The 42,379-nt window shown below is 60.4% G+C and carries 34 protein-coding genes; 5 read left to right on the forward strand and 29 right to left on the reverse strand.

Features of this window, described 5'->3' with window-relative positions; all coding sequences use genetic code 11:
* Nucleotides 1–261: 261 nt before the first annotated feature.
* The 3 genes from LKG04_RS05760 to LKG04_RS05770 all read right to left on the reverse strand — a co-directional run bounded on the left by LKG04_RS05760 (nt 262) and on the right by LKG04_RS05770 (nt 4,273).
* Nucleotides 262–1,464, reverse strand: a complete 1,203-nt coding sequence (locus tag LKG04_RS05760; RefSeq protein ID WP_291763391.1) for a cystathionine gamma-synthase — start codon at nt 1,462–1,464, stop codon at nt 262–264.
* Between the two features lie 170 nt (nt 1,465–1,634).
* The gene (locus tag LKG04_RS05765; protein ID WP_291763400.1) at nt 1,635–2,771 is read right to left on the reverse strand and encodes a pyridoxal-phosphate dependent enzyme; all 1,137 of its coding nucleotides are present in this window, start codon (nt 2,769–2,771) and stop codon (nt 1,635–1,637) included.
* 1,217 nt (nt 2,772–3,988) lie between these two features.
* Nucleotides 3,989–4,273, reverse strand: coding sequence for a hypothetical protein (locus tag LKG04_RS05770; RefSeq protein ID WP_291763394.1), 285 nt, complete (start codon nt 4,271–4,273; stop codon nt 3,989–3,991).
* Nucleotides 4,274–4,404: 131 nt separating this feature from the next.
* Here LKG04_RS05770 and LKG04_RS05775 point away from each other — a divergent pair, with 131 nt between their 5' ends.
* On the forward strand, nt 4,405–5,397 hold the full coding sequence (locus LKG04_RS05775) for a D-2-hydroxyacid dehydrogenase family protein (protein ID WP_291763395.1): 993 nt from the start codon (nt 4,405–4,407) through the stop codon (nt 5,395–5,397).
* A 470-nt stretch (nt 5,398–5,867) separates the two neighbouring features.
* On the opposite strand, the gene LKG04_RS05780 is transcribed toward LKG04_RS05775, so the two are convergent.
* From LKG04_RS05780 to LKG04_RS05800, 5 genes are all read right to left on the reverse strand, one after another.
* The gene (locus LKG04_RS05780; protein WP_434734855.1) at nt 5,868–6,650 is read right to left on the reverse strand and encodes an ABC transporter ATP-binding protein; all 783 of its coding nucleotides are present in this window, start codon (nt 6,648–6,650) and stop codon (nt 5,868–5,870) included.
* Nucleotides 6,650–7,462, reverse strand: coding sequence for an ABC transporter ATP-binding protein (locus LKG04_RS05785; protein WP_291761561.1), 813 nt, complete (start codon nt 7,460–7,462; stop codon nt 6,650–6,652). Before LKG04_RS05785 ends, LKG04_RS05780 begins: the two co-directional genes overlap by 1 nt.
* A complete protein-coding gene (locus LKG04_RS05790) occupies nt 7,459–8,352 on the reverse strand; it encodes an ABC transporter permease (protein ID WP_291761559.1) in 894 nt (297 codons plus the stop codon). Before LKG04_RS05790 ends, LKG04_RS05785 begins: the two co-directional genes overlap by 4 nt.
* Complete coding sequence (locus LKG04_RS05795; RefSeq protein WP_291761557.1) at nt 8,349–9,317, reverse strand: ABC transporter permease; 969 nt, start codon at nt 9,315–9,317, stop codon at nt 8,349–8,351. Before LKG04_RS05795 ends, LKG04_RS05790 begins: the two co-directional genes overlap by 4 nt.
* A gap of 134 nt (nt 9,318–9,451) precedes the next feature.
* Nucleotides 9,452–11,143, reverse strand: a complete 1,692-nt coding sequence (locus LKG04_RS05800) for an ABC transporter substrate-binding protein (RefSeq protein ID WP_291761555.1) — start codon at nt 11,141–11,143, stop codon at nt 9,452–9,454.
* 235 nt (nt 11,144–11,378) lie between these two features.
* Between LKG04_RS05800 and LKG04_RS05805 the strand changes: the two genes are divergently transcribed.
* The gene (locus LKG04_RS05805; RefSeq protein ID WP_291761553.1) at nt 11,379–12,146 is read left to right on the forward strand and encodes a type III pantothenate kinase; all 768 of its coding nucleotides are present in this window, start codon (nt 11,379–11,381) and stop codon (nt 12,144–12,146) included.
* Between the two features lie 44 nt (nt 12,147–12,190).
* Here LKG04_RS05805 and LKG04_RS05810 read toward each other — a convergent pair whose 3' ends face one another.
* From LKG04_RS05810 to LKG04_RS05870, 13 genes are all read right to left on the reverse strand, one after another.
* Entirely contained in the window at nt 12,191–13,597 is a 1,407-nt protein-coding gene (locus tag LKG04_RS05810; RefSeq protein WP_291761552.1) for an ABC transporter substrate-binding protein, read from the reverse strand.
* Between the two features lie 419 nt (nt 13,598–14,016).
* The gene (locus LKG04_RS05815) at nt 14,017–14,880 is read right to left on the reverse strand and encodes a pseudouridine synthase (protein ID WP_291761550.1); all 864 of its coding nucleotides are present in this window, start codon (nt 14,878–14,880) and stop codon (nt 14,017–14,019) included.
* A gap of 146 nt (nt 14,881–15,026) precedes the next feature.
* Nucleotides 15,027–16,835 (reverse strand): ATP-binding cassette domain-containing protein, encoded by a 1,809-nt coding sequence (locus LKG04_RS05820; RefSeq protein WP_291761548.1) that lies wholly within the window; start codon nt 16,833–16,835, stop codon nt 15,027–15,029.
* 336 nt (nt 16,836–17,171) lie between these two features.
* Nucleotides 17,172–19,064, reverse strand: coding sequence for a glutamine--fructose-6-phosphate transaminase (isomerizing) (gene glmS / locus LKG04_RS05825; RefSeq protein ID WP_291761546.1), 1,893 nt, complete (start codon nt 19,062–19,064; stop codon nt 17,172–17,174).
* A 219-nt stretch (nt 19,065–19,283) separates the two neighbouring features.
* A complete protein-coding gene (locus LKG04_RS05830; protein ID WP_291761545.1) occupies nt 19,284–20,075 on the reverse strand; it encodes an amino acid ABC transporter ATP-binding protein in 792 nt (263 codons plus the stop codon).
* Nucleotides 20,076–20,116: 41 nt separating this feature from the next.
* Nucleotides 20,117–21,109: an amino acid ABC transporter permease gene (locus LKG04_RS05835; RefSeq protein ID WP_291761543.1), complete on the reverse strand. Its 993-nt coding sequence runs from the start codon at nt 21,107–21,109 to the stop codon at nt 20,117–20,119.
* A 135-nt stretch (nt 21,110–21,244) separates the two neighbouring features.
* Entirely contained in the window at nt 21,245–22,135 is an 891-nt protein-coding gene (locus tag LKG04_RS05840; RefSeq protein ID WP_291761565.1) for an ABC transporter substrate-binding protein, read from the reverse strand.
* Between the two features lie 301 nt (nt 22,136–22,436).
* Nucleotides 22,437–22,916, reverse strand: coding sequence for an SsrA-binding protein SmpB (gene smpB, locus LKG04_RS05845; RefSeq protein WP_291761541.1), 480 nt, complete (start codon nt 22,914–22,916; stop codon nt 22,437–22,439).
* Nucleotides 22,917–22,956: 40 nt separating this feature from the next.
* On the reverse strand, nt 22,957–24,429 hold the full coding sequence (locus LKG04_RS05850; protein WP_291761539.1) for a CHAP domain-containing protein: 1,473 nt from the start codon (nt 24,427–24,429) through the stop codon (nt 22,957–22,959).
* 164 nt (nt 24,430–24,593) lie between these two features.
* Nucleotides 24,594–25,517 (reverse strand): permease-like cell division protein FtsX, encoded by a 924-nt coding sequence (gene ftsX, locus LKG04_RS05855; RefSeq protein ID WP_291761537.1) that lies wholly within the window; start codon nt 25,515–25,517, stop codon nt 24,594–24,596.
* Entirely contained in the window at nt 25,514–26,959 is a 1,446-nt protein-coding gene (ftsE, locus tag LKG04_RS05860) for a cell division ATP-binding protein FtsE (protein ID WP_291761535.1), read from the reverse strand. The genes ftsX and ftsE overlap by 4 nt, the downstream gene beginning before the upstream one ends.
* 45 nt (nt 26,960–27,004) lie before the next feature.
* Nucleotides 27,005–28,138, reverse strand: a complete 1,134-nt coding sequence (prfB, locus tag LKG04_RS05865) for a peptide chain release factor 2 (protein WP_291761533.1) — start codon at nt 28,136–28,138, stop codon at nt 27,005–27,007.
* Nucleotides 28,139–28,333: 195 nt separating this feature from the next.
* Nucleotides 28,334–28,465, reverse strand: a complete 132-nt coding sequence (locus LKG04_RS05870; protein WP_291761532.1) for a hypothetical protein — start codon at nt 28,463–28,465, stop codon at nt 28,334–28,336.
* Nucleotides 28,466–28,666: 201 nt separating this feature from the next.
* Between LKG04_RS05870 and dapD the strand changes: the two genes are divergently transcribed.
* Entirely contained in the window at nt 28,667–29,656 is a 990-nt protein-coding gene (dapD, locus tag LKG04_RS05875) for a 2,3,4,5-tetrahydropyridine-2,6-dicarboxylate N-succinyltransferase (RefSeq protein ID WP_291761530.1), read from the forward strand.
* Nucleotides 29,657–29,811: 155 nt separating this feature from the next.
* On the opposite strand, the gene LKG04_RS05880 is transcribed toward dapD, so the two are convergent.
* The 3 genes from LKG04_RS05880 to LKG04_RS05890 form a co-directional block, all read right to left on the reverse strand.
* Nucleotides 29,812–31,104 (reverse strand): citrate synthase, encoded by a 1,293-nt coding sequence (locus LKG04_RS05880; RefSeq protein ID WP_291761528.1) that lies wholly within the window; start codon nt 31,102–31,104, stop codon nt 29,812–29,814.
* A gap of 169 nt (nt 31,105–31,273) precedes the next feature.
* Complete coding sequence (map, locus tag LKG04_RS05885) at nt 31,274–32,050, reverse strand: type I methionyl aminopeptidase (protein WP_291761526.1); 777 nt, start codon at nt 32,048–32,050, stop codon at nt 31,274–31,276.
* Between the two features lie 72 nt (nt 32,051–32,122).
* The gene (locus tag LKG04_RS05890) at nt 32,123–32,773 is read right to left on the reverse strand and encodes an HdeD family acid-resistance protein (protein WP_291761524.1); all 651 of its coding nucleotides are present in this window, start codon (nt 32,771–32,773) and stop codon (nt 32,123–32,125) included.
* 203 nt (nt 32,774–32,976) lie between these two features.
* On the opposite strand from LKG04_RS05890, the gene LKG04_RS05895 reads away from it, so the two are divergent.
* The gene (locus LKG04_RS05895; protein ID WP_291761522.1) at nt 32,977–35,055 is read left to right on the forward strand and encodes a M13 family metallopeptidase; all 2,079 of its coding nucleotides are present in this window, start codon (nt 32,977–32,979) and stop codon (nt 35,053–35,055) included.
* A 47-nt stretch (nt 35,056–35,102) separates the two neighbouring features.
* On the opposite strand, the gene LKG04_RS05900 is transcribed toward LKG04_RS05895, so the two are convergent.
* From LKG04_RS05900 to LKG04_RS05910, 3 genes are all read right to left on the reverse strand, one after another.
* Entirely contained in the window at nt 35,103–35,879 is a 777-nt protein-coding gene (locus LKG04_RS05900; RefSeq protein WP_291761520.1) for a single-stranded DNA-binding protein, read from the reverse strand.
* Nucleotides 35,880–36,176: 297 nt separating this feature from the next.
* Nucleotides 36,177–37,025: a 3-hydroxyacyl-CoA dehydrogenase gene (locus tag LKG04_RS05905; protein WP_291761518.1), complete on the reverse strand. Its 849-nt coding sequence runs from the start codon at nt 37,023–37,025 to the stop codon at nt 36,177–36,179.
* A 140-nt stretch (nt 37,026–37,165) separates the two neighbouring features.
* Nucleotides 37,166–38,980: a proline--tRNA ligase gene (locus LKG04_RS05910; RefSeq protein WP_434734854.1), complete on the reverse strand. Its 1,815-nt coding sequence runs from the start codon at nt 38,978–38,980 to the stop codon at nt 37,166–37,168.
* Between the two features lie 188 nt (nt 38,981–39,168).
* On the opposite strand from LKG04_RS05910, the gene LKG04_RS05915 reads away from it, so the two are divergent.
* On the forward strand, nt 39,169–40,086 hold the full coding sequence (locus LKG04_RS05915; protein WP_291761514.1) for an MYG1 family protein: 918 nt from the start codon (nt 39,169–39,171) through the stop codon (nt 40,084–40,086).
* 176 nt (nt 40,087–40,262) lie between these two features.
* On the opposite strand, the gene LKG04_RS05920 is transcribed toward LKG04_RS05915, so the two are convergent.
* Nucleotides 40,263–41,675, reverse strand: a complete 1,413-nt coding sequence (locus LKG04_RS05920) for a PIF1 family DEAD/DEAH box helicase (protein WP_291761511.1) — start codon at nt 41,673–41,675, stop codon at nt 40,263–40,265.
* Between the two features lie 47 nt (nt 41,676–41,722).
* The coding region (locus LKG04_RS05925; protein WP_291763398.1) for an HAD hydrolase family protein at nt 41,723–42,379 on the reverse strand (657 nt) is incomplete at its 5' end.

Genomic DNA, 42,379 nt, shown 5'->3' on the forward strand with positions numbered 1-42,379 from the left:
AAACCCGAGCCCGCGGCTTGCGCAACATGGACCACTTCTCCACGATGATCCACCTGACCTGCGGCAAGCTCGACCTAGCCACCGTCACCATATAACCAGCCCCACCCACACCAAACAGCGAAAGGCCAATAAATATCTAATATTCCGGCACTCAGCACAAAGGAGAATGCGTAGGGTTTCGCGCCATTCTGTAAACGGCGCGAAACCCTACGCATTTCTGACGCACTCAATACGAGCAGTCAGCATCGACTCTGCCCAGCACTACTGCGCAATCGCCGCGAAAGCCTGATCGAGGTCGTCGATGAGGTCTTCCACGCCCTCGATGCCGACTGACAGCCGCACCAGATTGTCAGGCACTTCCAAGGTCGTGCCAGAAACCGAGGCGTGCGTCATCGCTGCAGGGTGCTCGATAAGCGATTCGACGCCGCCCAAGGACTCAGCGAGCGTGAAGATCTTCGTCGCGCCGGCGAAAGTTCGCGCCGCCTCTCCCCCGGCGGCGAGCTGAATGGAGATCATGCCGCCGAAGCCGCCGTGCATCTGGCGCGCCGCAATGTCGTGACCCGGGTGGCTTTCCAGACCCGGATACCATACATGCTCCACTTCGCCATGCTGCTCGAGCCATTGCGCGATGGCGAGCGCATTCCTGCTGTGCTGTTTGACGCGCAGCTCAAGTGTCTTGAGACCGCGAATCTCAAGCCATGAATCGAATGGCGAAGGCACCGCGCCGGCCGCGTTCTGCAAGAAAGCGACCTTTTCGGCCGTCTCATCGTCATTCACGAGCACCGCGCCGCCGACCACGTCGGAATGCCCGCCGATATACTTCGTAGTCGAATACACCACCGCGTCGGCGCCGTCCTGCAGCGGGTGCTGCAGCACTGGCGAGGCGAAAGTATTATCGACCACGATTTTGGTGCCGTGCGCGTGCGCAAGCGCCGCCGTGGCAGCGATATCGGTGATGCTCAGCAACGGGTTGCTGGGCGTCTCGACCCACGCGTAGGCGTACTGACGCCGCGCCAGCGCCGCGCTGACCGCTGCGGAGTCGGTGATGTCGACGACGTCAAGCGTGACGCCCCACGGCACGAACACCTTGGACAGCAGCCGGTAGGTGCCGCCGTAGACGTCGTTGCCGAGCAGGATCGCGTCGCCGGGTTGGATGGTCGCGCGCAGCAGCACGTCGATGGCCGCTAGACCAGAAGCGAAGGAAATCGCATGCTTTGCGCCTTCCACTGCCGCCAACTGCTTGTCGAAGGACGTCCTCGTGGGATTGACGGACCGGCTGTAGTCGTAGCCGCCGCGCAGGCCTCCGACACCGTCTTGCTTGAAGGTCGAGGTCATGTAGATCGGCGTGGAGACCGCGCCCGTTGTGGAGTCGGGCTCCTGACCCGCGTGGATGGCGCGAGTGGACAGGGCGGCTGCTGGAGCGTCGACGGAGAATGGTGCGGTGGCAGTGGTTTCGGTAGTCATGGTGTTGATCCTTAATCGTTATGTTTCTGTACTGCTGTATATCTGCATAATCGCGCGTTTAATACGTCTGATTGGTGTATGTGTGCATGTGTGTCTAGCTGATTGATCAGTTGAATGATTTGTTATTGGATCGTCGGCTTACTGGCTTGCCTGCCTTTTACGCGCTCCTCCTATGCCGCTGCATGCGTCAACTCTCGCATTCCGGCAGTCGCAGCAGCCGTCGGCATGTCCGCCGTTGCGCGCGCTTCGCCATTCGCGTCGACCAGCGGCTCGGGCGTGGTCGCCTCGACGACGTCCGCATAGTCGTGCGCCCGCATCCACTCGTCATCGAAGATCTTGTCGAGGTAGCCGCGGCCCGAGTCGGGCAGCAGCACGACCATGAGATCGTCGGCGGAAAGATGACGCTCACGGGCATATTGCACGGCAGCCGCGACCGCCATACCGGAGCTTCCGCCGACTAGCAGACCCTCCTCACGGGCTAAGCGCCTGGTCATCCAGAAGGCTTCTTTGTCGCTGATCTGCACGATGCCGTCTGGGATCGAGCGGTCGTAGGCCTTGGGATAGAAGTCCTCGCCCACGCCTTCGATGTCGTAGCCGTGCACATTCGCGGGATCGGAATAGATTGAGCCTTCCGGGTCGGCTCCGACGACTGTCACCGCACCATGCGAGGCTTCTTTGAGATATCGCCCTGTGCCGGAGATCGTGCCGCCGGTGCCGATGCCGGCGACGAAATGGGTGACATGATGCCTGCTGTCACGCCAGATCTCGGGCCCAGTGGTTTCGTAATGGCTCAGCGGGCCGTTTTCGTTGGAGTACTGGTTCGGCTTGAACGCGCCGGGGATCATGCGTGCGAGCCGGTCGGAGACCTGATAGTACGATCGCGGGTCCTGCGGCGCCACGTTCGTCGGCGTCACCACGACTTCGGCGCCATACGCGCGCAGTACGGCACGCTTGGATTGCGAGACCTTGTCGGGCAAGACGAATATGGTCCGGTATCCGCGCTGCTGAGCCACCAAGGCCAGGCCCACGCCGGTGTTCCCGCTGGTCGGCTCGACTATGACGCCGCCGGGCTTAAGCTGCCCGGAACGCTCCGCGGCCTCGATGATGCGCTGCGCGATGCGATCCTTGCTCGATCCGCCGGGATTGAGATATTCGATTTTCACCGCGATTGTCGCATCGATATCGCTTGCGATGCGGTTCAGCCGGACCAGTGGAGTGTCGCCGATCAATTCGGTCACTGAGGAACGGATAGCGGTCGGATGCTCAGCCACGGCGCGGGCGAACGCAGTAGCTGAGGAATGCAGCATGGTCGAAGCCGCGTCTTCGACGCGAGCCTCCGCAGCTGGCGCAGCTGCGGACGAGGCGGTCGCGGCCGGCGCGGCTGCGGGGCGAACAGCGGCATGCCCGGCGTTGGAGTCTGCGCCGCCTGCAACCATGTCGCCGAAATAAGTGTCAATGGAATGAGTGGTCATCATGTCTCGTTTTCCGCGATGAGCCTGTCGCTCATCGCCTGCGTTTGAAGTTCGATGTTTGAGAAGTGCCTTGCAATATCGGCTGCGAAAAACTTGCAGCGGATATGGGATTGCGTGATATCAGAATCGAAGCCGGAAAACGAGCAAACGACACGCCAATTTGAAACGATGATGCTGCACGTGAAGCAAGTGGCATACATCATGCAGATGCCGTGACCCCGCACCCTCAAATCGCCGAGGTACACACATGCACAAGCTATCCACGAGTCGGCGTAATGGTAATGGCTTCATCCGCAATAGCCGAGCAGCGCCGGTTCAACAGCGCTTATTCAACCAGCGCCAGTTCAGCAGAGTGCACATTGTCAACGCGCTGGCATTGCCGTATGCCCGTTCCCTGTCTTGCCTTGGTCCAGTTTCGATGTGATTCGAAGTGCGATAATTACGAATGCATCAGTATCGTGAATACTCATCACTCCACGGATCGACAAACCCACAGTGCTCACACCTGCGAACCAAGAAGTTGTTCGCGCGCTGCACTAGCACTACATATACACACGCTGCCGCATAATTGCCGTCACAGCTGCACAGTCGCCGATACCATTCTCGTTGGTCTGCACGAATCATCAATTGCACATCGCGAACCGACCATACGCCTGATTCTTTATCGCCGCGAACAAGCTATAGCGCCATCAAACCCAACGCCATCAAACCAGTGTCATCGTCTCTTTAATTATGCGTCGTTGCCCGTCCGCCTGCGTCGGCGTCGGTCAGAGACAACAACAACATAAGAGATACGTCATGAAAAAAACCATAGCACACCGTTGCATCCCCGCGTGTCGCGCCGGTTTACATGCGCACTTTCCAGGCACCCCGCGTCATCGCACGATGTATTCAGTCGTCGTGCGACGTATTGGTTCGTTATGTAACGGCTCACTCCGCCTTCACCGGTCTTTTTCGACACCCATGAGCATGTGCGAGGCTTTCACCATGCGCTCGGAATGTTCTTTCGCCTTGAGCCAGGCGATGCTGCGCGTGCACTGCTTGATCATGCCTCAGTAGGAGACGATCTGGGACGGAGCGTCGCCAATCGCATTGGAACTCGCAGCAGGCACAGCAGCGGAGCCCAGGGCGCCGTTCGGCCTGCCATCGAGATAGGGATCCTTGATGCTGAACCGCAGATCCATATAATGCTCGCTGCCCAGCAGAAAATCGCCGTCGAGCATGTGCTCTCGGCGCAGCGCGGAGTGCGGCGACAGCGCGGACCCCAGCTCGGATACATCATCATAGGTCGAGAAACGATAATCGAGCGAACCGCCCTGTGCGCATGACGCTCGCACTAAGCCAGTCGCTACCCATGCCTTCGTCGCGCGAAACGCGCGCCCGTGCCTCTGCTGTTCGCATGGCAAAAAACTAAGATCACTCGGAATCCCTCTTGCCGCTCGTGCAGGGCATCGCTTAGGGTAATGGCATGAGGATTATCGAAACACAGCCGGAGCGTACGGATCTGCCGCTCGTCGTGGTTCCTAATATCGTCGACGCCATGCTGGAGCCGTTCACCGGCACTCTGGATCTCCTGCGCGACGTCGCCCGGGTGCGCATCTATACCGAGCCCACGCTTGACGAAGATACATTGGTCGAGCGCATGGAGGGGGCAAAAGGCGTTGTCATCATCGGATTCCATGTGAGCGATGCGATGCTGGATCGCGTCGGCGACCATGTCGGGTGCTTCGCGTTCGGCGGTACCGGCGTCGCCAGCTACATCAATCTCATTGCCACAAGAGAGCGCGGCATCCGGGTGTGCAATGTCGTGCACTACGGCGACGGCGCGGTGGCCGAGCATGCCGTCGCACTGATGATGGAGCTGGCTCGCCACGTCGGCCGGATGGACGCCGCGATGCATGTCGGCGGATGGCACGGCGAAGACGGGGTCTCGTTGGAGGATAAGACCATCGGACTGGTCGGATTCGGCGGCATCGGTCAGCGGATGGCCCGCATCGCACGAGGCTTCGGCATGCAGCTTCTCGTCTGGAACTCGCATCTTGATGTCCAGGCTGTGCGTGATCTGGAAGCCACGCCTGTAAACGATCTTGGCGAGCTCTTCGAGCGCTCCGACATTGTCAGTCTGCATCTGCCGCTGCTGCCGGACACCGCCGGGCTGATCGCCTCGGAACAGTTGAACCGCTTGCGGCCAGGAACCCTGTTTGTCAATACCGCGCGCGCCGAAGTCATCCAGCCGGGGGCGCTGACCAGCCGTCTGCAGCGCGGCGACATCAGCGCCGGACTGGACGTCTTCGATACCGAGCCGCTGGCCGACGACGACCCGCTGCGCACGCTGCCGAATGTCGTGCTCACCCCGCATGTCGCATGGCGCGCCGAGGCGGCCTACGCCAGCCTTACCCGACAACTCTCACAGTCGCTCGCGGCGTATTTCAAGGGCGAATCCTTCAACATCGCGAACTGAGGTCAGATTCAGGCTCCCTGCAACTCAGAACATAAGTTCTGAAACTCAACATCGATTTTATTCAGCAGATTCAAGAAAATTCCGTCGCACGACGTCGTTTCCACGTCAGTATCAAACCAGAGAACGGCGGAATGACGCCAAAAACATCGAGTCATATTCGACGTCTACTTTGCGAAGTGCTTAATAGCAGAAAAAACTGCCTACTAGCCGAATATGCAGCCATCATCAGACGCCCCATAACGGAAATCACCGTCATCTCAGCACTTTTTTCGCCTATTAAGCAGATGCGAAAGTATCAGGCCGTTGCGGCCTTCATGCAATCCTTGGGATTCCGCCGATCTCGAAGGAACGGCCCGAATCGAAAAACCATGAGCAGCCTGTTTCGTGCAAAATGTGCTGAGTAAATGATGGCTGATGCCGCAAGGCTCTTACTGCACCGTCCTGGCACAACGGAAACGGTGCGAAATCTCTTACAGCGAGGCAGCGTCGATGAGCCGTTTGGTGTAATCATGCCGCGGATGCTCGAGTATGGCGGCGGTCGGGCCTGACTCGACGACCACGCCCTCGTGCAGCACGACGATACGCTCGGCGATGCGGCGTACCACACCCAAATCATGGGAAACCATGATCAAGGCCATTCCCGGATGCGAACGACGCAATGCCGCGAATGAGTCGAGTATCTGCAACCGGGCCGCCACATCGATGGCGCTCATCGGCTCGTCGGCGACCAGCAACGCTGGGTTAGTCACAACAGCCCGGGCAATGGCGGCACGCTGCGCTTGGCCTCCGGACAGGTCAATCGGATAGCGGCCCATGAACTGATCTGGTTCCAAGCCGACTTGTTCCAGCGCCGACTCAGCCGCAGCAGCCATCTCTTTGCGGCCACGAATCCCGGCGACTCGCAACGGCTCATAGATTGACCGCGCAATAGTCCAGCGCGGATCGAGCGAGGTGAAGGGATTCTGCAGCACCAGACCGGATTCCCGACGCAGTAGCCGCCAGCCGGGCGAATGCCTGCCATGGACGGTCTGCCCGCGATACTCCACCGTTCCCGAATCAGCGTTTTCCAGTCCCAGCAGAATCCGGACAAGCGTCGATTTGCCGGAACCCGATCCGCCGATAATCGCTACGGATTCGCCTCGGTCAATCTGCAACGACACATCGGACAGGGTTTGACACGCTTCAGTCGCGCGACCGAAGCGTTTGCTGACATGTTCGGCGTGAATCATCGTGGTTTCAGCATTCGCGTTCATCAGCGCCCTCTCTCTTGCTTCGACGCCTTTGCACCGCCCGAACCAGTGTGCAGCGTCAGCTCACGAGCGGCGTGCACCAGCTGCTGCGCCTGCGAGGTGCGCGGGCGATCAAGCAGAGTGCGCGTCGAACCGGATTCGATGATATGGCCGGCGTCGAGCACGTAGCAGTCGTCGGTGGCGTGCGCGAGCACGGAGAAGTCGTGCGTGATGAACAACATTGAGGCGCCCGACTCGTCGGCCAGCGACACGAGTAGCCGCACGATCTGGCGTTGGGTGATGGAATCCAGCGATGTCGTCGGCTCGTCGGCAAGTATCAGCTTGGGCGCGCCCACCAATGCAGTGGCTATGCCGACGCGCTGCTGCTGGCCGCCGGAAAGCTGATGCGGGAATCGACTGCCAAACGATGCGTCAAGCCCGACTTTGTCAAGCATCGCGGCCGCCCGCGCCTTGCGCTGTACGGCCGAGAGATTGAAATGCAAAGCGAGCGGCAGCATCACCTGCTGCATGACAGTCAGCACCGGGTTGAGCGCGCTGCCGGGATTCTGGAATATCATCGACACATACCGGCCGCGCAAATCAGCAAGTTCGCGCTCGCCCATGCCGACAATTTCTTCGCCTTCGTAGCGAATCGAGCCAGCACATGTTGCGGTCGACGGCAGCAGTCCCATCATGGCCTTAGCGATCATCGATTTGCCCGAGCCGGAAGCCCCGATCAGACCGACACGGCTATGATCGGCGATGTGCAGATCCACGTCGCCGACGATCGGCACTCCGCCGAGTGCAATCGAAAGCCCTTGGATGTCCACGCTCATGGACGCACCTTCTTCGATCGCGCTGGTTCTGGCTGTGATTGCCTCCATCTCACCTGCCGCAGTGCCGGATTCGCCACCGGGTCGGCCGCTTCGCGCAGGGCATCGCCAAACAGATTCAGCGCCACGACGACGCAAGTGACAATCAAGCCCGGCCAGAGCACCGTGAGCGGATACACGTTGATGAACTTGACGGAAGTTGCCAAGGAATGCCCCCAGCTCGGCACGCCCGAGGGCACGCCGATGCCCAAATACGTCAGCCCTGACTCCGCCAAAACCGCAGTGCCAGCGGACAGCGAGAGCTGCACGGACATGGTCGGCAAGGCATTGGGCACGATATGACTAACCAGCACACGCAACGGCGAGACTCCGGCAGCTCGGGCCGCTTCGGCATAATCGGAACGCGCCGCGAGCAACGCTTGAGGCCGTGCGACTCTGGCAAGATTGAGCCCATAGCCCAGTCCGCAGGCGATGACAATGACGGCGATGGACGCGCCCATGGGCACCGCCAGAATCAAGGCGATCAACACCGTCGGAATCGAAATCAGCGCGTCCACAGCGACGACCGCCACACCGGACAGCAGCGCAGCACCCGACACCATGGCGGCCATGAGCAGCAGTCCGATTACGGCTGCCACACCCACGGTCAGCACGACGATCAGCAGATTCGTGCGCGAACCAGCCATCAGCCAGCTGAATACATCAGCTCCGGTGCCGTCGGTGCCAAGCCAGTGACCCGCAGAAGGCGCGGCCCAAACGTGATAGCCGTCCGTGGCCCACAGCGAATGCGGCGTCCACAGCAGCGAAACGAGCGCAATCAGCACCCACAAGCTGAGCACAGTGACCGCATAACGACCTTGCACATGCGACCAAATGGATTTCAGGATGGTCATAGCCGTTGCCCTCCGGAATCGCTGAGCCGCGGGTCGAGCGCGCGGTGCAGCAGATCGACGACCAGCCCGATGGCCAGGAAGAACGCAGCGAGCATGAACAACTCGCCTTGCACGGCGATCAGATCGCGGTTGCCCACATCGGAAATCAGTCCCTCCCCTAAGCCTGGCAGGTCGAAAAGGTTCTCGATGACCATGACCCCGGTGATCATCTCGGCGAAGGTCAGCCCGATCACGGACACGAGCTGCGGCATCGCCAACCGCAACCCGACCGTCATCATGGCTCGCGCGCGCGTCATGCCGCATGCCATCGCCATGTCGATGGTGCCGCTCGAGAGGAGCTCCCCTAGCGCCGCCCTTGTGTAGCGCATCAAACCAGCACCGACGATAATGCCTACCGCCAACGCAGGCAACGCCAGCGAAGACAGCGCTCGCGAGAATGCGGCCCAGCCCTCCTGCGGAAAGCCTTGGGAGGGGAACAGCCCGATCAGTCCGATCCCTTTGCCAAGCAGCAGTATGAGCAGCAGACCGCCCCACAGCGCCGGGATCGAGCCGCCCACGACGGCGAGCACATGAAACAGTGCGCGCAACCATTCGCTCTTAGCCAGACTCGAGGCGCAGCCGAGCGGAACGCCGATGAACAACGCAATGACCAGCCCCATGACTATCAGCGGGAAGGTCACCGAAGCACGCGCACCGACCTGCGCGGAGATCGTGCGACCGGTAAGCATCGACACACCGAAGTCGCCGTGCAGCAGCGCACCCGCCCAATCGAGATACTGCTGGAGCAACGGCCGGTCGAGCCCAAGCTGCACACGCAGCGCCGCGACCCGCGCTGGCGGCGAATTCATGCCGGCCATTACCGAAGCCACATCGCCGGGAAGCACCCGCAGCGCCATGAAGATCAGAACGGAGATGACCGCAAGCGCCGCTATGAACAGCGCGAGCCGTCGAAGAAGGAATCGCATGGAAACCGTGCCTTACTCTGTGTCTCTGTGTCTTCTAACCGTTTGACCTCTAACCCATGTGGGGTCTCTAGCAAATGTGGGGTCTCTAGCAACCCGTGTGCCCTAGAGACCCACCCACACAAGTCGCACAACCGCTACGGCCGGTAGACCACGTCGTAGAGTGGGAGCAACGTCTGGTTGAGGTTCACTGGGAAGCCTTCGACGCCTTTCGCCCACGCCGTGGTGACGCGGTAGTTGAACAGCCAGTCCGCAGGCGCATCCCGGCTCACGATGCGCGCGGCCTGTGCCAAGTACTGCTCGCTCTCCTTGGCGGTTGTGGCCGCGAGGGACTTCGCGTAGAGCGCCTGCACCTCCTTGCTGTCGTAGTTGTAGTAGTAGGTCGGCGTCGCCCACTGGTAGAAATCATGGCTCTCGTTGTGGTCGACCAGCGACAGGTCGTAGTTCTTGTTGGTGTAGACGTCCTGCAGCCAAGTGGAGAATTCGACGACGTTGACCTTCAGATCGATGCCGACGACCCTGAGCTGCGAGCGCAGCTGGTCGCCCAGTTCGGTGCCGTAGGTACTCGCGTAGGTCAGACTCAGCCGCAGTGGTTTAGACGTGCTGTATCCTGCTTCGGCAAGCAGGCTTTTAGCCTTGGCTTCATCATGCGGATACAGGCCGGTCAGGTCTTCGTAGCCCGGGTCGAGGCTGGGGATGGGGCCGCCGAGCGCCTTGTCAACGCCGCCGCGCGAGGCGATGATGGCCTTGTGGTCGATGGCGTAGCGGATGGCCTGACGCACGCGCCTGTCCGAGGTCTTCGCGCCTTTGGAGTTGAATGCGAGCACGAACTTGTCGGTGTCGTCGCCCGCTTTGACGGTGTAGTTGGCGGCATCCTTGCGGAAGGGCGCGGCCAGGTTCTCGCTGATCGGCGCAAGCACCTGTACGTCCCCGGACTTCAAGGCATTGACAGCCGCATTGTCGTCGGCGAAGAAGCGTATCAGCACATTGGCGGTCTTCGCCTTGTTCGCACCCCAATACTTCGGATTGGCCTTGAGCGATATCGAATCGTTCGCCACGAAGCGCTGCACCGTGTACGGACCCGAACCGAGTGCGGCCGTTTTCGCGTCGTAGTGCGCATCCTTGTCAAAGACCAGTCCAGGCCGCCCGGCAAGCGACCACAGCAGGTCGGCGTACGGCGCGCTCAGCGTGATCTCGACCGTGTTGGCGTCCACAGCCCGTACGGATTTGAAGTTGCGTAGCGCTTCGGCATCGTGATACTGCCTGGTGACCAATTCGTCGATCGACCATGCTGCGTCGCCGGCGTCGAGCCTGTCGCCGTTGGAGAAGGTGATGCCGGTATTCAAGTGGAAGGTATAGGTCGTGCCGTCGCTGCTGATATCCCAGCTTTTGGCCAGTGCAGGCACGACCTGGTTCTTCGCGTTGCGCGCCACGAGGCCCTCGTAGACGTTGCCGATGAGGATCTGGTCGAGCGTGGAGCCGGACTGGTTGCGGATATCGAGATTGGTCGGCGGGAGCTTCAGGCCGATGGCAACGGTATCTTTCGTTGCGCCGGCAGGAGCAGGCTTGGATGCCCAGTTGAATGCGAATATGGCGGCGCCGATCGCCGCGACGACCACGATGGCAACCGCGATCCAGATCCATGGTCTTTGCCGGCCGCTGTCCGGCCTGCGCGGTTTGAGGCTGGCGTTTAGCTCTGCATCGGTTCCCGACTTAAGGGTGTTGATATCGGTTGCATTTCTGTTTGCGTCACTGTTGGTAGCGTCAGTGTTGCTTGTGCTGGCTGTGGTTGCGTCGACATCGTCGTACGCACCGTTATACTCTGTCATAATCGCCTCGAATATGGCTCGGTGAAGTTATGTCGTTATCATTCAATTGTCATGCTGGCCGCCCGTACGGGTCGTCCGCGCTGTGTCTCTACGCACTATCGCCTAGACAGTGCCAGCATAGCCCTATGATGGGAAGTCAGCTGCGCTGCGCTTCGTCATGGCATGTCATGGAATGTCCCAGCAAGTAAGGCAAGGCTCGCGGCAGTTCACAGCACATCGCAGGTCGGGAGGCCCTATGCTTATCGCGGTTGACATCGGCAACACCAATATCGTGCTCGGGTTCTTGCATGGGCGCGACGTCATCGGCGCCTACCGCATGACCACCAAGGCGAACCACACCTCAGACGAATACGGTCTCATGCTCAGGCAGTTTCTGGCGCTGAGCGGCTTGGAGCCCGCCGATGTGGACGACGTCATCATCGCTTCGGTGGTGCCCAAGGTCATGCATTCTTTCCGCTCAAGCATCATCAAGTTCCTCGGCATCGACCCGATGATCGTGGGCCCAGGCATCAAATCGGGCATCGGTATCCGGCTCGACGATCCCAAGTCGCTGGGCGCCGACTGCCTGGCCGATTGCGCCGGCGCATACTACACATACAGCGGTCCGGTGTTGGTCGCCGATTTCGGCACCGCCACCACATTCAATTACGTCAATGCCAAGGGCACCATCATCTCCGGGCTCATCGCCCCGGGCATCCGCACCGCCGCCGCGGCGCTGTGGGGCGGGACCGCACAGCTGCCTGAAGTCGAGATCACCCGGCCGGATTCCATTTTGGCATCCGGTACGAAAACCGCCATGCAGGCCGGGCTGTATTACAACTTCCTCGGCGGCATCGAGCGTATGATTCGGCAGTTCCACGACGAGATCGATGATAATTTCAAGGTAATTACCACCGGAGGCCTCGGCCGTATCTTCGCCGACGACACCGATCTGATCGATGTGTACGACCCCGAGCTCATGTTCAAAGGCATGGCTGCGATTTACGAGCGCAACGTCAGATAAGGGATAGCCTGCGCTGTGTGTACCGTTCCTGTTCGCGCCCAGGGTTAGTTGATCGTGAAACCTTGATTGAACCCATATGCCTTGAGATCCTGCTGCCACAGTGCGATGCCGTCGTTCAACGCGACTTTCTGCCCTGGCGAGGCGGGAACGGTGATCTGGCTGCCATCCGGATTGGTCAGGCCATCGTCGATGCGCGCCTGAGCCTGCAGCACCGCCTGCTCGCGGTTCGACCAGTGGTACGCCTTTCCTACAGTGTCGCGAAAATCGCTGCGGGCATATACCTCGAAAGGCAGATACTGATAGCCGACCGACACATTTTCGGCGGATTGTGCAAGCACCTTGTTGAACTCCTGGCCGCCAAAATACGGCACGCTGATGCCTCGCGCGTCCTTGATCGTGGTTTTCGAGAGGAATCCGGGGACGTTCAAGGACGCTTTGTCGGCCGGGAAGGAGCCGCCATCCACGCGCGCACGGATTCCCGCGCTCTCATGGCAGGCATATTCGACGAAACGGAAAGCCGCGTCGGGCTTGCGGCTGGACTGCAGCACGCCAAGCGCCGAGCCGCCGTTCTCCGAATTCGTCGATGACCCATCGGCGGTGGGCATTGGCGCCACACGCCAAAGACCTGCGGTCCCTGGCACGTCTGAAAGCAGCAGCGAAGGCATCCACGCACCGGAGAACACGGAAGCGACCTCCCCCGAGCCCAGGGCTCGCTTCCATCCGCTTGACCATGTGGACAGATGGGTATCGACAAGGCCGTCGTCGATCATCTTCTGCCAGAATTCGGTGAAGATCTTCGTGCCTGCATCGCCGTCAAGATCCACAGTCACCGTCTTGCCGTCGACCGAGGTATGGAAGGGCCGGCCCCCGGCCAGCCATATCATCGCATCGTAGAAACTTGCGTCACCGGCATCGGCCGCGATGTACACACCGATTTTCTTCAGTTTCTTAGCCGCCTCATAATAGTCATTCCAGGTGTGAATCGCCGAGGCATCGACCCCGGCCTGGTCGAACGCATCCTTGTTATAGAAGAACGCCATCGGCCCGGAATCCATCGGCAGCCCGTAGACGCGGCTGTTGAGCTGCACTGAGGACCATGTGCCGGGCGTGAAGAAACTGCCGTAGTCTGAGACCCTGTCCGTCAGATCGCGCAGCTGGCCGCTGATCGCATACTGTTGCAGTGCGAAATACTCGAGCTGCACGACGTCCGGCATGCCATAGCCGTCTTCGATCGCCGTGTTGAGATTCTCATAGCCGGATGTGTCTCTGATGACGATGCGGATGTCAGGGTTCTGCCTCTCGAAATCCACGGCAAGGGCCTTCATGCTCGGTTCCCACGACCAGACGGTGACAAGCGTGCGCGTGTCGCGCGGTCCGCAGGCCGCTGTGGCGAACAGCATCAGCGAGGCAAAAGCGGCGGCGAGTAGCCTATTGAAGCGCCTGAAAGACATGATGCCGCTCCCTTGAATGCCGTTCATAGGCCTTTGTTGTATGTCATCTCCACCAAGTCTGCGATATGGGGAATACATCAATAGGTAAATCAGTATATCCAACGGGGCGGGCAACTGATTGCTGCACACCCTGTGATGTTTGAGAAGTATGCAGGCAGTATGCCGAACATGATCTAATTTATCGTTCCGATTAAACTCATCAATGTAGCTCGGCGCGATGGGGCATTATATGGAGACGAGACCGATTCTGAGGACAATCCTAACAGTCGTCCGAGCCGGACTAATGCGAGTTTCGGCCAGATTGGGACGCATGAAAAGGTGCTGTCTTGGCCACTCCACGCGGTTTCTGCAGTTCTTCGAGGGAGACCCTGCCCACCTTCAGTGAGCAAATGAGCCCTTTCTATGGTGCGCAGCCGAGCCTACCCCAACGGCACACGCGAGACGAAACGACGTGGTTCGTCGGCGATTGGGTCGATGAATGCAAGCGAGCGGGCGACCAGCTGCAGCGGGGTCGTGAAGTCATCATAATCCGGGTATTCGATGCGCGGGTAGAGATCGTCTCCGGCGATCGGCAGCCCCAGCGCGTTCATATGCACGCGCAACTGATGCGTTTTGCCGGTTTTCGGCTCGAGAATATAACGGCGGCGTACGTGCTGGCTATGCGAGCGAAATACGGACGCCCGCGAGACTGCCCTTCGCTCGGCCATCCCTGAACTCGCACGGCACTCGGCCACCTTCAGATCCACGCCGTCGTCCCTGTAGCCGTCTCGACTGCCATACACGCCGCCACTGCATCTGCCATCCGCCAGCCGAATCACCGTTTCGGCATTCACCTCGCCCGGCTCCTCATAGGCCTGCAGAACGCCTCGCTGCTTGACGATCCTTGAGCGCCGAAGCAGAGGAAACACGGCAGGCGGATCGAGCCGGGCGACGACGCCGTACCGCGGCCGCACGATCGGCGCCGCAAGAGCCAGGCATTCGTAGGTCTTCGTGACCATGTGCCGTTGGAAAAGCATCTGATACGTTTTGCGCAGCCGGGGCTTGCGCGTGAACACGACAATGCCGGCGGTCGCCCGATCCAAGCGATGCGCAGGGGCGATATCCGGTTCACCGAACTGCTCGCGCAACCTGATCAGCGCGGTCTGCCGGTACCACATGCCGCGCGGCGTGGTGGCCAGAAAGTGCGGCTTGTCGATGACGATGATGCCCGAATCCTCGTATATCACGTCATAGCCGAACGGGATTTCCGGCTCGTCCCCGACCCAGCGGTGCCTCTCAGTCATGCCTCCATACTGCCACATGTGTGCATTGCCCGAAATTCAGCGCGGACTTTCTCTCCTCTCCCCCCCGCTGCCGCTGCCACAGGACGCTATATGCCAAACATGAAAGAATGTACAGCGGGCATATCGTTTCACGCAGGCATGTCCTTTCATGCAAGCGAAGCGCTCGGCGTCACGGAAATCACATCCTCGCCCACGCCGCCCCGTTCGTTCGCCGCGGTGAGCTGGTGATCAGGCGTTATCTCGAGGATCGCGTCGAAATCCTTGACGTATTGCAGATCGTGCGTGGCCATGATGAGCGTGTTGGGCAGCGAACACAGCAAGGCGACAATCAGCTTGGCGTTGTGCTCGTCAAGCGAGGCAGTCGGCTCGTCGGCCAGCAGGAGCTGTTTCCTGCGCAGCAGGGCGCGTGCTATTTCGAGGCGCTGGATCTGGCCGCCTGACAAGTGCGAGCCGTTCTGCCCGCATTCATAGTTCAGCGGATCATTGCCGAGTTCGTGAAGCAGGCCGACCTGTTCAAGCGCAGAGAGCAGGCGATCATCGGCAAAAGTCTCTCCAAAGGTCAGATTGAAGCGCACGTTCTCATCGAAGATGAATGGCCGCTGCTCGATGAAGCCGACCTGCCTGACGAGATCGTCGTCCGTCTGCATATCGCGGTCGACCACGAACCCCTGCAAGGCATTGAGCAGCGATGATTTGCCCACGCCAGACGGCCCTACGAGGGCAATCTTCTTGGTCTTTGCAATATCCAGTCGCTGGCCTTGCAGCAGCGTCGTGTCGCCATGTACCACAGCAGGAACATTCACGATGACACGGGCAGCGGTATCAGAGTTCGAGCCTGCGGACTGAGGCGTGGACGGATTGCCCGCAGCAGCGCCAGCCTTGCCCTGCGTCGCCGCACCGATCTGTGCCTTCACACCGATCTGTGCCGTCGCCGCCGTCTCCTCCATCCGGGTCAGCACAGGAGCCTGAGGAGTCTCGTTCAACGTGCTGCGCATCTGCTCGCGAATCTCCTTCGTGGTGGAGATTTCGTTGAAATGTCCGGCGGCGGCGCGGAACGGACCGGACACGCGGTCGCTAGCCAGGAACATAGCGACAAGACTGGTGGCGGTGATAGCCCAGCCCGCACGCATCATCAGCAGGCCGATGGTGATAGGAATCAGATACGAAGCCGCCGAAAGCATCAGTGTGGCAATGCCTGCAACCCCCTGAAGATTGTTCATCGTGCATTTCGATGACTCAGATTTCCTCAACCACTTGCGCAGATAGGCGGTCACTGGCCCGAATGCGCCGTTCGTGTACAGGCTGTGCTGGGACGAGAACGTGTCGGAAAGCACCTTGTTGAACCCCTCAGTGTTCTTCGACCACCGCTCACCTGCCTTCTTCAGCACTGAGGAGAACATGCGAGGCACAGTCATCGGCAGCAAAGAGAACGCAATGAACATCAAACCGACCGGCACGCTCAGCCAGAGCACATACGCCATGGACACCATGCCGGTGGTGAGATCGACCGCGATGAAGAACTTCGCCTTGAGATAGCTTTCGCTGTACAGGTCAAAATCATTGTTGATGCGCGAGACGACTTCGGAAGCTTTGGCAGCTGAAACATAACGCAGTTTCGCCTCGATGAAGGCTATCTTCTTCTCGATCAGAATATCTCGGATGATGATGTTCTCCACGATCACCGCCAGCTGCGTAGCCGACCATGTAACTGCAAACAGCACCAGATAACTGACACCAAAGATCATGATGGATCGCACCGAGGAATGAACGGTGAATTGCGGGATGGAAGAAATCGCTTGGGCGAGCACCACCCCCTCGAACCCACCGATTACCATCAGCACGGCGTAGCCAGCAAACCGGGTAACCCGCCAGGCGCGGCTCAGCCCACTCTCAGGTTGCTGAAATTCGACCTTCTGCTGTGCCCCACCAGCTGGCGCACCAGTTCCCTTGCTCATATCGCTCTCGATCCCCCGTATTGTTTGCATAACACGGAACACTTCTTTACAGTTGTCTACCACGCTATGCAGTCCCCTGATAGCCCAGAAGCTACAAAACCGGCGCATATCAGCGCGCCGCCTAACGCGTATTATGCTATGCCGCACATATTACTTTGCAAACCTGCATCAACGAAATGGTCGTCAGCAAGTCCACATTCTTCGAGCGCCCGTTCGCAGAGCGAATCGATATCGGTCATCATCTCGGCGAATCATGAAGGACTGACGACAACCGTCCATGACATTGCCTAATACCGAGCTGTTCCTATTTTCGCCGCAGCTGGCACCATGCATTACCTATTCAACGGTCACGGACTTGGCCAGGTTGCGGGGCTTGTCGACGTCGTAGCCTTTGAGGTTGGCCATATCCATGGCGAAGAGCTGCAGCGGGACCACGTCGATGAGCGGGCTGAGCAAGGTCGGGCAAACCGGGCGCCAGAAGACCACGTCGGCGTAGCGCTCGGCGTCCGGATCGCCCTCCTCAGCCACGACGATGGTGAACGCGCCGCGCGCCTTGACCTCCTCGATGCCCGAGACGACCTTGTTGTGCAAGGTATTGCGCCCGCGCGCCGAAGGCACGATTACCACGACCGGTTCGCCTTCGTCCACCAAGGCGATCGGCCCGTGCTTGAGCTCGCCCGCGGCAAAGCCCTCAGTGAACGTGTAAGCAATCTCCTTGAGCTTAAGCGCACCCTCCATAGCCACCGGATAGCCCACATGCCGCCCGAGAAACAGGAAGGAGTGCGCATTGAGCATGCGTCTGGCGGCTTCGTCTACAGTCTCGGCCTGCGTGTCAAGCACCCATTGGATCTTTGCGGGCATGGCCTTGAGCTGTGTGACGATGCCGCGGATCTCGTCGGGGAACATCGTGCCTTTGATCTGCGCGAGATACAAACCGAGCATATAGGCAGCCACGATCTGCGCCACGAAGGCCTTGGTCGAGGCGACCGCGATCTCCGGCCCGGCATGCGTGTACAGCACGGCATCGGATTCGCGCGGAATCGTGGAGCCTTGGGTGTTGCAGATCGCCAGCACGCGCGAGCCTTGCTCGCGGGCATGGCGCAGGGCCATGAGCGTGTCCATCGTCTCGCCGGACTGCGAGATGGCGACCACGAGCGTGCGCGGGGTCAGGATCGGGTCGCGATAACGGAATTCATGGGCCAGCTCCACTTCGACCGGGATGCGCACCCAGTGCTCGATCGCGTATTTGGCGACCATGCCGGCGTAGCTCGCCGTGCCGCAGGCAACGACGATGATCTTGTCGATGGTCTTGAAGTCCTCAAGGGCGATGCGCACCTCATCCAGCACGATGGCGCCATCCGAATTGAAGCGGCCGATCAGCGTGTTGGCCACGGCCTCGGGATCTTCATGGATCTCTTTGTCCATGAACGACGGCCAGCCGCCTTTTTCCACTGCGCTGGCATCCCAATCCACGGTGAAATGCTTGGAATTCGTGACTGGATTGCCCTCGAAGTCAGTGACGACGACCGTATCAGCGCTGATGCATACGGCCTGGTCCTGCCCTAATTCCATGGCCTGTTTGGTGTAGGCCACGAAAGCGCCCACATCGGAGCCGAGGAAGTTTTCGCCTTCGCCCAAACCCACTACGAGCGGCGAGTCGTGCCGCGCCCCGACGACGATATCCGGCTGCCGGTCGTCGACGGCCAGCAGCGTGAACGTGCCGGTGAGCATGCGCGCGACGCGACGCAGGGATTCGAACAGATCTGGTCTGCCGGTTTCCTTGATCACCGTGGCGGCTATCGTGCCCAGGAGCTTGGCTGCGACCTCGGTGTCGGTGCTGGATACGAAGGTGCAGCCTTCGGTTTGTAGACTGAATTTCAATTCATTGGCGTTCTCGATGATGCCATTGTGGATCAGCGCGATATGCCCATCGGCACTGGTGTGCGGGTGCGCATTCACATCGCTCGGCACACCGTTGGTCGCCCAACGCGTATGCCCGATCGCCACGGTCGCATCCGGCATCGGACGACGTTCGAGATCCGCCTCGAGATTGGCCAGACGACCGGCCTTCTTACGCACTGCGACTGATCCCATCCCGGGCGCCGCAAGCGCCACGCCCGCGGAATCGTAGCCGCGGTATTCCAGACGACGCAGACCTTGCAGGCAGACTTCCAAAGGCTTGCCGCAGGCAGTCGTGACATTTCCTGCATATCCAACGATTCCACACATGGTTTATCAGTTTATGGGACTTTCATGGTGTTCGGGCCCGCAGTGTCGGAACCTTCACGTTCCATTTCCCTGTCGGGCCGCGAATCGCCGTCGTGCAGCGTTGCTCGTGGTTCTGTCGCGCGAACAGGGCCGATTGTGTGGCGAAAATACCAGGATCTCAGTCCGACCACTCGTCTCTGTCTCAGCCTGCAAAACAGCAAGCGAAAAGCACCGGCACGCTTACAGCACGTGGTCGAGGAAATCCTTGAAGCGCCGCTCCTGCGGATTGTCCAGAATCTGCGGACCGCCCTGCTCCACCACCACGCCGCCATCCATGAATACGATCTGATCGGCGACTTCACGCGCGAACCCGATCTCATGCGTGACGACGATCATCGTCATGCCGCCTTCAGCCAGAGAACGCATGACGCCGAGCACTTCGCCCACCAGTTCGGGGTCGAGGGCGGAAGTCGGCTCGTCGAAGAGCATGATCTCAGGGTGCATCGCAAGCGCGCGAGCGATGGCGACGCGCTGCTGCTGGCCGCCGGACAACTGCGCGGGATAATAATCGAGACGATCACCCAGTCCGACTCTGTCCAGTTCGTATTCGGCCTCGCTGCGGGCATCCCCCTTGGATTGGTGCGCCACGTGAACGGGCGCCTCCATTACGTTTTCGAGCGCGGTCTTATGCGGGAAAAGATTGAAACGCTGGAAGACCATGCCCAGCTTGGCCCGCTGCGCCGCGATCTCCCTCTCGCTGAGCTCCTGCAGCCGATCCACGCCATGCCTCGTTACATGTCTGAAGCCCACGAGTTCGCCGTCGACATCGATGCGGCCGCCGGTCAAGGTCTCCAATTGGTTGATCAGGCGAAGGAACGTCGATTTGCCCGAGCCGGACGGTCCCAGAATCACCGTTACCGTGCCAGGCATCACGGTCATATCCACACCTTTGAGCACATGCAGCGAGCCAAAGGCCTTCTGCACGCCGACGGCCTGGACCGCAGGCGTGCCGCCGTTACCTCCCTGAGCCATTCCATCCTGTGCTATCTCACCCAGTGCCATCATCGCCCCGTTCACGCGTTCAGGCCCACGAAAGCGGCCTGATTGATTTTCTGCACGTCATTCTTCGGCTCGCCTTCGGTTTTGCCCGGCAGCGGCGGCGTGTCCAGCTTCGGACCGACTCTGCGCGCGTCGAAGCCCTTGCCGAAGTGCCGCTCCAAATATGCCTGCCCGATCATGAGAATCGACGTGACGATCAGGTACCAAATGCACGCCACGATCAGCAGCGGGATCGGCTTGTACGTTCGGCTGGAGATCGCGTTTGTAGCGAACTGCAATTCAAGGCCGAACGGCACCGCGGAAACCAGCGAGGTGGTTTTGAGCATGCCGATCGTCTCGTTGCCGGTCGGCGGCACGATGATGCGCATGGCCTGCGGAAGGATGATACGCATCATGATCAGGCTGCGTCGCATGCCAAGCGCCTGCGCCGCCTCCCGCTGACCGGGGTCGACCGCTTCCAGGCCAGCACGCACGATCTCGGCCAGATAGGCCGCTTCATTCAACGCCAGCCCGATAATTGCAGCGATCAGGCCCGGCCGGATGGCTGAGGCCAGCTGTTCGGAATCCATCGACCAGAAAGTGATGTCCGTGAAGGGGATTCCGAGCGATATCTGCGGAACCAGCACGGAGAACAGGCCCCAGAACACCAGCTGGGTCCACACGGGCGTACCGCGGAAAAACCAGATATAGAACCAACTGACCCAGCGCAGCACTGGATTAGTCGATTGACGCATGACAGCCAGCAGCACTGCGAGGATGATCGCGATGAACATTGAAGCCACGGTGAGGATCAGCGTCCAGCCGATGCCGCCCAGCACATTCTCGTTGAACAGATATTTCCAGACCGTAGGCCAGTCCATGTTCTTGTTCGTGACCATGCCCTGCACCAGCATGACCGCCAGCAAGGCGACGATGATGCCGGAAATCAGCGAGCCCGGCCGGCGCACCGGCAGCGCGTCGATTTTGTCGGGGATATCCAATCCGCCGGAATTGCGTTTGTGTGCCATGCCGACCCTTTCCTTGGTTTTGCGGCGTGCGATCCACTGCGCCATTCAATCACCGTATTGTTCAATCACAAATTAACCGTGCCGACGTTCGCGCCCATTCAGGATCCCCTCTGCCCTGATTCTTTTTCAGGTCTTCTACTCGACAGTCGGGTTGATCTCTGCCTTGGTAACAGCTCCCTTCGACACGCCCCAAGTATCAAGGATCTTGCCGTAGGTACCGTCATCGATGAGCTTTTGCAGCGCCTGTTGCACGGCGTTCGCCGTCGCAGTGTCGCCCTTCTTGATAGCGACCGCCTCGGGCGCGATGCCGACGTCGTCGCCCAACGCCTCGAGCGCATTGCCGGTCTGTTTGATCGCGTAGCCCGCGACCGGGGTGTCAGCGTAGAAGACGTCGGCTTTGCCGGTGACTACGGCGGTGGTCACATCGGTCTGCGCCTTCATGGATTGGATCTGGACGTTCGGCTTGCCGTCGGCTTTGCACTGCACCTCAGCCTTGTTGGCCTCGTCCTCTTGCGTGGTGCCGGTCTGCACGGCGATTTTCACGCCGCATAGGCTCGACGTATCGACCTTGGCGGGATTGCCTTTCTTGACGACGAAGGTCGAGCCGGCGTTGAAATAGGTGACGAAATCAACGGCCTTCATGCGCTCGGGAGTGACAGTGAACGAGGAAATGCCAATGTCGTACTTCGATCCTACGGAAGGGATGATCGAGTCGAAGCTCGAGGTGACGGTGCCCTCTTTGAGGCCGAAAACCGCGGCCAACGCCTTCGATAGGTCCACATCGAAGCCGACCGGGGTTTTGCCATCCGCAGCCAAGAATTCGGCCGGCGCATACGAGGTGTCGGCGCCGACGGTAAGTGTGCCGTCCTTGGTAACCGATTCAGGCAACAATGCCGCGATCTTCTCGTCTTTGGCGATGGCGCTCGTATCGAAGCCGTCCGTCGAGGACTTGGATGCTCCGTCGCCGCTGCCCGCCCCGGACGCGGAATCGCCCGTGTCGGTGGTGCCGCATGCGGCCAGCGACATGGAAAGCACCGCGCCAAGAATGAGAACTCCTGCTCGTCTCAGACCCGTGTTTTTGAAAACAGTGTTGTTGGAAACTGCACCCTTGAATGTTGAACTGCGCATTTCGTTCCTTTTCTCTTCGCGAGTGCTCTGCGGCTGACACCACACAAGCACCTGACTACAGGTGAGGATAAAAGCGTTTTGCTACGAAAGCGTTAACCACATACGGTCAGTAGCGACATTCAGCGCTACAACCCAGCCTATGCCTGGAATATGCCTAAAATTTGCATTCTCCTGCTTTCGCGAACTGCAAACCCTTATTTCAATTGGCGCGCTGGTTCCTGTAGCGCATCACCCGCTGGGCTTCGCGCCTGTCCTGTTCCTCGCGCAACGCCTGGCGCTTGTCGTATTCGCGCCTGCCGCGCCCCACGGCGATTTCCGCCTTGACCCGGCCGTCCTTGAAGTACAGGCTGAGCGGGACGATCGTATAGCCCTTGGCCTCGGTGCGGCGCGCGAGTTTGGCGATCTGGGCGGCATGCAGCAACAGCTTGCGCTTGCGCTTGGGTGCGTGGTTGTTCCATGTGCCATTGAGGTACTCAGGAATATTGGCGTTCTCCAGCCAGATTTCGCCGCGTCGGTCGATCGAGACGAAGGACTCAGCCAGCGAGGCATGCCCCTCGCGCAGCGATTTGACCTCGGTGCCCGTCAGCGCCAGCCCTGCCTCGTAACGGTCTTCGATCTCGTAGTCATGCCGCGCTCTGCGATTTTGCGCGATCAATGATGTTCCTTGTTCCTTCGCCATCTCTTGTTCTCCTTGCACTTCTGACCGAACAATCAAACGATCAGTAGTGAATGTACTGGTAACTCCCGGGATCATAGAGCGTCTGCCAGGTCGGGAAGCTCGCGAAGCCGGTGCCGCCTTCCGAAATCAGTATCGAGCCATCGGCGTTGACGCGCTCGACGACGGCAACATGCCCGTATTGCCAACTGGCGTTCCACTGCCCGCCGACGCTCTGCCCGCGCGCAAAAACGACCACTGCGCCCACATGGGGCGTGCCATTGACAAGATAACCAAGGCTGCGGGCTGTGGCGGCCCATTGGCCGCCGTTGCCCATATGCGAGCCTACCGGCAATCGCAATTGCGAGCGGCGGATGTACGCCCACAGCGTGCATTGGCGCGCAGGATATGATCTGCCGCCGATAGTGTTGCCCGTGGAATGCCCATAGCAGAACGATGATCCCTCAGGGCAGCCGCCGGGCACGGCATAGTTCATGCCACTGGCGCTGCCGCCGCCGCTGTTGCCACCGGAGGAGCCGCCGCTGTTGCCACCGCCGCTGTTGCCATTGGAGGATCCGCCGCCCTTGTTGCCCCCGCCATTGCCCGGCGCAGGTTTGCTCGTGGCCGGCTTGGCATTGCCGATCTGCTGCTGGCCGCCGGATGCCGCCTTGGCCTCCGCCGCCTTTTTAATCGCCTGCTGCTCGTTGTAGGCATCGATCTGGGATTTCATCGCGACGATATCGGCAGCCTCTTTGGCCGCCTTGGTCGTTAGCCCGCTTTTCTGCTGTTCGAGTCGCGCGCGTTCGGTGTTGCCTTTGTCACGCAACGCCTGAAGCTGCGATTGCGCGGCCTGCGCGGATTGCGCCGCACTCCGTGCCGAAGCGGCATCTTCGTCGGCCTTGTGCTTGAGTTCGCTGATCTGCTCCTCGATCGCGGCAAGGCGCTGCTTGCGATTCATCGATATGTTAAGCGTGGCCGCAGCGTCGTTGGCCGCATTCGCCTCGCTGCGCGCAACCGCCGCATCAGACTGCATTTTGTTGACGAAATCCTGGGTCGTAGTCGATTTTGTGACCACATCCATCACTTCGGACGCACCTGACCCATGGAAGCTGTTACGCGCAAGCTGGGCGACCGCTTCCTTGGCGTCATCATAGTTTTCGCCGGTTTTTTTGATCTGCGCTTCGAGATCGCTTTTGTCTTTCCGGGCTGCTTCGAGCCGGTCGTTCGCAGCCTGCGCCAAGCCTTGCGCCTGCTCAGCCTGCTGCTGCGCAGCGATAGCGGCCTCCTGCGCCGCAGGAATCTGATTGTCGGTCAAATCGTTCAATTGCAGGATCTGATCGGCCAAGTTCTTATTGATGCCTACAAGCTGGCTTTTAAGGTTCTCATGATCCTGTATTTTGCTCTGGTAGGCATCCCAACTGGGCACCGCCTGCGCCTCCTGGACCCCGACCGTCATGCTTGCCGAGCCGGCGGCAAATACAGTGGCAGCAGCCAACAGCAGGCCTGCTGCGGCATTGATGCGTTTGATATGCGTCATGCGGTGCGAACCTTCCTTCCGTGGTGTTCACATATTGTAACGGACATTGTTCACGATTGCGATGATGCGTTTTGTTCGTCTGGCTGCGTTGAGGGACGTTGCCGCAAGCGCGCAGCTGGTTGGTTGCCGCATCGCGGTCCTCAAGGGCCCTTGAGGATCTGCGCTCAAGCCTTGAGATATCGCCGCAGCGATATGGCCGAGGCGAGGGCCGAAAGCGCCATAGCGCCCAAGACTATCGCGGGCGCCATAAACCATACTGTTTTCTGGTCGATATACGGCATCCATTGCACGCTGGTGGCCAGCCCGTCGGTGATGAATGCCTTCACGATGCCGCTGAGCGCGCCGCATGCCAGCAGCGAGCCAAGAAACGATGCGAACACGCCTTCGAGGATGAACGGCAGCCGAATCGTCCAGTTCGATGCTCCGACCAAGCGCATGATCTCGGTCTCGTTCCTGCGTGAGGCCGCGCTCATGCGGATCGTCGTGCCGGTGAGCAGAATAGCAACCACGATCATCACCGACGCCAGCACAACCGTGACCACGGTCGCCTTGTTGAGCACATTGAACACAGGATCGAAGATCTGCCGCTGGTCGACCACTTCCTCGATCCCGGTGCGCCCGGAGAGCACTTCGGAGACAGCCTGATACTTGGTCGGATCCGTAAGCTTGAGCCGCAGCGAATCCTGCATATCCGCAGCAGTCAGCGTGCGGCCCTCATACACGCCATTGGGATACTGCTTGAGGAAGGTGTTCTTGTAGAAGTCCTTCCTGCTCACATAGGTGATCTTCGAAACCACATCACCCAGTTCCTGATGGATCAGATCCTCAATGTCCACGATCTCCTGCTGCGTCGGCGCCTTGCCCGATGCGCATGAGGCGGCCTGGCTGGTGCCGTCAGGGCACAGCCAAGCCACGACTTCGACCTGGTCATACCAATCGCCTTTGGCTTTTGTGACCTGCGCCTGCATCAGCCCTGAAGCGCCGATGAACAGGAAGGAAATGAATGTGACCAACATCACCGACAAGATCATCGAGACGTTCTGTCTCAGGCTCGTCCAAGTTTCGGACAGAATGAACCGCGTTCTCATCGCGCATCCCCCTCGTCACTGTTGGCCTCTGATCCGGCGTTTTCGGACTGTTCGGACGACGCACCAAGCCCGGTCTGTGTGGTTTCGACGTCTTGTTGCGCAGTGCCTTCGTCGCGCTGCGGGGTGTCCTCGTCGTACTGCGCGGCGGCTCCGTCGCCATGCTGCTGCAAATCTCCATCCCGCCTAGGTGGTACGGGCGGAGCTGGAGGGGCAGGAGGCGCGGTTTCCGTGGCTTCATCGTCGAGGGCAGAGCCGTCGCGCCGCTTCTCCTGTGGGGGCTCTTGCGCGCCCGCACCGACCTGGGCTGCGCCGCCCGCGGCGGCAATGCTCTCAGCTGCGATGCCACGGCCCCACGTCATCGTTGTTTCGACCGGTTTGAAGGCCTCGCCATAACGGCCTTTACGGCCCGAATGCATGGACATCGCCAATCGTGCGATTCCGGCGTCCTCTCCCGTGTCCGTCTGCATCGCCTCGACCACGGCGTCCATCGCATGCATTAAGTCGGCGTTGCCTTCCGGCGCCGCACTTGCTGCACCGCTGCCGACCGCCGAGGCAGCGGCACTGTGCATTTCGACACTGTGCATTTCAATGCTCTGCACAGCGCCACCGCGTGCATCGGCGATCTGAGCAGCGTCATGTCCCGCTGCACCATGCCCGGCCTCATCATCCACAGACCTGCCGAGCTGTTGCGAACCGTCGGCCACGTGCTGGGCCTTGGATTTCGACTCGACCTCGGCATCGGGGAAGAACAGCGCAGAATCATACGAGCCCTGCATTTGGTCTCGCACCATTTTCCCGTTGTGCAACTCGACAACGCGTTTGCGCATCGAGTTGACGATCTCCTCGTTATGGGTTGCCATCACGACGGTGGTCCCGGTACGGTTGATCGCGTCGAGCACCTCCATGATGCCCAGCGAAGTCGTCGGGTCGAGGTTGCCGGTAGGCTCGTCGGCCAGCAGGAGCTGGGGATGGTTCACGTAGGCCCGCGCGATCGCCACGCGCTGGGCCTCGCCGCCCGACAACTCGTGCGGATAATTGCGCTCCTTGCCGGTGAGCCCTACGGTTTCCAACACTTTAGGCACCAGCGAATGGATCGTGGAACGGTTCATGCCGATCACCTCGAGGGCGAAAGCGACATTCTGCCACACGGTTTTATTATTGAGCAGCTTGAAATCCTGGAAAACGAAGCCAATGGATCTCCGGTATTGCGGCACCTGGCGGTTGGACAGGCGGCGCAGATCATTGCCTGCGACACGAATCTCCCCATCCGTGGCCTCTTCCTCGTGCAGCAGCAGGCTCAACAGGGTCGTTTTGCCCGATCCTGATGCGCCGACGAGGAAGACGAAATCACCACGGTCGATATGCACGGTGATGTCGTCGAGTGCTGGCCGAGTGCCTTTCGGGTAGATCTTCGAAACATGATCCAACGTGATAAGCGCCATAGTATGCCATCCTTACCGATGCTATTTCGCGGGTTCAGCCGTTGTTCAACTGTTATCGGCCTCTTCGGCCGCTTCGCGCCGCTGCTCATGCCGCCAGCGGATGCCCGCGTCGATAAACCCGTCGATGTCGCCATCGAAAACCGCCTGAGTCTGCGAAGTCTCATAGCCAGTGCGCAAGTCTTTGACCATCTGATACGGATGCAGCACGTATGAGCGCATCTGATCGCCCCAACTGGCCTTGATATCGCCGGCGAGCTCTTTCTTCTTCTGTGCCTCGGCCTCATGGCGCATGACCAGCAGCCGGGACTGAAGCACGGCCATCGCAGCCGCGCGGTTCTGGATCTGGCTGCGCTCGTCCTGCATAGTCACCACGGTGTTCGTGGGCAAGTGGGTGATGCGTACCGCCGAATACGTCGTGTTCACGCCTTGGCCGCCGGGACCGGAAGAGCAGTAGGTGTCCACGCGGATGTCGGAATCCGGGATGTCGATGTGATCAGTCTCCTCGACCAGCGGCACCACTTCGACCGCGGCGAAGCTCGTCTGGCGGCGGCCCTGATTGTCGAAAGGCGAGATGCGCACCAGCCGGTGCGTACCGCCCTCGACCGAAAGCCGGCCGTAAGCATAGGGCGCATTGACCTGGAAGGTCGCGGACTTGATGCCGGCCTCCTCCGCGTACGAGGTGTCCATGACCTTCGCCTTGTAGCCGTCGCGCTCGGCCCAGCGCAGGTACATGCGCAGCAGCATCTGCGCGAAGTCGGCCGCATCCACGCCGCCTGCCCCCGATCGGATCGTCACAACCGCCGAACGCGCGTCGTATTCGCCATCGAGCAGAGTCTGGATCTCCATCTCATCGAGATCCTTCTGAATCGCGTCCACCTCTGAGCGGGCTTCGCCCAATGAATCGGCGTCCGTCTCCTCCTGTCCGAGTTCGAAGAGGGTTTCGGCGTCGTCGAGCCGGCCTTCCAAGGATTCGAGCTTCCTGAGCTGCGCTTGGGACGCTGAGAGCTGGCTCGTCACCTTTTGCGCGTTCTCCTGGTCGTCCCATAGACCGGGTTCAGCCGCTTGCTGCTCGAGATCTGCGATCTCGGACTTGAGGCGTCCAACATTCAGCGCCTTGGCGATGGACTCGTATTTGGTCCGAGCCTCGCCGATCGCTTGGGAAAAATCAAAATCTGCCATTGTTACCACCATACATAGGTATTATCTGAACACTATCGTCGTCGGCCCCGCGTCGACAGGGCCTGCACAAACAGACCCGCATGGGCACCGACCCGGCAAACCCCGCTTCGCCCTGCATCGCTCCGGGCCGCGAACCTGCCCGGGATCTGTTCAGAGCATGGTGTCACACACCGGAATCATGCCGAAACCACCATGTCAAAAACCGGCGTAGATCGCAGGGATCACCATCGCGAGCAGCATCGCTGCAGCAAGCACGATGCACACCGCGCGCACCACAATGCGCCGACGGTTCTCGCGCCGCAACCGTTCATCGCGTTCCCTGCCCATGGGTCTCCACTGTACTCAGGCGGGCGTACGAGCTTGCGCAATCGGTGAGGCGCAGTTGCCACACGAAACTCGACAGCGTGCCATGAGACGAACGCCCAGCCGGTTCTGTTGTATCGTGTGAGGTGATTGCCGGACGGCGAGAACGCATCACCATACCGGCACGGCAGACATGGCGAAGAACCGAATGAAAGAGGAGCGCACATGAGCGACGAACGCACTGCATGGGGCTGGGGGCTGGCCTCGGTTGACGAGGCCGAAACCATCTTGGACGTCTGGTACCCCACGTTGCACTTGGGAGACGCGCCGCGCGAGGCACCGCGGCCGAGGCACGGATTCGATGGCGTATCGCACGAAGAGCCGGATGCTCGAGGCGTGAGGCGCATCCCCGTGTTCACGGTTTCGCAGCTCGACGGCGAGATCACCGACGCGGCCGACGCCTACTTGCGCTTGCATTTGCTGAGCATGCGGCTCGCCAAGCCGAATACGCTGAATCTCGATGGCATCTTCGCCAAGCTGACCAATGTGGTGTGGACGAATTACGGGCCGTTCGCCGTCGAAACCTTTGCCCAGCGCAAGCTTGAGGTGGAAACGGCAATGCTGCGGGCGAATCCAGGCGTCCCGCAGGCGGGCGTCAATGTGCTTTCGATCGACAAGTTCCCGCGCATGGTCGATTACGTCGTGCCCACCGGCGTGCGCATCGGCGACGCCGACCGCGTGCGGCTGGGAGCCTACTTGGCGCAGGGCACCACAGTGATGCACGCTGGCTTCGTGAACTACAACGCCGGCACATTGGGCACATCCATGGTCGAGGGCCGCATCTCGCAGGGCGTCGTCGTAGGCAACGGCTCCGACATCGGCGGCGGAGCCTCGACCATGGGCACGTTGTCAGGCGGCGGCAAGCTGCGCAATTCGATCGGCGAGCATAGCCTGGTCGGCGCGAACGCCGGCATCGGCATCTCGCTCGGCGACAACTGCGTGGTGGAGGCCGGCCTCTACATAACCGCCGGCACCAAGATCACCGTCGTCGACAAGGCCAAAAAGGCCGCAGGAGAGCCTTTCGACGTGGTCAAGGGCGCGGACTTGTCCGGCAAGGACAATCTGCTGTTCATCCGCAATTCGATCACCGGCGGCATCGAAGCCCGCCAGCGCAAAACCGGCATCGAACTCAACGCCGCGCTGCACAAAAACTAGGCCGCTCAGGTCCGGTCAACGAGGCCTTAGCGTCTCCCTACTTCTCATGCCGGCCATCTCAAACGCCCAGCGTCCGTTTCGCGCCACTGGCCAAGTGCTGATGGAACAAAAGCTCCGCTAACGAGCGCTCAGCGTCCGTGTTGTGCCACGCAGCGTTACCGTTGACTCATTGGGACGTAATCGCGCTCGGCCTCGCCAGTGTAGACTTGGCGCGGGCGGCCGATCTTGGTTTCGGGGTCGGTGCGCATCTCGCGGTATTGCGCAATCCAGCCGGGGATGCGGCCTAGGGCGAACAGCGTGGTGAACATGGCAGGGTCGAAGCCGATCGCGCGGTAGATCAGGCCTGTGTAGAAATCGACGTTCGGGTAGAGGTGCCGGGAGACGAAATAGTCGTCGTTGAGCGCGATATCCTCGAGCTCGGTCGCCACGTCGAACAGTGCGCGCTCCTCTTGGGAGAGCTTGAGCGTGTCCTCGCGTTCGAGCAGCTGTTCAAGATACTGCCGCGCGATGGCGGCCCGAGGATCGTATGATTTGTAGACACGGTGGCCAAGCCCCGAGATGCGACGGCCCTCGCCTTTGCAGCTCTCGACGAACTCCTTGACGCCCATGCCGCTGTCGCGGATGGCCTTGAGCTGGCGCAGCACGGCCTCGTTCGCGCCACCATGCAGCGGTCCGGAGAGCGCGTTGATGCCTGCTGCGATCGAGGAATACAGGTTCGCCTGGGCGCTGCCGGCGATGCGCACCACGGAAGTCGAACAGTTCTGCTCATGGTCGGCGTGGATGATGAGCAGCCGGCCCAGCGCATGCACGTACAGCGGATCGGATTCGAAAGGCTCATACGGCACCGCGAAGCACATGCGCAGGAAATCGTCGACGTAGCCGCGCGAGTAATCCGGGTAGAGCATCGGCTCATCGCGCCGACGGCGGAAGATATAGCTCACGATCGTGCGCACCTTGGCCATGATGATGGTGGCAGCCTCGTCCAGCTGGTCGGAATCATTGGGATCAGTCGTGTCTGGATAAAAAGTGGCCAGCGCATTCACCGCCGAGGCGAGCACGCTCATCGGATGGGCCGTGCGTGGGAAGGATCCCAGGAAAGTGCGGAAATCCTCCCCCACCATCGTGCGATGGTTCACAGCAGAACTGAATTTTTCGTATTGCTCCTGCGTTGGCAGTTCGCCGAAACGCAGCAGCCATGCGACTTCCAGAAAATCCGATTGATCGCACAGCTGTTCGATGGGGTAACCGCGATAGCGCAGAATCGAATTATTGCCGTCGATGTAGGTGATCTTCGATTCGCACTGCGCAGTGGTCAGGAAGCCCGGATCAAGCGTCACCCAGCCGTCGTTGCGCAAATCGGAGACAATGATGCCATCAGGGCCTGCCGTGGCCTTGACTACAGGCAGCGTGAATTTGTTCGTGTCGACATCCAGTTCGGCCTTGGTCATCGACAATCCCCTTTCGCTTCGTCATCCAGCCGTTTGCGCCATGGCCGGGCGGATGATGGCATTCGTCGAACAGTCGGCGCGCCGCCGCTCCACCGGCATTGGAACCCGCATATGCAGGTGCTGGAATGGCTCATCGTAACAGAGGGAAGCGCACGCAGCCGTAACATGATCAGTCGCGCGTGGTGAGGATGACCGGGCCATGCCCGGTTATCGCGATCGTGTGCTCGGTGTGCGCGCCGCGCGAGCCGTCCGCCGAACGCAGCGTCCAGCCGTCTTTGGGATCCTGGTAGATTTCGTCAGTGGTTTTGAGGAACCAAGGCTCGATGGCGATGACCAGGCCCGGACGCAGCCGATATCCGTGGTGCGCCTTGCCGTCATTGGCCACATGGGGATCGCCGTGCATGATATGGCCGACGCCATGGCCGCCGAATTCGAGGTTGATCGGATAGCCTTGCGAGCGCGCGACATCGCCGATCGCACTGGAGACATCACCTAGGCGATTGCCCGGCTGCGCCTGCGCGATGCCGGCTTCGAGCGCATCCTCGGTGCATTTGATCAGCCGCAGGTCTTCCGGATCGACCTTGTTGCCGACTACGAAACTGATGGCTGAGTCGCCGACCCAGCCGTCCACGCTGATCGCAAGATCAAGCGAAACCAAGTCGCCGTCTTTAAGGTTGTAGTCGTAGGGCACGCCGTGCAGCACGGCATCATTCACCGAGATGCAGATGTAATGGGCGAAGGGGCCGGTGCCGAAATCAGGCGCATAATCGACGTAGCAGGATTCGGCGCCCTTGCGGTCGGCGATGCGCTTGGCGACGAATTCATCGATCTCCAAGAGGTTCGTGCCGACTTTCGCCATGGCTTTCAGTTCTTTGAGGATGCCGCCGACGAATCGGCCGGCGGGTTTCATCGCTTCGATTTCCGCAGGTGTTTTCAGCTCTATCATGCCCTCACCCTACTTCGGCTGCCCAACAACGATTGCACGCCCAATACCTTCAGCGAATCGCCGCCCGGCGATTCAATTCAGTCCTCGGTTTCCCCCGGCCCTGTTCGTCATGCCGAAGGTGAAAGCGCGGATGACTGCGGAAATGCCCAGGACGACCAGCGCGACGCCTGAGAAGATCACGAGGAACACCGTCGAACTGATCGGAGAGAAAAGCACGATGATGCCTGCCACGATCGAGAGCACTGCATAGAGGATGGCCCAGCCCGGGTTCGGCGTATGCCAGGATTCGGCGATCGCCACAATGCCCTCTATCAGCCAGCCGATGCCGATGGCCATCGTCACCAGGACAGCCGTGAGCGCGCCCGAAACGGCAGCGTTCTTCAGCACCACCACGCCGCCGATGGCCAGCAGCAAGCCGACTAGGATATCCAGCACGCGCCAGCCGCTTGGCAGTCCCTGCCCTACAACGGCGCTGACGATGCGGATGACGCCGGAGACGACGAAATAGACGCCCAGCACGATAGCCATGCCGGCAAGCACATTGCGCGGCTGGAACAACGCCGCAGCCCCGAGAATGATCGCTGCAACGCCGGCCACGCCGTACAGGATGCGCACCACATTGGTCGCCTCTTTCGACAGCTGATCTTCGATGAGCAGGAACGGGTTGATTGGCCGCTGCGGACCCGAATCCGGATTGATGTCGCTCTTGTTTGGCTCTGACACGGTTTTACCCTTCGTTGTAGTGATAAAGCCGACTCGACGCAATCTGCGAACGGCCTGCATTCTTGAGATTTTATGCACGCCATCTGACACTGCGGCTTCAGCATTCCGAACCCGTCTGCAGCCCGTTGCCAGGGTCCTGCTGCATCCAGCTATGGCGATTCCCGCAACACCCATATGTCATCAAACACGGATAGGGTGAGGCCATGGATACAGCTATGATTTCAGGCCTAGACCCGGCTTCATTTTCCTCGGTCATCAAACCCGGCGACGATCTTTTCCGTTATGTGAACGGACCATGGATCGACACGTATCGTCTGCCTGACGATCGCTCCCGCTATGGCTCCTTCGACAAACTCGCAGAAGACGCCGAGGCGCAGATTCGAGACATTCTCGAAGATGGGCAGTGCTCGGCGGCGAAATCACAGGCACTGTATCGCTCCTTCTGCGATACCGAAGCCATCGAAGCCGCGGGCATCACGCCGATTCAGGCGCGGCTCGACGCCATTGACGCAGCAACCGACAAACCGGGATTGGCCCGCCTGCTTGGCTCGCTCAATCCTGCGGGCGGCCCTGATCTTTTCGACGTCGGCATCTATGGGGATCCGGGGGACCCGGACACCAATATCGTCCATGTCGAGCAGTCGGGCCTAGGCCTGCCCGATGAGGCCTACTATCGCGAGGACCGGTATGCGCCGATCCGCGAACAATACGCCGTCATGGTGGCCAAACTGCTGCTGCTGGCCGGCTGCGGCGATACAGAAACCACGCAGGGCCAAGCCGCTCGTTTCCTTGCCGCCGAGACCCGCATAGCAGCATGCCATTGGGACAACGTGGCCACCCGGGATTCGCAGAAAACCTACAATCCGACGGATTACGCCGCGTTGGCCGCTGCGCTCTCCCACTTCGGCATCGGCGAGTGGGCCCGAGCTTGGCAAGACGCCTATGATGCCACGCCCACGGCAAAAATCATGCCCGTAGACATAACCGCCGTGCTGCAGCGCACCATCGTGCACGAGCCGAGCTTCCTGACCGGTCTGGACGCGTTCTGGGATGCCGCCGAGTTGGAGGATCTCAAACTCTGGGCACGGGTTCATGTCCTGATCGGTTCGGCCCGGCTGCTCAGCCACGATTTCGATCAGACGGTCTTCGATTTCTACGGCAGGGCGCTTTCCGGCGCCAAGCAGCAGCGCGATCGCTGGAAGCGCGCCGTTGCAGTCGTCAATGGCGTATCCGGTGAGGAAGTGGGGCGCGAATACGTCAAACAGCACTTCCCGGAAAGCTCCAAGAAACGCATGGAACTGCTCGTCGGCAATCTCATTGCAGCCTATCGCGTCTCGATCACCAACAGCGACTGGCTTGGCGAGGAGACCAAGGCCAAGGCGCTGGAGAAGCTCGCGAAGTTCACGCCGAAGATCGGGTACACCAATCACTGGCGCGACTACAGCGCCTTGGATGTGCGCGATGACGCCGGGCTGGTAGCCAACATGAGCGCGGCATCGCTGTACGAATCCGGCTTCCAGCTGTCCAAGGCCGGCAAGCCGGTCGACAAGGACGAGTGGCTCATGAACCCGCAGACGGTGAATGCCTATTACGAGCCGTCCATGAATGTCATCGTCTTCCCCGCCGCGATTTTGCAGCCGCCGTTCTTTGATCCCGATGCCGAGGATGCCGCGAATTATGGCGGCATTGGCGCGGTCATCGGCCACGAGATCGGCCACGGCTTCGACGATCAAGGCAGCCAGTACGACGGCGACGGCAAGCTCAATGACTGGTGGACCGCGGAAGACCGCAAGAATTTCGAGGATCTCACTTCGCAACTCATCAAGCAGTATAATGCCTTCGTTCCCAGCCAGCTGGCCGCCAAGTACGCCGATGACCCGAGCAAGGCGCCTCACGTCAACGGCGCGCTGACCATCGGCGAGAACATCGGCGATTTGAGCGGTGTGAACATCGCATTGAAAGCCTATGCTTTCGCGCTTGACGCCGCTGCCGGTCGCGACAACGACGGTTCGCATCCCGCCATCGTGCAGACCCTCGAACAGGCTCCGCAGATCGACGGGTTCACCGGCCTGCAACGCTTCTTCCTGAGCTATGCCTCTGTCTGGCGCACGACGCAGCGCGATGAGCTCGCCGAGCAGCTTCTGCAGATCGATCCGCACTCCCCGGCCGAGTTCCGCACCAACGGCATCGTGCGCAACGTCGACATGTTCTATACGGCATTCGGCGTGCATCCAGAAGACCATATGTGGCTTGCCGAAGACCAGCGTGTGCACATCTGGTAATCGTAGCTGCTGCTAGCGGCGGCTACGATGTCCGCCGCGCCTCTTGGCTAGAATTCAGAGCCGGCGAATTCCTCAACATTCCGGGATTCGCCGGCTTTGACGTTATCCGGCCCTGCATTCCATGGGTCTTCGCCGACGGCCGCATTCATATTCCCGTCATTGCCTGCGGTTTCTTCACCATTCTGATTCCCGCTGCTGCGCTTTTCGCTACCTTGATTCTCGCTGCGTTGACTCCCTCCGGCTGCGAATGATTGGTCGATTCCTGGGTTACCGACTCCTTCCGCCTGTTCATATGATCTCTGCCCATTGGCTGAACCGCTTCCGCCATACGACTGTGGTGATGCGTAAGTGCCATTCGATGGTGGACGCGCATAGCCCGGCTCAGCGGATTGCTCTCTTTGACCGGCATGCTGCTGATTGGTCGTTTGCCCCGGCAACTGACCTGGTGATTGAGCACGGCGTGAAATCTGCCGTTGGAAGGTGTCGACGCCGCGCGTCAAATCGTGTCCTACCGCGCTGGCCTCGATGACGATGCGGCTGCGGTTGTTCCCATCCTGCTGCCATTCCTCGGTGTTCAGCAGCCCGGTGACGATGACCGGGTCCCCCTTGCGCACCGAGGCGAGGATATTCACTGCAAGCGCACGGAACGCTTTGATCGTGATCCAAGTCGTCGGGTGCTCCTTCCACTCGCCGCTGGCGGCATGAAAGGAGCTGCGTGTCGAGCCCACACGAAACGAGCAGGCTCCAGGCCCTCCCTCACGACCGAAACTGATCGGGTCGGCGCCGACGAAGCCGGTAATGGTGATTGTCCCTTGCTGTGCCATAATGCCTCCATTCGTTGTTGGACCGAAGGAACCACGGCGCGCGATGCCCGTCATAATGGGGAGAAACGTGGAAGGCGACAGCGATGTCAACCAACATCGGCCATGCCATGATTCCCTCGGTGATCCAACTATGCAGGATGCCCGAAAATCGACGCAACCGAAAACGGATCCTGTGGTCGAAGGGTACGCGTTCGGCGTGTTGTGGATAGCGTGTGGATAAACACGAGTTGTTCACACGGCAAAAAGCGAAGGGCCCCAATAGCCCGGGCGAATCGGTATTCTGCGACGACTCTTCACTCATTCGTAGTCGTAGAAGCCGTGACCCGCGCCCTTGCCCAGCCTGCCTTTGTCGATGTACTCGGCCTTGATGCGCTCGGCGAACTCGCGCTGCACCGGATTGGCGCTGTCCTTGTTGAGCATGTACGGCGTCATCATGCCGACGACATCGTAGATCTGGAAAGGACCGAGCGGAGCGCCGGTCGCGATGCGCCAAGTCTTGTCGATGTCCTCTGTCGAGGCGACGCCGCGTACCCACAGGTCGGCTGCAGCGCCGAGCAGCGGCACCAACAACGAGTTGAGCACATACCCAGGCTGCTCCTTAAGCACGCGGATCGGCACCATGCCGATCTCCTCGGCGAATTCGGCGACACTCTCGAAGACCTCCGGGTCGGTCTTGGGCTGCGCCATCACTTCGCCGGTGTTGTTTTTCCAGATCTCGTTGGCGAAGTGCAGGGAAAGGAAGCGGTCAGGACGGTCGGTGAACGGCGCAATCTTGCTGGGCAGCAAGGTGGAAGAGTTCGTGCAGAACACCGCCTTGGCCGGGGCGGCTTCACTCACCTTGCGCCACGTATCCTGCTTGATGTCGAGACGTTCGGGAACCGATTCGATGACGATGTCGGCATCGCTGACCGCTTCCTTGAGATCAGAGGTCACACGGATATGGGAAACAGCGGCGTCAAGCGCCTCGTCGGTGGCATCGAGAAGATCGTGCCGATACGCTCTTTTGAGGTATTCCCAACGCTCCGGCAGCTTGGCGAGGATCTCATCGCTGATGTCGTATGCCACGACGTCCTTGCCTTTGTACGCTGCCTGGAAAATGATCTGTGAACCGAGCACACCAGTGCCCAGCACGGTAACATGTTGCATCTTTGCCTTCTTTCAGGGTCTTCGTTGAACCTCGGACCCATTATACGGCAACGGAAGTGGCTCCAAGCGCATTCATCGCGCAGCCCGAACGGAGCTGTGCGATGATACGGCAAACAGCCGGTGCAACAAACCGCATTAGGCTAGCGCAGCGCAGCGAGCCGATCCGCCAACGTGTCTGCAGCGTGCTCTACCGGGACGGCGACCGAGTCGGAGCCGTCGCGGTTGCGGATTTCAATCGTGCCATTGTTCACGGTATCCCGGCCGGCGACGGCCACCAGCGGCACGCCGATCAGCTCAGAATCTTTGAATTTGACGCCGGGCGAAACCTTCAGCCGATCATCGTAGAGCACTTCGATGCCACGTGACTCCAACTCCGCAACCAGTTTGTCGGCGGCCTCAAACGCCTCGTGGTTCTTGCCAGTAGCCAAGACATGCACTTGTGCAGGCGCGATGTTGACCGGCCAGGCCAATCCTTTGTCGTCATGATGCGCTTCGGCGATGCAGGCGAGCACGCGCGAGACGCCGATGCCGTAGGAGCCCATCCACACCGGCACCGCCTTGCCGTTCTGGTCGAGCACCTTAAGATCCAAAGCATTGGAATACTTCAGCCCGAGCTGGAAGACCTGCCCGATTTCCACGCCGCGTTCCAGGCTGAGCGCGCCCGAGCCGTCAGGGCTCAGATCACCGGGACGTACCTCGACGGCTTCGACCGTGCGATCAGCTTCAAAATCACGGCCATACACCAGATCGTAATAGTCGACTTCGTTCTCGTCGGCGCCGGTGAACCATGCGGATCCCTTGGTCACATGCGCATCGATCAGATACCGCACCGGATGTTCGATGCCGGCCGACTTGGCCTGCGGTCCGAGAACCATCGGCCCGATATAGCCCGGAACAAGCTCAGGGTGGCCCTTAAGATCAGTCTCGTTGGCCTCCTCGATTTCGGCGGGTGCGAATTGGGCCTCAAGGCGTTTCATATCGATCTGCCGGTCGCCGGGGACGCCGACGACGACCGCCTCGCGCCACGGCTTGTCGTCCTTGCCGCCGTCAGGATGCTTGACAGCGATGACGACGTTCTTGAGAATGTCAGTCGCCGCCCAGGCACGGCCGTCGGCGCGCGGATAGCGCGCATCGGCGCGAGCGATCATGCCGTCGATGGTTTTGGCGTCAGGCGTGGCCCGCTTTTCGGCGGAGGGAATCTGCGAATAGTCAAGGTCGTCAGTCTTCGGCGTGGTGAGCGCCTCGACATTCCATGCCTTGCCCGAAGGGGCGAGCGCGAACGTGTCCTCGCCGATGGCCAACGGCGCCAGGAATTCCTCGGACTGCGAGCCGCCCATCGGGCCGGACATCGCGCTCACGATCACATAATTGACGCCCAGCCGCCGGAAAATGCGCTCATAGGCGCCGCGCTCGTCGCTGTAGGCCTTGCGCAGCCCCTCCTCATCGATGGTGAAGGAGTAAGCGTCCTTCATAATGAATTCGCGGCCGCGGACCAGCCCGGCGCGCGGACGGAACTCGTCGCGGTATTTGGTCTGGATCTGGTACAAGGTGACCGGCAGATCCTTGTACGACGAGTACATGTCCTTGACCAGCAGCGTGAACATCTCCTCGTGGGTGGGCGCCAGCAGATAGTCGGCCCCGTGGCGGTCCTTGAGCCGGAAGATATTGTCGCCGTATTCCTCCCACCTATGCGTCGCCTCATAGGGTTCGCGCGGCAAGAGCGCAGGGAAGTGCACCTCCTGGGCCCCGATGCCATTGATCTCTTCGCGCACCACGGCTTCGATCTTGTTGAGGACTTGCAGGCCAAGCGGCAGCCAGGTCCAGATGCCAGGGGCCGCCTTGCGGATATAGCCGGCCCGCTGCAGCAAACGCGCGGAATCGACGTCCGCGTCGGCAGGATCCTCGCGCAGCGTGCGCAGGAACAGAGTTGACATACGAAGTGCTGTGAAATTCATGGCTCAAACCTATTCTTTCAAGGGGACAAGGCTGCTGCAGTTCCTGAATCCAATCGTTATACGATGTCTTTCTCGTTGTGCCGGGCCGTCAAGCTAAAGCCAGGCCGAACCGTAAAGCGCAAAGCCCTGTGGCCTTTCCGTAAAAACGAGGTGAGCTGCCGATTCCGGGCTAGCCGTACACTTGGTGTGTGCTTATTGCGACTCATAATGGTAAATTCCACGCCGATGACGTGTTCGGCGTAACCTTGCTCACCGAGCTCTATCCGGATGCCACAGTCATCAGGACCAGGGATCCCAAACGGCTCGCGCCCGCCGACATCGTGCTCGATGTGGGCGGCGTGCATGACGAGACCACGCTGCGCTTCGATCATCATCAGAACTCGGGCGAGACGCGGGAGAACGGCATACGCTATTCCGCATTCGGTCTTCTGTGGCAGCATTACGGCCTGCGGTTCTGCGACAACGATCGCAGCGTGTGGCATCGCATCGATCTCAAGCTCGTGCAGGTCATCGATGCGATAGACAACGGGCAGGATCTTTATTCCGTGTCCGACTTCGGCGTGCAGCCACTGACCGTCTCCGATCTCATCGGCTGGTTCAACGCCATGAGCACACGCGGCGACGAGCAGGACGATGAACAGTTCTTCGTGGCCGTCGCCTTCGCCCGGCAGCTGCTGCTGCGCACGCGCGAGAAAACTCGCGACGCAGTCGAGGGCGAACGCGTCTTCCTTGATGCCTACAAGGCGAGCCGGGACAAGCGCTACGTCATCCTCGACCGTTTCGTTCCGCACGGCCACATCGCGATCAAGCAGCCCGAACTGCTCTATGTCGTCTTCCCCGATTCCACCGAAGGATGGCGGATACAGACGGTTCCGACGCACGACGGCACCTTTGAGGCGCGCATGGACTTGCCGAAGGCGTGGCGTGGCTTGGCCAACGGCGAGCTCGCCGCCGTCACCGGCGTCGCCGACTCGGTGTTCTGCCACCGTACCGGATTCATTGCCGGCACGCAGTCCAAGGAAGGCATCATGGAGCTGCTTCGGCAGGCGCTCGCCCAGCGGGTGCAACCAGCCGCAGCCCAACCGGCTAAATCAGCCGAAGCATAGTCGTCGCGATCTCGGTCGGGACAATTGTGGCGGCGGCTACGGCGGCAGCCTTGGCCGCCATAGCCGAATCGCGACCAGCGGAAATCTCCCGGGCAGCCACACAATTCGCGGCCCGCTGCCTTGACGCTTGAAAACAGGCCTGCTGCCGAAGAGCGAGCCCGGCTCCTTAGTGGCCTTTAGAACAGCTCGTCCTGCATGAACTCGTCCTCGCCTGCGCTCTGTCCGGCTGCACGCCTGGTGAAGGCCGCGACGCCTTCATCGCCGAGTCTGGCGCTGGCGGCCTTGGAATTGTCGCGCAACTGGCCGTCAAGGAACACCGCATCCGGCGAGACGAGGAACGCCCGCTCGTTGATGCCGCCGAGGTAAAGCCCGTCGAGGTTTTCCACACGGGACAACGCCACATAGCCCATGCCCGGAGCGAATGTGCGGCGCAAATCCATCACAGCTCGGTCAAGCGTCATGCCTTGGGATTTATGAATGGTGATCGCCCATGCGCAGCGCAGCGGCACCTGCCTGACCGATGCCAGCACCGTATCGCCGTCCATCGTCTCCCATGATGCCGGCTTCATGGTGACGGTGTTGCCATTCTCGAATTCGACGATCGGCCAGCCACCCTTGGCTTCACTCACAAAGCCGCGCACAGTGCCGATCGAACCGTTCACATACTGGTGCTCGGCATCGTTGCGTAGCGCCATGACGGCTGCGCCGGGCTTCAAAGCCAAATGCTCCGGCGCCAGCATGTTCTTTTTGAGCCGATCCACCAGCTTCGCCTGGCCCGCGGATTCGGCGAAATACTCGTGTGCCGGCTCGGCAATGCGGGCCAATTGAAGATCGTTAAGGCTGTCGGCCTGCTTGTTCACCGGAAAGAGGTGTACGGCCACCTCATTGGGCTTGGGCTGCGTCCCCAGCCGCCCGGCCAGCACGTCATGGTCCTCCTGGGACACCCCGCCTTCGCGGATGTCGGTGAGCACGGTGAGCAGCTGGCCATCATCCTGGCGATGCTGTTCCGTGAGATAGGCGATGACAGGATTGAGCTCGTCCCAGACCAATGATTCGGTGATGAATCCCTCTGGGTTGCGGCCGGCTTTGGCATAACGCTCCCGGGATTCCAGGAACTCGGCGCTCGGCGCCATCAGATCGTTGTTTCTGCCGGACCGGCTCACCGGCGGCAGCTGGAAGAAGTCGCCGGAGAGCACGACCTGCAGCCCGCCGAACGGCTCGGGGCTGTGCCGCAAGGCCCGGCAGACCTGATCGACCATGTCGAAGAGCCATGCGTGCAGCATCGATACCTCGTCAATGACGAGGATGTCGGTAGATTCGATCCGGCGTTTGCGGCGCGAACGGATCTGCCTGAGCAGATTCTGCGTGAGTGCGGTCGACACTCCGACGCCGCTCCAGGAGTGGATGGTCTGGCCATTGATATGCGTCGAGGCGATGCCTGTCGAGGCGGTGACCGCCACATTGGCGCCTTCCGCGCGTGCATGGTTGATGAACTGGTTCAGCACGTAGGTTTTGCCGGCCCCAGGCGCGCCTGTGATGAACGCACTCGCGCCAGCTTCCAGAATCGCCAGTGCCTCGGCCTGCTTCATATTATCCCCTGCCTATCTTGCCTCTCGGCGCAGATGATGCGTGCGAATCAGCCCAACAGCCGATCCAGCACCTGCAGCACGCCATATTGGGTGTTCGCAGGCGCGATGTAATGCGCTGCCTTTTTGAGATCCGGATGCGCATTGCCCATGGCAAAGGACCACTCCCCCGCGTCGAGCATTTCCAAGTCGTTGAGATAATCGCCGAATACAGCAGTCTGTGCAGGCGTGATGTCGAAATGCTTCTGCAGAGCGACTACGCCGCGGCGCTTATCGGTGTCGAGATTCATGATATCGACCCAGTGGGCGCCGGAGACGACCACTTGCAGCTCTTCGCTAAAGCCGGACAGCAGCGCGCCCGCCATGGCTTGGGCTTCGCCGAAGTCGAAGACCGCAGCCTTCAATATGGTGTCCGTCACGCTGTGCAGGTCGTCCACGACAGTGAGCTGGGCGTAATATTTGCGGCATTCGGCGAGGAAATCCGGATCGTGCCGCGAGACATAGGCGCGTTCGGCCGCGCACAGCACAAGGCCAATATCGAAGGCGGGGCCATGCTCGGCCGTTGCCGTCTGCCCGTTCACGCCCACGGCATCGACGATGCGGCGCACGTACGCATCGTCGATGCCCGAAACGGATGCGATCTCGCCGTCTGCGACGACCAGATTACCATTCTCCGCGATGTACGATCCCTTCGGCATCTCCTTGCC

Source organism: Bifidobacterium sp. (assembly GCF_022640935.1).
Classification (GTDB): domain Bacteria; phylum Actinomycetota; class Actinomycetes; order Actinomycetales; family Bifidobacteriaceae; genus Bifidobacterium.

What these genes read in the sequence shown, in the direction of transcription:
- LKG04_RS05760 (WP_291763391.1), bottom strand. Translation starts at nt 1,464, where the DNA reads ATGACTACCGAAACCACTGCCACCGCACCATTCTCCGTCGACGCTCCA.
- LKG04_RS05765 (WP_291763400.1), bottom strand. Translation starts at nt 2,771, where the DNA reads ATGCTGCATTCCTCAGCTACTGCGTTCGCCCGCGCCGTGGCTGAGCAT.
- LKG04_RS05775 (WP_291763395.1), top strand. Translation starts at nt 4,405, where the DNA reads ATGAGGATTATCGAAACACAGCCGGAGCGTACGGATCTGCCGCTCGTC.
- LKG04_RS05780 (WP_434734855.1), bottom strand. Translation starts at nt 6,650, where the DNA reads ATGAACGCGAATGCTGAAACCACGATGATTCACGCCGAACATGTCAGC.
- LKG04_RS05785 (WP_291761561.1), bottom strand. Translation starts at nt 7,462, where the DNA reads ATGAGCGTGGACATCCAAGGGCTTTCGATTGCACTCGGCGGAGTGCCG.
- LKG04_RS05790 (WP_291761559.1), bottom strand. Translation starts at nt 8,352, where the DNA reads ATGACCATCCTGAAATCCATTTGGTCGCATGTGCAAGGTCGTTATGCG.
- LKG04_RS05795 (WP_291761557.1), bottom strand. Translation starts at nt 9,317, where the DNA reads ATGCGATTCCTTCTTCGACGGCTCGCGCTGTTCATAGCGGCGCTTGCG.
- LKG04_RS05800 (WP_291761555.1), bottom strand. Translation starts at nt 11,143, where the DNA reads ATGACAGAGTATAACGGTGCGTACGACGATGTCGACGCAACCACAGCC.
- LKG04_RS05805 (WP_291761553.1), top strand. Translation starts at nt 11,379, where the DNA reads ATGCTTATCGCGGTTGACATCGGCAACACCAATATCGTGCTCGGGTTC.
- LKG04_RS05810 (WP_291761552.1), bottom strand. Translation starts at nt 13,597, where the DNA reads ATGTCTTTCAGGCGCTTCAATAGGCTACTCGCCGCCGCTTTTGCCTCG.
- LKG04_RS05815 (WP_291761550.1), bottom strand. Translation starts at nt 14,880, where the DNA reads ATGACTGAGAGGCACCGCTGGGTCGGGGACGAGCCGGAAATCCCGTTC.
- LKG04_RS05820 (WP_291761548.1), bottom strand. Translation starts at nt 16,835, where the DNA reads ATGAGCAAGGGAACTGGTGCGCCAGCTGGTGGGGCACAGCAGAAGGTC.
- glmS (WP_291761546.1), bottom strand. Translation starts at nt 19,064, where the DNA reads ATGTGTGGAATCGTTGGATATGCAGGAAATGTCACGACTGCCTGCGGC.
- LKG04_RS05830 (WP_291761545.1), bottom strand. Translation starts at nt 20,075, where the DNA reads ATGGCTCAGGGAGGTAACGGCGGCACGCCTGCGGTCCAGGCCGTCGGC.
- LKG04_RS05835 (WP_291761543.1), bottom strand. Translation starts at nt 21,109, where the DNA reads ATGGCACACAAACGCAATTCCGGCGGATTGGATATCCCCGACAAAATC.
- LKG04_RS05840 (WP_291761565.1), bottom strand. Translation starts at nt 22,135, where the DNA reads ATGTCGCTGGCCGCATGCGGCACCACCGACACGGGCGATTCCGCGTCC.
- smpB (WP_291761541.1), bottom strand. Translation starts at nt 22,916, where the DNA reads ATGGCGAAGGAACAAGGAACATCATTGATCGCGCAAAATCGCAGAGCG.
- LKG04_RS05850 (WP_291761539.1), bottom strand. Translation starts at nt 24,429, where the DNA reads ATGACGCATATCAAACGCATCAATGCCGCAGCAGGCCTGCTGTTGGCT.
- ftsX (WP_291761537.1), bottom strand. Translation starts at nt 25,517, where the DNA reads ATGAGAACGCGGTTCATTCTGTCCGAAACTTGGACGAGCCTGAGACAG.
- ftsE (WP_291761535.1), bottom strand. Translation starts at nt 26,959, where the DNA reads ATGGCGCTTATCACGTTGGATCATGTTTCGAAGATCTACCCGAAAGGC.
- prfB (WP_291761533.1), bottom strand. Translation starts at nt 28,138, where the DNA reads ATGGCAGATTTTGATTTTTCCCAAGCGATCGGCGAGGCTCGGACCAAA.
- LKG04_RS05870 (WP_291761532.1), bottom strand. Translation starts at nt 28,465, where the DNA reads ATGGGCAGGGAACGCGATGAACGGTTGCGGCGCGAGAACCGTCGGCGC.
- dapD (WP_291761530.1), top strand. Translation starts at nt 28,667, where the DNA reads ATGAGCGACGAACGCACTGCATGGGGCTGGGGGCTGGCCTCGGTTGAC.
- LKG04_RS05880 (WP_291761528.1), bottom strand. Translation starts at nt 31,104, where the DNA reads ATGACCAAGGCCGAACTGGATGTCGACACGAACAAATTCACGCTGCCT.
- map (WP_291761526.1), bottom strand. Translation starts at nt 32,050, where the DNA reads ATGATAGAGCTGAAAACACCTGCGGAAATCGAAGCGATGAAACCCGCC.
- LKG04_RS05895 (WP_291761522.1), top strand. Translation starts at nt 32,977, where the DNA reads ATGGATACAGCTATGATTTCAGGCCTAGACCCGGCTTCATTTTCCTCG.
- LKG04_RS05900 (WP_291761520.1), bottom strand. Translation starts at nt 35,879, where the DNA reads ATGGCACAGCAAGGGACAATCACCATTACCGGCTTCGTCGGCGCCGAC.
- LKG04_RS05905 (WP_291761518.1), bottom strand. Translation starts at nt 37,025, where the DNA reads ATGCAACATGTTACCGTGCTGGGCACTGGTGTGCTCGGTTCACAGATC.
- LKG04_RS05910 (WP_434734854.1), bottom strand. Translation starts at nt 38,980, where the DNA reads ATGAATTTCACAGCACTTCGTATGTCAACTCTGTTCCTGCGCACGCTG.
- LKG04_RS05920 (WP_291761511.1), bottom strand. Translation starts at nt 41,675, where the DNA reads ATGAAGCAGGCCGAGGCACTGGCGATTCTGGAAGCTGGCGCGAGTGCG.